Origin of the sequence: Nocardia sp. NPDC047038 (genome assembly GCF_040644075.1) — a bacterium.
GTDB lineage: Bacteria > Actinomycetota > Actinomycetes > Mycobacteriales > Mycobacteriaceae > Nocardia > Nocardia sichangensis.
In genome coordinates, this window is record NZ_JBEYVQ010000009.1 from 1 (window position 1) to 57,671 (window position 57,671).

The 57,671-nt window shown below is 70.6% G+C and carries 40 protein-coding genes and 1 pseudogene (1 of these 41 running past the window's edge); 17 read left to right on the plus strand and 24 right to left on the minus strand.

Features of this window, described 5'->3' with window-relative positions; all coding sequences use genetic code 11:
• From ABZ824_RS26310 to ABZ824_RS26330, 5 genes and pseudogenes are all read left to right on the plus strand, one after another.
• Positions 1-667 (plus strand): annotated as a pseudogene (locus ABZ824_RS26310) (lytic transglycosylase); the annotation flags it as partial.
• A gap of 522 nt (positions 668-1,189) precedes the next feature.
• Positions 1,190-2,410 carry a hypothetical protein gene (locus ABZ824_RS26315; RefSeq protein WP_356965967.1) on the plus strand — a complete coding sequence of 407 codons (1,221 nt, stop codon included), beginning with the start codon at positions 1,190-1,192 and terminating at the stop codon, positions 2,408-2,410.
• 70 nt (positions 2,411-2,480) lie between these two features.
• Positions 2,481-3,704 carry a serine hydrolase gene (locus tag ABZ824_RS26320; RefSeq protein WP_356965969.1) on the plus strand — a complete coding sequence of 408 codons (1,224 nt, stop codon included), beginning with the start codon at positions 2,481-2,483 and terminating at the stop codon, positions 3,702-3,704.
• A 167-nt stretch (positions 3,705-3,871) separates the two neighbouring features.
• A complete protein-coding gene (gene trpB / locus ABZ824_RS26325) occupies positions 3,872-5,113 on the plus strand; it encodes a tryptophan synthase subunit beta (protein WP_356965971.1) in 1,242 nt (413 codons plus the stop codon).
• A 76-nt stretch (positions 5,114-5,189) separates the two neighbouring features.
• A complete protein-coding gene (locus tag ABZ824_RS26330; protein ID WP_356965973.1) occupies positions 5,190-6,332 on the plus strand; it encodes a metallophosphoesterase in 1,143 nt (380 codons plus the stop codon).
• 16 nt (positions 6,333-6,348) lie between these two features.
• Here the strand turns inward: ABZ824_RS26330 and ABZ824_RS26335 are convergent, their stop codons facing one another.
• Both ABZ824_RS26335 and ABZ824_RS26340 read right to left on the minus strand, forming a co-directional pair.
• Positions 6,349-8,004, minus strand: a complete 1,656-nt coding sequence (locus tag ABZ824_RS26335; protein WP_356965974.1) for an alkaline phosphatase D family protein — start codon at positions 8,002-8,004, stop codon at positions 6,349-6,351.
• Positions 8,005-8,061: 57 nt separating this feature from the next.
• A complete protein-coding gene (locus ABZ824_RS26340; RefSeq protein WP_356965976.1) occupies positions 8,062-10,674 on the minus strand; it encodes a LuxR C-terminal-related transcriptional regulator in 2,613 nt (870 codons plus the stop codon).
• Positions 10,675-10,895: 221 nt separating this feature from the next.
• Here ABZ824_RS26340 and ABZ824_RS26345 point away from each other — a divergent pair, with 221 nt between their 5' ends.
• Together ABZ824_RS26345 and ABZ824_RS26350 are read left to right on the plus strand one after the other, a co-directional pair.
• Positions 10,896-11,309: a hypothetical protein gene (locus tag ABZ824_RS26345; RefSeq protein WP_355080529.1), complete on the plus strand. Its 414-nt coding sequence runs from the start codon at positions 10,896-10,898 to the stop codon at positions 11,307-11,309.
• Positions 11,310-11,526: 217 nt separating this feature from the next.
• A complete protein-coding gene (locus tag ABZ824_RS26350) occupies positions 11,527-12,306 on the plus strand; it encodes an alpha/beta hydrolase (protein ID WP_355080531.1) in 780 nt (259 codons plus the stop codon).
• Between the two features lie 51 nt (positions 12,307-12,357).
• On the opposite strand, the gene ABZ824_RS26355 is transcribed toward ABZ824_RS26350, so the two are convergent.
• Positions 12,358-14,148 carry an FAD-dependent oxidoreductase gene (locus tag ABZ824_RS26355; protein WP_356965979.1) on the minus strand — a complete coding sequence of 597 codons (1,791 nt, stop codon included), beginning with the start codon at positions 14,146-14,148 and terminating at the stop codon, positions 12,358-12,360.
• Positions 14,141-15,553, minus strand: a complete 1,413-nt coding sequence (locus tag ABZ824_RS26360) for an FAD-dependent monooxygenase (protein ID WP_356965980.1) — start codon at positions 15,551-15,553, stop codon at positions 14,141-14,143. The genes ABZ824_RS26355 and ABZ824_RS26360 overlap by 8 nt, the downstream gene beginning before the upstream one ends.
• A gap of 169 nt (positions 15,554-15,722) precedes the next feature.
• Between ABZ824_RS26360 and ABZ824_RS26365 the strand changes: the two genes are divergently transcribed.
• Both ABZ824_RS26365 and ABZ824_RS26370 read left to right on the plus strand, forming a co-directional pair.
• A complete protein-coding gene (locus ABZ824_RS26365; RefSeq protein ID WP_356965982.1) occupies positions 15,723-16,367 on the plus strand; it encodes a TetR/AcrR family transcriptional regulator in 645 nt (214 codons plus the stop codon).
• Positions 16,368-16,413: 46 nt separating this feature from the next.
• Positions 16,414-17,412: a Gfo/Idh/MocA family oxidoreductase gene (locus ABZ824_RS26370; RefSeq protein ID WP_356965984.1), complete on the plus strand. Its 999-nt coding sequence runs from the start codon at positions 16,414-16,416 to the stop codon at positions 17,410-17,412.
• Here the strand turns inward: ABZ824_RS26370 and ABZ824_RS26375 are convergent.
• The 5 genes from ABZ824_RS26375 to ABZ824_RS26395 all read right to left on the minus strand — a co-directional run bounded on the left by ABZ824_RS26375 (position 17,395) and on the right by ABZ824_RS26395 (position 33,424).
• Complete coding sequence (locus ABZ824_RS26375; RefSeq protein WP_356965986.1) at positions 17,395-18,639, minus strand: glycosyltransferase; 1,245 nt, start codon at positions 18,637-18,639, stop codon at positions 17,395-17,397. The two genes, ABZ824_RS26370 and ABZ824_RS26375, sit on opposite strands and share 18 nt — an antisense overlap.
• Entirely contained in the window at positions 18,636-19,727 is a 1,092-nt protein-coding gene (locus ABZ824_RS26380) for an esterase (RefSeq protein WP_356965988.1), read from the minus strand. The genes ABZ824_RS26375 and ABZ824_RS26380 overlap by 4 nt, the downstream gene beginning before the upstream one ends.
• A complete protein-coding gene (locus ABZ824_RS26385) occupies positions 19,727-21,976 on the minus strand; it encodes a thioester reductase domain-containing protein (protein ID WP_356965990.1) in 2,250 nt (749 codons plus the stop codon). Before ABZ824_RS26385 ends, ABZ824_RS26380 begins: the two co-directional genes overlap by 1 nt.
• Before the next feature lie 23 nt (positions 21,977-21,999).
• On the minus strand, positions 22,000-31,983 hold the full coding sequence (locus ABZ824_RS26390; RefSeq protein WP_356965992.1) for an HAD-IIIC family phosphatase: 9,984 nt from the start codon (positions 31,981-31,983) through the stop codon (positions 22,000-22,002).
• An 88-nt stretch (positions 31,984-32,071) separates the two neighbouring features.
• Positions 32,072-33,424, minus strand: a complete 1,353-nt coding sequence (locus ABZ824_RS26395) for a glycosyltransferase (RefSeq protein ID WP_356965994.1) — start codon at positions 33,422-33,424, stop codon at positions 32,072-32,074.
• A 347-nt stretch (positions 33,425-33,771) separates the two neighbouring features.
• On the opposite strand from ABZ824_RS26395, the gene ABZ824_RS26400 reads away from it, so the two are divergent.
• The gene (locus ABZ824_RS26400; RefSeq protein ID WP_356965996.1) at positions 33,772-34,512 is read left to right on the plus strand and encodes a class I SAM-dependent methyltransferase; all 741 of its coding nucleotides are present in this window, start codon (positions 33,772-33,774) and stop codon (positions 34,510-34,512) included.
• 94 nt (positions 34,513-34,606) lie between these two features.
• Here the strand turns inward: ABZ824_RS26400 and ABZ824_RS26405 are convergent, their stop codons facing one another.
• The 12 genes from ABZ824_RS26405 to ABZ824_RS26460 all read right to left on the minus strand — a co-directional run bounded on the left by ABZ824_RS26405 (position 34,607) and on the right by ABZ824_RS26460 (position 49,187).
• Positions 34,607-36,178, minus strand: a complete 1,572-nt coding sequence (locus ABZ824_RS26405; RefSeq protein ID WP_356965998.1) for a copper resistance protein CopC — start codon at positions 36,176-36,178, stop codon at positions 34,607-34,609.
• Complete coding sequence (locus ABZ824_RS26410; protein WP_356966000.1) at positions 36,175-36,876, minus strand: YcnI family protein; 702 nt, start codon at positions 36,874-36,876, stop codon at positions 36,175-36,177. Before ABZ824_RS26410 ends, ABZ824_RS26405 begins: the two co-directional genes overlap by 4 nt.
• Positions 36,873-38,297 carry a pyridoxal-phosphate dependent enzyme gene (locus ABZ824_RS26415; protein ID WP_356966002.1) on the minus strand — a complete coding sequence of 475 codons (1,425 nt, stop codon included), beginning with the start codon at positions 38,295-38,297 and terminating at the stop codon, positions 36,873-36,875. The genes ABZ824_RS26410 and ABZ824_RS26415 overlap by 4 nt, the downstream gene beginning before the upstream one ends.
• Complete coding sequence (locus ABZ824_RS26420; RefSeq protein ID WP_355080558.1) at positions 38,294-39,145, minus strand: ABC transporter ATP-binding protein; 852 nt, start codon at positions 39,143-39,145, stop codon at positions 38,294-38,296. Before ABZ824_RS26420 ends, ABZ824_RS26415 begins: the two co-directional genes overlap by 4 nt.
• On the minus strand, positions 39,139-40,092 hold the full coding sequence (locus ABZ824_RS26425) for an ABC transporter permease subunit (protein WP_356966004.1): 954 nt from the start codon (positions 40,090-40,092) through the stop codon (positions 39,139-39,141). Before ABZ824_RS26425 ends, ABZ824_RS26420 begins: the two co-directional genes overlap by 7 nt.
• Positions 40,093-40,174: 82 nt before the next feature.
• On the minus strand, positions 40,175-41,314 hold the full coding sequence (locus ABZ824_RS26430) for an ABC transporter substrate-binding protein (protein ID WP_356966006.1): 1,140 nt from the start codon (positions 41,312-41,314) through the stop codon (positions 40,175-40,177).
• Positions 41,315-41,536: 222 nt separating this feature from the next.
• Positions 41,537-42,742 (minus strand): PLP-dependent aminotransferase family protein, encoded by a 1,206-nt coding sequence (locus ABZ824_RS26435; protein WP_356966008.1) that lies wholly within the window; start codon positions 42,740-42,742, stop codon positions 41,537-41,539.
• Positions 42,739-44,421 (minus strand): ABC transporter ATP-binding protein, encoded by a 1,683-nt coding sequence (locus ABZ824_RS26440; protein WP_356966010.1) that lies wholly within the window; start codon positions 44,419-44,421, stop codon positions 42,739-42,741. The genes ABZ824_RS26435 and ABZ824_RS26440 overlap by 4 nt, the downstream gene beginning before the upstream one ends.
• Positions 44,418-45,326: an ABC transporter permease gene (locus tag ABZ824_RS26445; RefSeq protein WP_356966012.1), complete on the minus strand. Its 909-nt coding sequence runs from the start codon at positions 45,324-45,326 to the stop codon at positions 44,418-44,420. The genes ABZ824_RS26440 and ABZ824_RS26445 overlap by 4 nt, the downstream gene beginning before the upstream one ends.
• Entirely contained in the window at positions 45,323-46,279 is a 957-nt protein-coding gene (locus tag ABZ824_RS26450; protein ID WP_356966014.1) for an ABC transporter permease, read from the minus strand. The genes ABZ824_RS26445 and ABZ824_RS26450 overlap by 4 nt, the downstream gene beginning before the upstream one ends.
• Positions 46,279-47,628 (minus strand): NtaA/DmoA family FMN-dependent monooxygenase, encoded by a 1,350-nt coding sequence (locus ABZ824_RS26455; RefSeq protein WP_356966016.1) that lies wholly within the window; start codon positions 47,626-47,628, stop codon positions 46,279-46,281. The genes ABZ824_RS26450 and ABZ824_RS26455 overlap by 1 nt, the downstream gene beginning before the upstream one ends.
• Positions 47,625-49,187, minus strand: coding sequence for an ABC transporter substrate-binding protein (locus tag ABZ824_RS26460; RefSeq protein ID WP_356966018.1), 1,563 nt, complete (start codon positions 49,185-49,187; stop codon positions 47,625-47,627). Before ABZ824_RS26460 ends, ABZ824_RS26455 begins: the two co-directional genes overlap by 4 nt.
• Before the next feature lie 769 nt (positions 49,188-49,956).
• Between ABZ824_RS26460 and ABZ824_RS26465 the strand changes: the two genes are divergently transcribed.
• The 4 genes from ABZ824_RS26465 to ABZ824_RS26480 all read left to right on the plus strand — a co-directional run bounded on the left by ABZ824_RS26465 (position 49,957) and on the right by ABZ824_RS26480 (position 52,294).
• The gene (locus ABZ824_RS26465) at positions 49,957-50,292 is read left to right on the plus strand and encodes an Lsr2 family protein (RefSeq protein ID WP_281880583.1); all 336 of its coding nucleotides are present in this window, start codon (positions 49,957-49,959) and stop codon (positions 50,290-50,292) included.
• A gap of 113 nt (positions 50,293-50,405) precedes the next feature.
• The gene (locus ABZ824_RS26470; RefSeq protein ID WP_356966020.1) at positions 50,406-51,422 is read left to right on the plus strand and encodes an iron-containing redox enzyme family protein; all 1,017 of its coding nucleotides are present in this window, start codon (positions 50,406-50,408) and stop codon (positions 51,420-51,422) included.
• A gap of 31 nt (positions 51,423-51,453) precedes the next feature.
• Positions 51,454-52,107: a HemK2/MTQ2 family protein methyltransferase gene (locus ABZ824_RS26475; RefSeq protein ID WP_356966022.1), complete on the plus strand. Its 654-nt coding sequence runs from the start codon at positions 51,454-51,456 to the stop codon at positions 52,105-52,107.
• Entirely contained in the window at positions 52,085-52,294 is a 210-nt protein-coding gene (locus ABZ824_RS26480; protein ID WP_355080570.1) for a CDGSH iron-sulfur domain-containing protein, read from the plus strand. Before ABZ824_RS26475 ends, ABZ824_RS26480 begins: the two co-directional genes overlap by 23 nt.
• Positions 52,295-52,301: 7 nt before the next feature.
• Here the strand turns inward: ABZ824_RS26480 and ABZ824_RS26485 are convergent, their stop codons facing one another.
• On the minus strand, positions 52,302-52,790 hold the full coding sequence (locus ABZ824_RS26485) for a CinA family protein (protein WP_355080571.1): 489 nt from the start codon (positions 52,788-52,790) through the stop codon (positions 52,302-52,304).
• 135 nt (positions 52,791-52,925) lie between these two features.
• On the opposite strand from ABZ824_RS26485, the gene ABZ824_RS26490 reads away from it, so the two are divergent.
• Entirely contained in the window at positions 52,926-53,426 is a 501-nt protein-coding gene (locus tag ABZ824_RS26490) for a hemerythrin domain-containing protein (protein ID WP_356966024.1), read from the plus strand.
• Between the two features lie 53 nt (positions 53,427-53,479).
• On the opposite strand, the gene ABZ824_RS26495 is transcribed toward ABZ824_RS26490, so the two are convergent.
• Together ABZ824_RS26495 and ABZ824_RS26500 are read right to left on the minus strand one after the other, a co-directional pair.
• The gene (locus tag ABZ824_RS26495) at positions 53,480-54,091 is read right to left on the minus strand and encodes an NAD(P)H-dependent oxidoreductase (RefSeq protein ID WP_355078052.1); all 612 of its coding nucleotides are present in this window, start codon (positions 54,089-54,091) and stop codon (positions 53,480-53,482) included.
• Positions 54,092-54,103: 12 nt separating this feature from the next.
• Complete coding sequence (locus tag ABZ824_RS26500) at positions 54,104-55,579, minus strand: ornithine decarboxylase (RefSeq protein WP_356966026.1); 1,476 nt, start codon at positions 55,577-55,579, stop codon at positions 54,104-54,106.
• Positions 55,580-55,748: 169 nt separating this feature from the next.
• On the opposite strand from ABZ824_RS26500, the gene ABZ824_RS26505 reads away from it, so the two are divergent.
• Both ABZ824_RS26505 and ABZ824_RS26510 read left to right on the plus strand, forming a co-directional pair.
• Positions 55,749-56,939, plus strand: coding sequence for an alcohol dehydrogenase catalytic domain-containing protein (locus tag ABZ824_RS26505; protein ID WP_356966028.1), 1,191 nt, complete (start codon positions 55,749-55,751; stop codon positions 56,937-56,939).
• A 92-nt stretch (positions 56,940-57,031) separates the two neighbouring features.
• Positions 57,032-57,671, plus strand: partial view of a cation-translocating P-type ATPase gene (locus tag ABZ824_RS26510; RefSeq protein ID WP_356966030.1) — the start only. Its footprint extends 3,965 nt past the window's final position; 640 of the gene's 4,605 nt are visible here — the first part of the coding sequence; it begins with the start codon at positions 57,032-57,034; its stop codon lies beyond the right edge, outside the window.

Consider the following 57,671-nt stretch of genomic DNA (forward strand, 5'->3'; position numbering starts at 1 on the left):
GTATCGGTCGGGTGGTTCGCCGACGCAGGTGCGGGTGTCGCCGGATCTGGTGGCGCCGGGGTCGTTGCCGCCGGTGGGGCCGGGCACGGACATGACCGCGGTCACCACGATGGTGCAGCCGCCGGAAGTGACGCCGCAGACGTCGGCGCCGCCGCAGCGGCAGTACGCGCCGACGCAGGTGATGATCACGCTTCCCGGTTTGCCGCCGATCCCGTGCGGGATCTTCTGCCCGCCTCCGCCGCCGGTGAATCCCTGTGTCGCGCAACCGGTTCCTGCTCCGATGCCGCAACCGGGACAGCCCGGCACGGGGCGCATCCCTTTGGCGCCGGGGCAACGGTACGGCGCGGCCCCCGGGCAGCTCCCCGACCCGGACGTGAACAGTGCCGAGGCCGAAGGCATTCCGCAAGCTGCCGGTGCCGAAGCTGTCGACTGCACGCAACCCGGACCAGACACCGCCACGGGCCCCGCGCCCGACGCTCCGCGGCGGGACGGCGCACCACGCAACCCCGAACCTGCCATCACCACACCGCCCGCGCCGGAACCAGAACCCGAACCCGAACCGGTGCCCGACGCGGGGTCGACACCCACGCCGCAGCCCGGGATCACCCTGCCCTTCGGCATCGTCATCCCACTGCCCGGGCCGCCCCCGCCGCCTCCGGTTGGCTGACCCCTTGCCCGACACACCGACCTGCTCGCATCCGCTGCCGCTATGCCGCCTGCGTGGTGTCACGGCGGTAGTCCTGAGGATGAACGGCGGCATCGGCCGCAGGCCCATTGCGCCCGGCTTGCTCGCCGGCGGGATGCGCAAAATCCGATCCGAGTGTGGGCGCAGTCGCCGAGCGCCTGAAGGAGTTCTTCGAACATTGCGTCCGGCTGGGCCGGATCATGGTTCGCCCGACGGCGGGAGCCTACTTCGGTAAGAGATCGCACGCACTCGAAGGCGGCCGCAAGCGCGAGAGTGCACGACGCTGCCGCAAAGGCGTATCCGGACTGCGTCAACCAACGTATTGTGGTCGGTAGCTATCGCGTGGCATCTACCAGCGGCGCCCAAGAGACCAGCGGTCTTCGCGGACGCCATTTCGTGCGGTGGGCGCTCGGCGAACGGGTGGTCCGGTGCACCGACCGGAGCCGATCGCCGGCGGCCGCGGTGACGAACCTTTACCGAGACCGGTCGAGCAGAGGTGATCTCATGAGGGCCACAGTCGGAATATCAGCGGAGCAGGCGGTGGTGCGCGGTGTGATGGTCTCGTCGACGGCGCGACGAGGCACTCGCCCGGCCGTGCTGCGCGAGATCGAACAGCCGGTCGAGCACTCCACCGCCGCCTCGGTGGCCGCCACGCTGGACGCGTTGACGTCCGCCGCGGGATCGCGCACCGAAATCGATGACGTCGCGGTCGCGTACCGCACCGTTGCCGAACGGCGGGCAATCGTCTCGCAACTTTCGTCGGCCGCGTGGCGATCGTCGTCGCTGGTGTCGACCAAGACAGCGCTGCTCGCGCTGCTCGAGGAGATGCCGGGCCTCGGCGAGTACGACACGTTGCTGGTATCGGAGGTCGTCGGATACCACACGTCGTATCTCGTGGCCGGGCCGAATCGGGGCGAGATCCTGGTTTCCGGCACATGGTCGTCCGGTGTCGTCGACGCCGAGAGCGCGGATTCGGCGGTCGACCGGATCAGGCCCGCCCTGGAGGCGGCCGCGCTGCGGCCCGACGCCGTGGTGCTGTGCGGCGCGTCGGCGGGAGATCCGGACGTGGTCTCCGCGCTGCGGACCGGGCTCGACGCCCCGGTCATCGTGGTGCCCGACCACGCCAACGCCGCCGCTTACGGTGCGGCCTTGGTCGCCGCAGCTCCGTTCCGGCGCGCGGCGGAACCGGCAGTGGCCGATCGCAGGCATGGCGGCCGAGTCATCCTCGCCGGGGCCGCCGTCGCCGCACTGCTGGGCGGAGCCGCGATCGCGGTCGCGCAGGCGCGGGAGGACCGTCCGGCCGACGCCGAGATCGGCGGCCCCGCGGAGGCGTCCCTTACCGCCCCCCAGCCCGTCGACCCGAATCCAGCGCTCGCGACCCCGACGCCGGCGGCGGAGCGGGCGCCCGTGTCCATCGTTCCGGAGGCGGCGGCCACCCCGGAGCCGTATCCTGAGCCGCCGGCGCCGCGTCCCGCGAACGCGCAGGCTCAACTGCCTCTGCCGGTGCCCCCTGGCCCCGAACCGCCGCCGGCCGAGCAGCAGCCGCCGCCGCACCCGCGCACCACGACGGAATACCCCGAACCGACGACCGCCGCCGCCCCCAACGACACCTTCCTGTTCCCGGGCGAGTCGCCACCGCCACCCTGGAACGCCGACCCGGCAGCGGTTCAGGCCTGGTGGGACAACCACGCGAAGCTGAAGGAGAGCTGGCTGAACGGCCGCTGACCCCGATCGGTGTGCCGCCGCCGTGATCGGCGGGGCGGCGGCACCCGCGGCCGGTCGATAAGCTGGCCGGGTGAGCGCACCAACGGCGGGATCGGTGGCGATCGTCGACGACCTGGAGGCCGTGACGACCCGAGGCCCTGAAGACGATCCCGCGGCGACCGGGATCGGCCGCGCCGACGTGGAGGCGCTGTGGGCGTCGGTGCAGGCGTGGTACCGCTTGGGCACGACTCCGGCGATCCAGGTCTGCCTGCGCCGCGAGGGCAGGATCGTCCTGAATCGCGCCATCGGGCACGGCTGGGGCAACGCGCCGGGCGACGGGCCGGACGCGGTCAAGATCCCGGCTACCCCGGACACGCCGTTCTGCGGCTTCTCGACCGCGAAGGGCGTTGCCGGAGCGCTGATGTTCATGCTCGTCGAGCAGGGGGCGTTCACCCTCGACGAGCCGGTGTCCGGCTACATTCCCGAGTTCGCGTCGAACGGCAAGGCCGCCATCACGATCGGTGACGTACTTTCGCACTCCGCCGGGATCCCCTTCGTCACACCGCCGTATCAAGGCGTCGATCTGGTACTCGACGAGGAACTGGCCGTGCGTGGGCTGGCCGACCTGGTCCCGAGTTGGAAGCCGGGACGGTTCCGCGTGTACCACGCGCTGACCATCGGGTTGATCCTGCGGCTGCTGGTGCAGCGCGCCACCGGCAAGCGGATGCGGGACCATCTCGCCGAGCAGGTGCTCGAGCCGTTCGATTTCCGCTGGACCAATTTCGGTGTGCGACCCGAGGACGTCGGCAAAGTCGTGCCGAGCGTGAAAACCGGTCCGGCTCCGTCGCGCACGGCGACCTTTCTGGCGAGCAAGGCCATCGGCGGACGAATGGACCGGGCGTCGCGCTCGGCGACCGACGCCTTCCTCACCGCCGAGCTGCCGTCGGGCAATCTGATCACCACCGCGTCGGAGTTGTCGCGGTTCTACGAGATCCTCACACGCGGCGCACCGGACGGACGGCGCATCATCAGGCCGGAGACCTTGGCCGAGGCGGTGCGCCCGGCTCGCTGGATACCTGGTGTCGCCGGACGTGTCAGCAGGGCGGGATTCGAACTCGGCGGGCGCAGGTCGAAATTCGGCCGCGACACCGGGTCGCACTTCGGGCGCAGCGGATTGACCACCCAGTACGGGTGGGCTGATCCGGCTCGTGGGCTGTCCGGGGCGATCCTCACCAGCGGCAAGGCCACCACCGACACCGAGCGGCCGTGGCAGCTGGTCGCTCAGATCTCCGCCACCGTGCCTGCCGACCGGTAGCCAAGCACCGGGCGCCCACCCGCGCCGATCGCCTCCACCAGTGAGAAGCCTTAGCCATCCGAACGATTTAGTCTGTTAACTCGCTTGTTGCCAACCCGTCGGGTTGTGCTAGCGCTAGCGGAACAGACTGACCCGTCGGCTCTTTGGCGGTGAAAGCGTTGGTGTTGATGAGGATTGACCTTGACGTGGCGGTGAGCGCATCCCGGCACGAGAAGTTCCCCGACGAACGCGGGCGGTTCGGCGTGTTCGGCGGCAGATTCGTCCCCGAGGGCCTGATGGCCGCGCTGCTGGATCTGGAGGACGCCTATCGCCTCGCGCGAGAAGACCCCGGGTTCCTGGCCGAGTATCGAGAATTGTTGCGGGACCGGGTCGGTCGGCCCACGCTGCTGCATCAGGTACGGCGCTTCGGAGAGTTGCTGGGTGTGCCGGGCGCCCGCGTGTATCTCAAGCGCGAGGACATGGCCCACACGGGCGCCCACAAGATCAACAACGCCATCGGGCAGGCGTTGCTGGCCCGGCGGATGGGCAAGAAGCGGATCGTCGCCGAGACCGGCGCGGGGCAGCACGGCGTCGCGGTGGCGACGGTGTCGGCGATGCTCGGATTGACCTGTGTGGTCTACATGGGAACCGAGGACATGCGCCGCCAGGCGTCGAACGTGATGCGGATGCGGCTGCTCGGCGCCGAGGTGCGGCCGGTCGACATCGGTTCGCGCAGACTGAAGGAGGCGATCAGCGAGTCGGTCCGCGACTGGGTGTCCACCGTGGACACCACCCACTACCTGTTCGGCACCGCGGCTGGGCCCGCGCCGTACCCGCGGATCGTGCGGGATTTCCAAACGGTGATCGGCACGGAGACCAGGAACCAGATCGCGCGCGTCGAGGGCAGGCTGCCCGATTACGTCCTGGCCTGTGTCGGCGGCGGCAGCAATGCGATCGGGGTCTTCCATCCGTTCGCCGACGACCCACAGGTGCGGCTGATCGGCGTCGAAGCGGCCGGGCGGGGGGTGGACACCGGCGAGCACGCGGCGACCCTCTGCATGGGCAGTCCGGGTGAGATCGACGGCTCCTACAGCTATCTGCTGCAGGACGAGGACGGCCAGATCGCGCGGACGCACAGCATCGCGGCGGGACTGGACTATCCGGGTGTCGGTCCCGAGCTGAGCCATTTGAAGGACAGCGGCCGGGTGACCTATCGGGCCGCCACCGACGCGGTGGCGCTGCGCGGCATGCAGGCACTCAGCCATACTGAAGGAATCCTCGCGGCATTGGAATCCGCCCACGCCGTGGGCTACCTGATGGAGATGGCCGACCGCGGTGAGATTCCCGCGGGCTCGCTGATCGTGCTGTGCCTGTCCGGCCGCGGGGACAAGGATCTCACCGTGGCCGCCGAGCGGCTCGGTGTCGCATGACCGCTGCTATGGTCGAAAGCGCCCATGGCGCCGGAGAGGGACCGCGCGCTACACCCGCGCACGAGGACGAGCCCTCTTGAAGTTTGTGCCCCGCCTGATCTTGTTCCTGGCGATTCCCGCTGTCTTGTTCCTGCTGCCCTGGTGGACGCTGGTTGCGGCGACCACCGACGAATCCGGCCCGCTGTTCTGGCTGGGTTCGGCACTGTTCCTGCTCGGGTTCGCGTGCCTGCCCGCGGCGATGTATCTCGGCCACGGGCCCGTGCAGTCGGACGCGGCCTCGATCGTCGGCGACACCTTGCTGGGCGTCATGTGGGTGCTGTTCAGCTGGTCGGTGCTGGGCAATCTGGCGCGCGCGGGATTGACCGTCGCGGGCGTGGACGACCCAGCTCGCTCGCGGATCGTCGCGGCGGGCGTGCTCGCGGCCGCGACGGTGCTGGTGGTGTGGGGTGTGATCGAGGCGCGCCGGGTGCCGCGGGTACGCACGGTGGATGTCGCGATTCCAGGTCTCGGCTCCGCGCTGGACGGACTGCGCGTGGTCGTCGTGACCGACACCCATTACGCCGCGCTGAACCGGCTGCGCTGGTCGGAACGCGTGGTCGAGGTGGTCAACGCGCAACGGCCCGACATCGCCTGCCACGCGGGCGACCTCGCGGACGGATCGGTGGCGAAGCGGCACGCGCAGGTCGATCCGCTCGGCAAGGTCGAGGCCGAACTCGGCCGGTTCTACATCACCGGCAATCACGAGTATTTCGGTGACGCGCAGGGCTGGATCGAGCACATGGCCGCACTCGGCTGGCAGCCGTTGCACAATCAGCACGAGGTCGTGCGCCGCGGCGACGACCGCCTGGTGATCGCGGGCATCGACGACCCGACCGGCATCGGCTTGACCGGTCACGGCCCCGACCTGCCCGCCGCGCTCGCAGGGGCGGACCCGGACGTTCCGGTCGTCTTGCTCGCCCACCAGCCCAGGCAGGTCGCGGAGGCCGCGGCCGCGGGAGTGGCGTTGCAGATCTCCGGCCACACCCACGGCGGCCAGATCTGGCCGTTCCACTATCTGGTTCGCCTCGAGCAGCCCGTCGTGGCCGGGCTCAGCCGCCACGGCGAGCGCACTCAGCTCTACACCAGCCGGGGCACGGGATTCTGGGGTCCGCAGCTGCGGGTGTTCGCCCCGAGCGAGATCACCGTGCTGATCCTGCGTGCGGAGTCGGCGACCGGGTGAACCCCGGGGCGCCGGGTCAGCGCGGGCCGGGCTCGGCGTCGGCGCGGCTGACGGCATCGGGTGCCGACGGCGGCGCAGGGGAATCGCCGGAACTCCACGCCTCGGTGACACCCGGAATGCCGTCCTGGACGATGTAACTGGCGCGGGTACGGATCGGCGCGCCGGGATAGCGGACATAGGGCACAACACGAAAGTCGTTGCGCCACAACCGGTGATCGAGTTCCACCCGGACGTACCCACGCTGGGCGTTGAAGAACTTGACGTCCGGATTCGCCGCGAGCAGACCGCGGCCCTTGTCGCTCAGGTCTACTCCGTCGCCGTTGCTGGTGATCGAGGTACCGGTGAATTCCGCCGCCACAACCGGTGATCCGGGATCGGAGTAGTCGCGCCGCAGGTCGGCGGCCTGGTTCTCGTGCCGGTCGCCGGTGATCACCACCAGGTTTCCGGCGCCGCGCGCCGCGGCGGCGCCCAGCACCGCGTTGCGGTCGGCGACGTATCCGTCCCACGCGTCGGTGGAGACGGCGACCCGCGGACCGGGGTCGGAGTCGTTCTGGCTCATGCCCACCTGGTTACCGAGGACCTGCCAGCGAGCCGGGGAGTGGGTCAGACCGTCGATCAGCCAATCGCGTTGTGCCGCACCGAGGATCGTGCGGTCGGGGGAGAAGCGCTCGGCGCAGCCGCTGACCACGGCGCCGCCGCAGGCCTGCGGGGTGCGGTACTGGCGGGTATCGAGCATGGTGATCTCCGCGAGATCGCCGAACCGGAAACGGCGATGCAGCCGGATGCCCGCCGCGGACGGTAACTGCGCCAGGCGCAGCGGCTGGTGCTCGTACATGGCCTGGAAGGCGGCGGCGCGGCGCCCGCGGAACAGGGCGGGCAGCCGCCAGATGTCGAGGCCGATGCCGGGCGCGTCACCGGCCCAGTTGTTGTCGACCTCGTGGTCGTCCATGGTGACCAGCCACGGGAACGCGGCGTGCGCGGCGCGCAGCGGTTGCTCGGATTTGTAGAGCGCGTAGCGCAGCCGATAGCCGGGCAGGTCGACGGCTTCGTCGCGAAAGTGGGGACCCATCGTGACGCCCGCCCGCCCACGCAGCCAGGCCCGCTCGTAGATGTAGTCGCCCAGATGCACGACCAGATCCAGGTCTTCCCGGCTCATGTGCTCGTAGGCGGTGTAGTAGCCGGAACTCCAGGACTGGCAGGAGGCGAAAGCGAAGCGCAGCCGCGCCAGGGCCTGGCCGGGCGCAGGGGCGGTGCGGGTCCGTCCTACCGGCGACACGGCCGACCCCGCCCGGAACCGGTAGAAATACCAGCGATCCGGGGTCAGCCCGTGCACCTCCGGATGCACGCTGTGGCCGAGTGCGCGAGTGGCCACCGCCGATCCACGTGCCACCACGCGGCGGAAGTACTCGTCGTCGGCGACCTCGTAGTCGACCGTGACCGGCTGCAGCGGCATGCCGCCGATGCCGTCGGGCGCCAGCGGGTCAGGGGCCAGCCGCGTCCACAGCACCACACCGTCGGGGGCGGGATCGCCGGACGCGACGCCGAGCGAGAACGGATCGCCGAGCCGGCGCGGGGCCGGAAATCGGGCACTACCCGCCGCTGCGGTGCCCGCCAGGACCGCGGCAGACCCCGCGGCGCCGAATCGGAACAGTTCCCGACGTGAGAGGGCCATACATCAGCGTAAAGCCGCGTACGGCGACGGGAAGGCGTCGCGCGAGCGGATGCGGCGTCAGAGCAGGCCGCCGCGGCGAGCGTGATGCAGCGCGTCGACGCGGGAATTGGTGCCCAGCTTGCCGTAGATGCCGCGCAGGTGGGTCTTCACGGTGTTGACCGAGACGCCGAGGTCCTCGGCGATCTGCTGGGCGGTGCGACCGGAGGGCAACTGCTTGAGCACGGTCATCTCGGTGTGGGTCAAGGCGGGGTAGGCAGGCCGGCGCCGCGCCGCGGGATGACGGCGGATCGACTCCGCGAAGCTCTCCGCCCGGCCGAGACGGCCCGCGTAGCTGTCCAGCAAGGGCATCGCGGCGGGCACGTCGAGGAACGGCCGCAGCAGCCGGTGCGGCGTCGCGGAACCCAGCGCGTTCTCCAGTGCGGCGAGGGCTTTGGCCGGAGCGCGGGACTCGTGCTGTGCCGCGGAGTAGAGCAGCCACCCGGTGACCGCGCTGACCGGACGCAGCTCGCCCGCGCGGTCCAGCAGTGGTTCGAGCACCGCGCAGGTCGCCTTGCGACGATCGGCCGCGGCGTGCAGTGCCGCATCGGCCAACCGCACCTCGGGCAGTTCGCCGACGATACCGCGGGCGCGTTCGACCAGCAGTTGCGCCGTCCTGGCATCGTGCACGCGCAGCAGCGCCCACACCACCGGCAGGATCAGGCTGCCGGTCGCCGCGGGCACCGCCTTGTGCTCGAGCAGGACGAGCAGGCTGCGGCGCAGCGCGTCGACCGCGGCCGACTGCTCCTCGGCTCGCTCGAGGTCGAGCAGGCGGCCCACGACGTGCGCGCGCCATCCCGCGACCGGACCGTGGGATCCGTCGTGGTCGACCCGCTCGGTGAGCACCGACGCGATCTGCGCCGCGCCCGCCGTCTCGCCTTGCAGGTAGGCGCCGTAGGCGGCCACGGCGGTCGCCTGGACGGCGTCGGTGGTCTCCAGCAGCCCGTGTTCCTCCGCGATCGCCAGCGCGCGCGCCGCGCGGTCCCGCATCGCGGTGGCGGCGTCGACGGCGTCGGCGGCGAACGCCAGCCGGGTCAGCGCACGCAGCACCAGGCGAGGGCGCCCCGCGTGCTCGGCCAGCGCGAGCCCGGAGTGCAGCAACTGTTCTCCGCGCGTGACCGCGCCGCCCGCGACGAAGGCGGTGGCGATCTGGATCTCGGTGTACGCGTCGAGATCGGGATCGCCGGTCGGCGCGACGTCCTCCGGAGACTCGGGCAGCACCGCCCCGGTGGTCGCCGCGACGTCGATGGTCGCGGCGAGGGTGAGCGCGTCCAGCCGCTTCGCGTCGGCGAAGGAGGCCTTGGCCGCGCGCCGCGCCGCCGCGGTGTCCAGGCACGCCACCGCGGCGGCCGCGCTGCCCGCGACGAGAGCGTCGACGACGCGCACCAGCCAGAGAAAGGGGTCGTCGAGCAACGCCGGCGCCGAACGGGCCAGATGATCGAACAGCGTCCGGCCCGTGCCGTCGAGAACCATGCGCAGCGCGCACGCCGACAAGAATTCGCACAGTTGCTCGTGGTCGGCGCCCGCGAGCTGATGCGGCAGCGCGGTCTCGGGCAGCCCCGCGGTCCGCAACCAGCGGGCCGACCGGCGATGCAGTTCCGCGCACACGTGCGGCCCGAGGCGGCGAGCTTCGGCGAGGAAATAGGCGCGCACCAGCGGATGACAGGAGAACCAGACGTCGCCGTCGCGCACGACCGAGTCGATCGGGAAGCCGATCAGGTCGAGTTCGTGCAGCGAGTGCCCCGCACCGCCGCCCACGAGTTCGTCGGCGAGCTGCTCGGTGAACGCGACGGGAATGCTGGTGCAGGTGAGGAACCGGCGCAGCGTGGGCGGCAGTACCTCGACGAGTTCCCCGAGCAGGAAATCGGTGACCGCGCGCGCCGGGCGGGCGAGAACGGCGAGCGCCGCGGCGCGGTCGTCGGATCCGGCGGCCAGATGGATGGCGGCGATGCGCACGAGCGCGGCCCAGCCCCGGGTCAGGGCGCCGAGCGCATCGAGTTCGGCGCCGGTGAGTTCGCACCCGTGGTGGCGGCACAGCGCGTCGATCTCGTCCGCGGTGAAGGCGAGTTCGCCCGCGCCCCAGCGGGTCAGCCGCGCGTGCAGTTCCAGGACGTGCCAGCGGATCGGCGGAGCCGAGCGGGCGCACAGCATCGTCGTGACGGTGGGCGGCGCATGGTGCAGGAAATATTCGATACCCGCGAGCAGGAGCGGATCGGTGAGCAGATGAGCGTCGTCGAGCACGAGGATCGTGGGCGTCGTGCGCGCGGCCAGTGTCTCGACGAGCGCCGCGGCGTACGCGGCAGGGGGGCAGGCGTCGGTCGTGGTCGCGATCTCGAACCGCTCGTGCAGCACCGTCCACAGCGACGTCGCGTCGTCGAGCTGCTCGGTGACGGTCAGCCAGGCGACATCGGATCCGCCCGCGGCGTGCCGGGCCGCCCAGTCGGCCGCCAGCACCGACTTCCCGGTCCCGGCGGGTGCGCGCAGCAGTAGTACGTGCCCGGTGCCGGACATGCTGTCGGCGGCGGCGTACAGATCGGGCCGGGGAATCGGGGTGAACGGCAACGCCGGTATTTCGGCAGCGGACCGCGCCGCGGCGGGGATGCGGCGTAGAGCGGGGACGTGCGATGTGGTCACCGTGCCTCCCGGGCCGTGTGCTGGCAGATCACTACCGCGCCTCGGTAGCGGAACATACCCGGTGCGAAGTCCGCTCGATCAGATCGTGTGTCGTCGTTATGGAACTTTCATTTCGCGCGAACGCGAAATATCGGAGTCATCCGAAACGGGTGAAGTGCTGGACGGGGCGACTGGTGGAGATTCGGAAGGCGTCCATTACTTCCCGAGAAAGGGGGCGACCGATGACGCACATGACCGAACCGGAGGCACACCCCGTTCGCCGTGGCATCGCGGCGGGCACGTCCATCGCGGCCGCGATCCTGCTGCTCACCGTCGGTGTGCTGTCGATCTTCGAGGGGATCTCCGCCGTCGCCGAGGACGAACTCATCGTCGTCGGCGCCGACTACGTCTACAAGTTCGACACTACGACGTGGGGCTGGATCCACATCGTGCTCGGCATCCTCCTGGTCATCGCGGCGCTGGGCTTGATGACCGGTGCGACTTGGGCGCGGGTGGTGGCGATCTGCCTGGCCGCGCTGTCGATCATCGCGAACTTCCTGTGGCTGCCGTACTACCCGGCGTGGTCGATCCTGGTGATCGCGCTGAACATCGTCGTGATCTGGGCGGTCGCCACCTGGCGTCCGGAAGCCGTCTGACCGGGCGAACATTGTGGCATGTCACTACTCCGGCGTGCGGGAATCGTGGTCCGCCGGTGTGGGTGGGACGGGGGTGGCGGCGATACCCGCTCGGCGAGCAGCGTTGCGGAGAGCAAACTCCGGCGATCGCCCGGTGAAGTCGGGGTTTCCGCTGCCCCCATAGGTGAGGTTGTGGTATCCACCTTCGAGACCGCACTACGAATTCGAAGGGACGCCAATGCCCAGCAAGCCCCCGCTCGTTCTCCTGCACGGTGTCACGATGTCCGAACGGGTGTGGGACGACGTCACACCCTTGCTCGCCGCGCGGCACGAGGTGATCACGCCGACCGCGGTCGGGCATCGGGGCGGACCGCAGGCCCTGCGGCGTCCGGCGCGGGTCGAGCACTTGGTGGACGACATCGAACGGCGGCTGGACGGGCTCGGACTGCGCCGGGTACACGTCGCGGGTAATTCGCTGGGCGGCTGGATGGCCATCGAATTGGCCCGGCGCGGGCGAGCCGAGACCGTCTGCGCGCTCTCGCCCGCGGGCTTCTGGGAAGCCGGGGACCGAAGCCGTTCGGCCGCGACCCGCCGCATCGCCCGCGAGGTGAGCACCGGGCGGCTGCTCGGTTTCCTCGCCCCGGTGGGCCTGCGCAGCGCGGTGGTGCGGCGAACGGCGTTGCGCAACATCGCCGTCCACGGTGATCGCGCCTGCGCGGCGCAGGCCATGACGTTCCTCCGAGACCTGCTCGGCTGCACCGTCACCGCCGATCTGCTCGGCACCGACGAACAGATCGCCGCGCTGGACCCGTTGCCGTGCCCGATCACGGTGGCCTGGTCGGAGCACGATCGTGTGCTGCCCGCGCAGGTCCACTTACCGATCGCGCGGGCGCGGCTGCCCGAGGCCGCGTTCTCCGTTCTGCCGGACACCGGTCACGTTCCGATGATCGACGACCCCGAGCTGGTCGCACAGACGATCCTGACCACCACGAGCATGACCGCCGCCGAGGCATCCTAGGGCTGCCCTGATTCGCGCGGCCGCGGCTCAGGCTCCATGGGAGCGGGCCGCTCACACGTCGAGCAGGTGCGGCAGTCCGGCGCGGTAGCGGTCGGCGTCGATGCGTTTCCACGGGTCGAAGACCGGCAGGGACACCAAGGGAAAGACCGGGACGCGGGGCGCGGGATCGTCGGCGGCATCGAGGATCGCGTTCGTGGCGGCGCGGCCGGATTCGTTGGCGCCCTCCATGGTGGCGAGGTCGATGTTGTTGCGCACGTGGTCGCCGCCGAAGAAGAGGTTCGGCACAGCGCAGCGGGCCTCCGGGCGGTGGTCGTAGGAGCCGACGGTGTTGACCAGCAGTGGGGTTTCGTTGTGGATGCCGCTCGCGGTCCAGCTGACTCCGGGGTCCAGATGCCAGGAGCGGATGTCCTCGGGACGCAGCCAGCCCGTGCCGGTGTTGAGCCATTCGCTCAGCTGTGCCCACACCTCTTCGGCGATCTCGGCGGCGGTGCACTGTTTGGCCGTTCGGTGGAAGCGGATGCCGGGGGAGTCCCAGTCGGAGATGTCCACCGAAAGGCATTCCCGCACGGTGCCGTCGCCGTACCGGGCGGCGAAGTCGCCTACCCACATCGGCGCTTGACGCAAGGCGGTGAGCGCCCACGGCGAGCCGAGCGCGGCGATGTGGCCTTCCGGCAATTCGGTCGGGCGGGAGAGGTAGTACTGGATGCCGACCATCCAATCGGTCCGGAGTTCGCGCATGCCCGCCAGATGCGGGTCGGCGTCGATGATCTCGTCGCTCAGTAGCGCGACCGCCTTGTCCACCGGCATCGCGCACAGATACCAGTCCGCGGTGACCGCGCTGGAGCGGCCGCTGGGATCGGTGACGATTGCCGAGGCGATCCGGCCGTCTCGCAGCTCCAACCGCCTCGCCCGCTGCCCCAGCACGAATCGCACGCCCCGCGACCGCAGGTGCGTCACCCACGGATCGATCCAGGCTTCGTTGGTGGGGCGGTTGAGAATACGGTCGATACCGGCGGAGTATTGCGGGATCGCCCCGGTTCCCGCCAGGACCAGGGCCTCCCCGATGGTGCCGATCGTGCGGGCCGAACTCGACTGGGGTTTGGCCGCGACGGTGATGCGGGTGAGGGCGCTGACGAGATATTCGCGGTAGGCCGCCGACTTGCCCTCGGCGCGCAGGATCTGTTCCCACGTCACGTATTCCCATTGCCCGAACCGCCGTTCGGTGCACGAGGTGAACCAGACGGCCATCTGTTTGGCGAAGAACGCCAGTTCGGCCGGGGGCAGTTCGGGAATGAAGCCGAAGGCGCCGATCAGCGTGTTCTGTATGCGCTGTGGTGTGAGCTGGTCGATGCCCCCGAAATCGACCGGCGCGAACAGTGGCGGCCTGCCGCGGAATCCCGCGACCGTACCCTCGACGCGAACCAGGTTGCCCGCCACGCCATCGGCATTGCCGGGGAACGGAATTCGGCGCATGGTGTCCGGAAGATTCTGATAGCAGCCGGGGAAGAACCGGAAGCCGTGCTCGCCGGGCAGGTCCGCGCGGCCGTCGGCGCCGGTGCCCGGCACGCCCATACTGCGTGCCTTGCCGCCGAGGAATGCCGGTTCGTACACGGTGACCTCGTAGCCGCGTTCGATCAGTTCGTGTGCCGCCGAGAGCCCGGCGACCCCGCCGCCCAGGACCGCGACCGACTTTCCGCCGGTGCGTAGTCCTGGCGTTCGGTGTACTCCCGGTGGTGCGGCGTGGGCGGGGGCGGCGGCGATGGATACTCCGGCCGCGAGCGCGCCGCGCAGCAGGTCGCGGCGGGTGAGGTCCAGGGTCGGCCGAGGGCGCGGGTCATGCATGTCGATCTCCTGAAGATGCCGCGAGACTGTCTTGCGGCGGCCGGGACGGGATGGCGTCGGCGGGCCCGGTGCTGGTGAAGGCCCGGGCTTCCCTTCGTTCGGAGACCGTGTCGCGGCATTCGCCGACCAGGTCGGCGAGGACGGGCCACGGTGCCCGCCACGAGTCGCGCAGCGCTCCCGCCGCGAACGCTGCGGCGCGTGCGGGAGTGAAGACGTCCTTCGGTTCGACGGTGCGGGAGAAGACTTCGGTGACCCGGTCGGCCAGCACGGGGTCGCCGGCGGCCTTGCGGTAGAGCTCGAACTCCAGCGGGCGCATCGCCGTGCCCCTGGCCAGGCGGTTGGTCCATTGGTAGACGCCTAGGCACTCGCGATCGCGTAGCTGTTCCCACGCGGTCAGGACGGTGTCGAGACGCGCGGTGTCGTCGAGGGCGGGTGCGGCGAGTTCGCCGAGCAACCGGCCGTAGCGCAAGGCGTCGCGTATGCCCTGCGCGGTCACCGGGTCCTTGAAATGGCCCGCGTCACCCGGCAGCGCCCAGCCCGGCCCCGTCGAGCGCCGGAAGTAGGACGCCAGGCCGGTGGCCGCACGCACCCGCCCGACTCTGCGGCAGTCGCGCAGCCGCAGCCCAAGACCCGGTAGTCGGTCGATGGCCTCCTGATACCGGAGCTCGGCCCGACCGGCGCCCGGCTCGGGAGGCTGCGCGGGCGGTTGGACCAGGCTGAGCAGCAGACCGTCGTCGCAGGGGAACGCGGTGCCGAGGTCGGGACCGCAACGCCATTGCGCGGCGACGTGCCGCTGGTCGGTCGCGCCGTCGTGCCAGTACGCGAAGTAGCAGTCCCGCCCGCTCGGTGCGGACAACCGGGGCGGGGCGGCGCCGACGAGCCGGGCCACCGTACTGCGGCGGCCGTCCGCCCCGACGATCAAGCGGGCGCGCACCTCGTGCACGCCACCGGCTTCGGTGTAGCGGACGCCGACGCAGCGACCGCCGGACCACACCAGGTCGGTGACCCGGACGCCCTCTCGGATCCGCGCTCCGGCCGCGACGGCGGTCGCCACCAGCGCGGCGTCCAATCCGGTCCGCCGCACGCACATCGCGTGGCCGATGCCGTCCACCGGTGTGAACGACGACCGGACCTGAAGGCCGTCACCATCGGCGAAGGCCGTGGTCAGCGGGGGCGCGCCGAGCCGAAGGACGCGCTCGAGAGCGCCCACGCGGCGCAGTTCGGCCAGGCCCGCGGGCCACAGCAGGTGTGTCGAAAGGGTGTCGGACGGAAAGCGCGCCGAGTCCAGCGCGACGACGTCCCGCCCTGCCGTGGCGAACGCGATGGCGGCCGCGGAGCCCGAGCAGCGCGCGCCGACCACCACCACGTCGGTGTACTCGATTGCCGGAGAGGAGGATCCGCGCATCCCCGAACACCTCGGTCGCATAGTCTCGGACACTGTGTCCGATCGATCGTGAGCCGTGGGTGCCCGAATGTCAATATCGGTGCCGTGTCGGCAGAATGGACGCCATGGTGGGACGCACCCGACCGGCACAGCCGAGTAAGGCGGCCGCCGCGCCGCAGAGAGGAGCCGGATGCCCTCGCTGACCCGAGTCCCCAGAAGCGCGCGGAAACCGGTCGACGACCGGCGCGCGGAATTCGAACGACGTGTCCTCGCCGCGGTGGAGGAGTTGCTCGCCGATGGCACGCCCTACACCGAGATCGCCGTCCACCGGATCGCCGCCGCGTCGCAGTCGGCCCGCTCGACGTTCTACCGGTACTTCCCGGACAAGAGTCAGCTGCTGATCAGGATGGCAGAATTGGCCACGGCCGATCTGTTCGAGGCCGCCGAGCGCTGGTGGCTCGCCGAGCACAGCGGGCGGCAGGCCGGTGTGGTGGCTGCCGTGCGAACCATGATCGCGGGCTTCCGCGAGCACCGCTCCCTGCTGCTGGCGCTGAGCGAGGTGGCCGCCTATGACCGTGACGTCGGCGCGTATTGGCGCGGGCGGGTCGCCGAGTTCGTGCGAGTGGTGCGATCGCGATTGGAGACCGACCTGGCCGAGGGCCGGATCAGCCCGGCGATCGACCCGCAGGCCACCGCCATCGTGCTCACCTCGATGGTCGAGCGGGCGATCGCGGCGAGCTTCTCGTCCGGATCGGGAGTCACCGACGACGCACTGGCGGAGGCGCTGGGCCGCGCCATCTGGTTGACCGTATACGGCGACGCACCGTCCTCCTGACGGATCACTCGGCGGCACAAGCGGTCCCATTGCTACAGTCGCGCCCATGACGCAACCCGGACCGCCCCTGCGGATCGGCATCCTTGGCGCCGCACGCATCGCGCCCGCGGCTCTCGTGCGGCCCGCTGCGGCGAGCCCGGACGTGGTGGTCGCCGCCGTGGCCGCCCGCGAGCCCGGACGCGGACGTGCGTTCGCCAGGAAGCACGGCATCGCGCGGGTCTTCGACAGCTACGCCGCACTGATCGCCGCACCCGACATCGACGCGGTCTACAACCCGCTGCCCAACGGTCTGCACGGCCGGTGGACCAAGGAGGCGCTCGCGGCGGGCAAGCATGTGCTGTGCGAGAAGCCGTTCACCGCCAACGCCGCCGAGGCGCGGGAGATCGCGGCGCTGGCCGCGACGTCGGACCGGGTGGTCATGGAGGCGTTCCACTACCGCTACCACCCGATGACCAGGCGGGCCGAGGAGATCATCGCCTCCGGCGAACTCGGCGAGCTGGTGCGGGTGGACACCGCGATGTGCTTTCCGCTGCCGCGGTTCTCGGATATCCGCTACGACTACACCCTCGCAGGCGGGGCGCTGATGGACGCGGGCTGCTACGCGGTCCACATGGCGCGGGTCTTCGGCGGCGAGAATCCGGATGTCGTCGCGGCGACGGCGAAATTGCGTGGCCAGGACATCGACCGCGCGATGAGCGCCGAGCTGCGCTTTCCTTCCGGTCACACCGGACGGCTGCGTTGCTCGATGTGGTCGTCGGACGTGCTGCGCATCGGTGCGCGAGTGGTGGGCGAACGCGGTGAACTGCGGTTGCTCAATCCGGTGGCGCCGCAGCTGCCGCGCAGGCTGTCGGTGCGTTCGGAGCGCGGCAGTCGCGCGGAGCAGGTCTCGCGCCGCAGCACCTACGCCTATCAGCTCGACGCCTTCGTCGCGGCGGTGCGGCACGGCGAGCCGGTACTCACCGCGCCGGACGACGCGGTGGCGACGATGACGGTCATCGACGCGATCTACGCGGCCGCGGGTTTGCCGCTACGGCAACCGGCCTGACGCGGCGATCGCCTCGGTGTAGACCGCGACCAGGCGTTCGGTGAACCGGGACTGCAGCGTCCGATCCGCGTGCCGCGCCAGCACCTCGCGCATGGCGTCGAGCCGGTCCCGCTGCTGCGCCAGCAGGCGCAACGCCTCGGCGAGCGCGTCCGTCGAGGCGTCGCGCGCACGGAATTCGCCGCCTTCGGGGACGGTTTCGGTGACGTCGGGGTCGCAGTGCAGCACCGGAATCCCGGCCGCGACCGCTTCGAGCAGCACCATGCCCTGCGTGTCGCACCCCGCGGACGGGAACAGCAGCACGTCGTTGGCGCGCATAGCCGTAAGGCACTCCGCCTGGCTCACTTCGCCGTGCAGCCGGACTCGCTCACGCAGGCCGGGCCGGTCGACGGCCGAGCGCAGGCGCGTTTCCAGCGCTCCCGCACCGTAGATGTCGAGGGTGCAGCCCTCGGCCAGGCGCACCGCCTCGACGGCGTCCAGCGGTCGCTTCTCCGCGGAGAAGCGACCGCACCACAGCACGCGCAGCCGCTGACCCCGGTCGCGGGGACGCTCCGGGAGGGCGCGCACTAGATCGTCGTCGACTCCGTTGGACACCACGTGCAGCGGCCGATCCACCCCGTGAGCGGCCAACCGCTGCGCGAAATGCCGTGTCGGCACCACGACGTGGTCAGCGGCCTGTGCCTGCGCGACGAGCGGCCGCCAGGCGTGCCGCGCCGTTCGGCTTTCCGGCAGGCGCGGCAGCTCCTTGCGCAAGCCGACGAACCCGCCGTGCAGCACGCGCATGGTGAGGGCGGCGAGGTAGGGAAACGGCGAATTGCGTTCGATGAAGGAATCGTCGCGGCTGTGCATGGACTGGACGACGGGAAGTCCGTGCCTGCGCGCGGCGCGCAATCCGGCGATGCCCGCGCCGTAGGTGGTCTGCGCGTGTACCACGTCGAAACCGCGCTCGGCGAAGACCGTGTCGATGAGGCGCGCGTTCCTGCGGGTCGGCAGCGCTACCGGATACCCGTTCACGCTCATTCCGCCCGTGGTCGTGAGAACGACGATCCCGGAGTCCGGCGGTGTGGGCTCCGGCGGGGGAATGGTGAACACGGTGACGCGATGCCCGAGCCGTTCCAGCGCCGCGCGTTGTGCGCGCATCGACGTCTGGATGCCGCCGAGGGTGGCGGGGTGGAAATCCGCGAACATCGCGATGCGCAGCGAACGTCCGTCGCCCGGTGGCTCGCTCACGCCGTATCCCGCGTCCGGGGTGTGGAGCAGCCGTCGAGGAATTCGAGGATGTGCCCGTACACGTCGAGTGCGGAGCCGCGTCCGAGGAAGGTGTCGAGATGGCCGTAGGAAGGGATCTCGAGGTAGCGGACGTCCAGCCCGGGGTGCCGGGCGGTGAGCACGTCGTGGCACAGCTTGTTGGAGTCGAGCCAGACTTCGTTGCGGCTGCCCGACAACAGCAGGACCGGGCAATCGATCCGGTCGGCGTGGTCCAGCGCGTTCTCCGGTAGCACGCGGTAGCGGTCGTCGTTGTCGTTCCAGCGCTGCACCGCATGCGCCAGCTCCATCCGCCGCAACTGCGGCAGCACATGCACCGGGACCGGCCCGAACAGTTGCGCCAAGCGGTCGTGGGTGCGCGGATCGAGATGGTCGTGGACGAACAGCTCGGCACCCATGCCCCAGCCGCCGTGGACCATCCGGCAGGTGGGGTCTGTGCATTCCCCTTTCCGGGTGAGCAGCGCGTACAAAAGCGTTTTCCGCGACCACAGCCCGACTTTGCGGAAATCGGACTCGAGGTGATGGACGCGGGAGCCGAGCAGTTCGCCGCCGACGAGCACGCGCATCCGCACCGCGGCGCTCACTTTCGGAGTGAGGAAAACCCCTTGGGCGACGACTCCGGCGAGGCCGGGCATCAGTCCCGCGGCCATGCTCATCGACAGCGCCAGGGCGCCGACGCAATGCGCGACCACGAACAACCGCCGGTCGCCGATCCGTCCGCGGATCTCCTCGACGGCTCCCGGCAGGTCGTAGAGCGCCACGTCGTCGAAGCTGAAACGCGGGCCTGCGGCGTTGTAGGGCAGCCGACAGCTGCCGCGCCAGTCCAGCAGCCACGGCTGGTATCCGGCGTCGACGAGAGCGTCGACGATCGTGCGGATCTCCGGCAGCAGGAACATCTCCGAGGACACGCCGTGGCCGTGGACCAACAGAACCGAGGGCCGCTCGGGATCGTCGACGACCACGCGCCGCAGGCCGAGCAGGGTCCCGTCGGCGGTGCGGAACGGGATCTCCTCCACGACCGGTGCGGCTCCGGGCCGGGTGGGGGTGAGCATCAGCGCGACTCCTTCGCGTTGCGGCGCAGATCCAGCAGTTCGGTGCCCACGCGCAGCGCCGGTTCCAGTAGGCCCTTGCCGAGCTGGGATCCGAACCAGCTCAGCCACAACAGTTTCGCGGTCCGCCGCTGGCGTTCGGACAGGCGTGGATCCACCTGGATGCCGTCGATTTGATCGTGCAGGTAGGTGTGCAGGGGGACCGCGACCTCGCCCGCGAGGCTCGCCGGTTGGTCCTCCCGGCCGAGTTCGACGGTCAACGTGCGTGCCTGCCGGATGATCGTGCGGCGCGCTTCGGCGTATTTGTAGCCCGACAGCCACCACGTCCCGCCATCGGCGTCGCGCAGCGACAGCCGGTAGTGCATCAGCGGGTGTTTCAGTCCGTGCCGCATCGGGATGCCGTCGTGCGGACGCACCGACGCCACACCGGATACCGTGAGCGGGCCGTCGTGCAGACGCGCGCACCGCAGCTCGCCCCCGACATCGACCGTGCGCCCGGCCACCAGCTGGTGGGTGCTCGCGATGGACAGCCGCAGGTCGAGCGTGCAGGAAGTGTCCGCCGCCGCGTCGACGGGCCCGATCGTGCCCACCAGGGTCTCCGCGAACCACAGATACGGTGGGTCCTCCGGCCGTGGCAGCCGTGCCAGGCCGGTGCCCGCGAGCATCTCCAGCGTTTTGTGTTGCGACCGGGCGCCGTAACGGACCGGTTGGGGCAGGTTGTGCGCGCGCAGGAAGGCGCGGGTGCGTTCGTCGGTCGCGGCTGGAACGGACGCCATCGTCTCCAGCGGATGACGCGCGGTAGGGCTGCCCAGCACCTGCGCCAGCGATTCCAGCTCCGGGACCGGCTCGGTGCGGATCCGCTCGACCACCTCGTCACACCAGGCGGCCCAGTGCCGCACCCGCATGTCCATGCCGATCGCCGCCGATTCACCCAGCATCTGCTCCAGCGTGGTCGGCGTGCCGGTGAGATGGTAGTTGTGGCCCCACGCCGTCGGCGCGCACACGATCGCCGCCGCGACCTTGCTCACCCAATCGACCGGGGCCACATGGAGATTGCGCAGCGCGGGGACGGTGCCGAACCGCGACAGCGCCGCGATGATGCCGCTGTTGAGGTCGCGCGGATTGTGCGCGCCGGTCTCGCGGTGCCCGCCGATTCCACCGGGGCGCAGCACCGTGACGACCAGTCCGTGTTCGCGGGCGCGCCGCAGGACGGCCTCGGCCGCCCATTTCGTCCGGTCGTAGCCGATCACGAGTTTGCCGATGTTCGCCACCGGATCGTCCTCGCCCATCGAGGCGATGCCGAGCTCGTTGAACACCGCGATGGAGGAGACGTGGTGCAACGGTTTCGGTCGTCCGGTTGCCGCCAGCCGGGCCAGGGTCAGCGGGCCGAGCACGTTGCCGCGGCGCAGCGACCGGTAGCCACGCAGGAAGTCGACCGCCGCGCCGACGTTGACGATCGCGTCGATCTCGTCCGCCAGCTCGGCCCACGCTTTCTCGGAGAGGCCGAGATTCGGTTCGCGCAGGTCGCCCGGCAGCACTGTCACCCGCCTGCGCACCTCCGGCGACCACGGCAGCAGGAAACGCGTCAACGCGGCGGCCAGCCGGTCCATGGCGTCGGCGTCGTCGCGCGCGCGAACGAGGCAGACGACGTGGGCGTCACTGCCGCGCAACAGGTCCAGCAGCAGGTGGCTGCCGAGGAAGCCGGTGGCGCCGGTGAGCAGAACGCGGCGCGGCGCGGCCCGCTCCGGCGGGTCGGTGAAGGGCAGCCGGTCGGCTCCGGCGACGTCGGCCATGAGCTGCGCGAGTTCGTCGTCCACGGTATCCGCCACCGGCGACGGCGTTTCGCGTTCGGTGGCTTCCGCTCGCGCGCCCAGCCAGCGCTGCGCCAGCCTGCGCGGCCGCGCGTCGGCGAACACGTCGTCCAACTCGAGGTGGACGTCGAGTTCCCTGGCGAGCGCCGCCACGAACTGCACCGCGGCGACGGATGTTCCGCCGCCGTCGAAGAAGTCGGTGTCCGGCCCGAGAGGTTCGACGGTGAAGCGGTCGGCCACCTGGATGACCGCCGCCGTGAGCGACTCGGTGTCCCACGCGCCGGGACGCGCGATCGCCGCCGTCGCGGTGGCCACGTCGCCGCCCGCGCGGGCCAGCAACGCGGACACGTCGAGACCGCCGCTGCGTTCGATCGCCTCGGCGAGGTCGCGCCGATCGGTTCGCTCGGCGGGCGGCGGGTACCCGCCGTTCGGACTGCGCACAGGAAACTCCTTGTCGGCCATGGTCATCGCACCCAGGATCGGAACGTGCGCAGGCGATCCAGCGGCACGTCGACCTCGATTCGTTCGCTGTCGATGTCGCCGCCGCCGAGCGCGGCGGCCAACCGGCGGGCGGGCACGTTGCGCGCGGTGCGGTGCACGGTCATACGCACCGTCGCGCGATCCAGCGCTGCCGCGCGGTCGGCCAGCCAGCCGAGCAGGCGTTCCTCGACGCCGCGGCCGAGGGCTCGGCAGCTGAGATGCCATCCGCGCACACACAGCGCGGTCGCGTCGGTGTGCACCGCCAGCACGGCGATCGTCCCGTAGTCGCCGAACCGGTCGCGCGCCGCGGCGGTCCACACCTCGCCGTCCTCCCGCCAGCGGTCGACATCCTGGTCGGTGCTCGAGCCCAGCGCGAATTGGCTGGTGCGCCGGACCAGTTGGACCGCACGCGTCAAGCCGTGGTCCGACAGCGGCTCGACGGTCACCTCCAGATCCAGTTGGTCCAGGAACTGCGCGAAATCGACGTGCTCCCTGGCCGAATCGCGTTCGCGCTCGTGCCGGTAGAACTCCGCACGGTCGGCGTCCTCCGCGGTCACCGCCACCGGTGTCACCGGCCACAACCGGGTCAGGAACGCGGTCAGCTCCTCGATCGGGGGACAGGTCAGCGCGAGCACTTCCGGCAGGCGGGAACGCATCTTCGCGATCTCCACCGGGTTGTCGTCCAGATAGACCACGTCCTCCAGCGCGAGGCCCAACGTTCGCGCCGCCGCCTCGAGCCGGTCGGTCTTGCTGTCCCACCCGGTGCGGACGAGGGTGAAATCGGTGGCGCGCAGCGGACTGTCCGGGCGGTCCAGCACCGCCTGGACGGAGTCCTCGTCGTTGTTGCTGATCAGCACCAGCAGCGTGCCCGCGGCGCGCCATTGCCGCAACCGCCGCGCCAGCGTGCGCCGCGGCGGATCGAAAGTGACCGCCGCGGGGCCGATCTCACCCACCACGCCACTCCACAGTGTGTCGTCGCCGTCCACGGCGATGACCTTCGGCGCGGGCAACAGGGCCGTGCGGGAGACGGCGGCGAGCGTCAGCGCCACCGCCGCCTGGAACTCCTCGGTGAACGGCAGGTGTGCCAGCGCGTCGGTCTGCGCGTCGAAGCGATGCGCCACCCGGTGGTCGCGAGTCCAGTCGGTTTCGGTGAGAACCGCGACGCCGGGAATCTCCCGTAGCCGCTCGGCGGTCAGCCGGTCCCACCGCGTCAGTCGCCCATCGGGTTCGGGCGACGGGAGGACGCCGACGATGATCGGAACGCGCGCGCGTTCGGCCGCCTCCCGGACGGCGGCGGGATACCGTGCGGCAAGTTCATCGAGATCGTCGTCGGTGAGCGGTCCGAATCGCTCCAGGTCCGCCGCGCGCAACAGCACGATGCCCAGGGCGGTCGACGGTTGGGCGAAGACCCCGGACGGGTCGCGCAGCCCGGCCGGCACGTGGTGGTACGGCGCCTCGAACACGGTCGGACCGTCGATGCCGTGAGCGTGTGCCGCCGCGCGATACAGATCCGGCAACTTGCCCAGCGCGAACGTGGCCGCGAACGCGACGCCGCGCGGCGCCTCCGGACGCGCGGGGCGCACCGGCAGCCCGGGACGCTCCACCACCTCCTCGAGCAGCGCGAGGTAGTCGCGCCCGAGCCGGGTGCAGCTCGCGTCATCGATGATGTCGGCGTTGTAGGTGAACCAGATGCGGTCCGCTCCGGCGAGCACCGCCACCATGAGGTCGAGATCGGAGTATCCGGTGCCCACCGGAATCAGGTCGGCGCGGTGCACCGGCGCATCGGCCCGCAGATAGTTGAAGTACACCTCGACCAGCGGCGCGTTGTCCCGATACAGGCCCTCCGCGGCGAGCGTGGCGAGCACGTCGGAGAAACCCGCACCCGGCACCAGCAGGCGCCGCAGCCGGTCGCCGGTCCTGCGCAGTAGGTCGTCGATCGACTCGCCGGGCTCGACGGTCGCCGGATACGGCACGGGCACACCGAAGTAGCCGACCGCGGTCGGCGCGTCGGCGTGGATGCGGGTGTCCACCGGCACGGCGAGCGCGAAACGATCGGTGTCCTGCCGCCGGGCGAGCAGCACTGTCAGCGTGCCGAGGAACAACGCCGCGGGCGTGATACCCAGCTCCCGAGCGCGTCGCGCCGCCCGCTCGCGCAGCCCCGCGGGCAGCTCCAGCAGCACCTCGCCCGCACGATGGGTGCGCTGGGCAGGCCTGGGCCGGGCGAGGGTGAGTTCGAGGCGGCGGCATCCGGCGAATTCCGCGCGCCACTCGGCGTCGGGCTCGGCCTGCGGCGCCTGGGCGGCGAGCAGATCGTGCATGTCCTTGTTGGACAGCGTGTCCGGGAATTGGGCGCCGGACAACTCGGCGCCGATCTCTCCGGCGACCAGCACCATCGACTGGACATCGCACATACCGTGGTGGGCTCCGAAGACGAGCTCCTGCTCGCCGGAACCGGAACTCAGCAGTTCGAACCGCCACAGCGGCCCCTCCGCCAAGTCGAACGGCTCGCGCATCAGCTCGCGGAACCGGACCCGCGTGACAGCGTGATCGAGCCGATCGACGGCCGACGAGCGCAACAGCGGCCCGCCCGGTCGGGACCGCACCTGCAACCGGGTGCCGTGCTCGTCGCTGGGCACGATCACCGTGCGCAACGCCGCGTGCCGCGCGGCCAGGCGGTCGAGAATCGCGTCCAGTTCGGCGTGTTCCACCGTCCTGGGCAAGCGCATGGCCAGCCCGCCGGTCTGCGCGACGCTCGGAATGCCTTGCTGGGCCGTGCGCAGCAGCCGCATCAGATCGCGGGTGACGGGCAGCGTGACGACCTCGGGCACGTCCTGGTCGTCCGGGCGCGCGGCGGGCTCGCCCGCCTGCGTGCGCGCCGCCTCGCCGACGAGATATTCCGCCAGCGCGGCGGGACTGCGACCGGCGAAGATCTCGCTCAGCGGCACCAGGATGCCGGTGTCGTCGCGCAACCGGTTGCGCAGTTCCACCGCCATCAGCGAGTCCATGCCCAGCCCCTGGAACGACCGGTCCGCCGTAATGGCCTCCGCACCGGAGTGCCCGAGCACGTCGGCGGCCCGGCGCGCCACCACGTCGATCGCGATCGCGGTCGCCTCGGCGGGCGGCAATCCACGCAGCCGCTCGGCGAACCGGGACCGCACCGACGGGTCGGCGGCGTCGCGGTGCACGACCGTTCGGCGCGAGGGCGGACGGATCGCCCCGCGCAGCAGCAGCGGAACATACGGTGCGCGCCGCATCGCGTCGGCATCGATCCGCAGCGGCGCCAGCACCGGCTCGTTCCGTCGCAACGCCGCGTCGAAGGCGGCCAAGCCGTCACGCGCGACGAGCGGGCGCACGCCGGAGCGTTCCATGCGCCGGATGTCGGCCGCCGCCATCACCTCGTGCATGTCCAGGCTCCACGGACCCCACGCCAGCGACTGCGCGGGCAGGCCTCGGGCGACGCGATGGGTGGCGAGGGCATCGAGGTAGGCGTTGGCGGCGGCGTAGTTCGCCTGCCCGGGATTGCCGAGAAGGCCCGCGACCGAGGAGAACAGCACGAAGCACGACAGGTCCATGCCCGAGGTCAGCTCGTGCAGGTGATACGCCGCGTCGACCTTCGGCCGCAGCACCGCTTCGAGACGTTCGGGCGTCAGCGAGCCCAGCGTGCCGTCGTCGAGCACCATCGCGGCGTGCACGACGCCGCTGAGTGCGCGTCCGCGCAGCATTTCGGCCAGCGCGGCACGGTCGGCCACATCGCAGCGGGCGAAGACCACGTCAGCGCCGAGGCCGGTGAGCTCGGCGCGCAGGTCCTCCGCGCCGGGGCCGTCGGCGCCACGGCGGCTGGCGAGCAACAGCTTCGTGACCCCGTGCGCCCGCACCAGATGCCGCGCCAGCAGCGAGCCGAGCCGCCCCGGCGCTCCGGTGACGAGTACGAAACCGTCGCCGAAATCGGGGGCGGCACCACCGGACACCGGAGGACGCACCAGACGCGGCGCGAACAGGACGCCGTCACGCACCAGCGCCTGTGCCGCGCCGGAGGCGAGCACCGTCGCGACGTCGACCTCGGCGTCATCACTGTCGACCAGCACGATGCGGTCGGGGTTCTCCGACTGCGCTGTGCGGGCCAGGCCCCAGACCGCCGCTCCCGCGGTGTTTTCGATGTCCTCGCCGGGCAGCGCCATCGCCCCGCGGGTGCGTACCACGATGGTCGCCGCCGCGAGTCGCGGATCGTCCAGTGCCGCCTGCAGGCCTGCGAGCGCGTGCCGCACCGCCGTGTGCACCGTATCGATCGAATCGCCTCGAGCGGCTTCGATGATCACCGCGTCCGGCGCGGGCTCGTGCGGACCGAGCCGCGACCAGGCGACGGCGGTGACCGGCCGCGGCGTCATCGGCGTCGGAAGCGCCGCCCACTCCGGCCGGAACAAGGTGCGGTGCGCGGCGGACAACGCGCTGTCGAGCAGCTGCGCCTCGGGTGCGGGCCGAAGGAGCAGCGACCGTATCGACACGAGCGGTTGTCCGGTGTGATCCTCGGCCATGACCCGCACCCCGCCGGAGTCGTCGCGCGAGATCCGGACCCGCAACGCCGTCGCGCCGGAGGCATGCAAGCGCACGCCGGTCCAGGCGAACGGCAGCAGCGCCGAACCACTCTCGTCCGCGCCCAGCAGCAGCGCCGCGTGCAGCGCGGAGTCGAGCAACGCGGGATGGATCTCGAAGCGTGCGGCATCGCCGTGGGCGTGCTCCGGGAGCGCCACGTCGGCGAAGACGTCCCCGCCGCGCCGCCACGCCGCGCGCACCGACCGGAACAGCGGCCCGTAGCGGTGCCCGCGATCGGACAGTCGCGCGTACATGTCCTCGACGTCGACGGCCGTCGCCCCGGCCGGAGGCCACCGGTCGGCATCGAGGCCGCCGGAATCGGTCTCGTCCGTCGCCGCCAGAATCCCGCGGGCGTGCAATGTCCACGAGGTGTCGAGATCGCGTTCGAGTCGCGAGTGGATCGAGACGGGTCGGCAACCGTCGGCGTCGGCGTCGGCGACCACCACCTGGATCTGCACCGCGGCCTCCTCGGTGAGCACCACCGGGGCGTGCAGCACGAGTTCGCGCACGTTTCCGGTGTCCACCTCGTCACCGGCGCGGATCGCCAGTTCGACCAGAGCGGTGCCGGGCAGGACGACCGCGGCGGGCGCGGCATGTTCGGCCAGCCACGGATGGGTCCGCAGGGAGATCCGGCCGGTCAGCGTCACGCCACCGGAATCCGGTTGCGGCACAACAGCGCCCACGAAAGGATGGCTCGCGGACCGCAATCCCAGCGCCGCGGCGTCCTCGGACACCGATTCGGTCCAGAACCGCCGCCGGTCGAAAGCATAGGTCGGCAGGTCGACGCGGCCGTGCGCGGGCGTGAGGCGGGTCCAGTCGAGGTCGTGGCCGGCCACCCACAGCGCGGCCTGGGCGCGGGCCAGGCTGCGCGGACCGTCCTGGTCACGCACCAGCGAGCCGACCGCGACGACCTCCTGACCGGTGTCCTCCGCGACGGCTCGCACCGCCGTGGTCAGCAGTGGATGCACGCCGAGTTCGACGAAATACCGGTATCCGTCGCCGATCATCCGCTCGATCGTGCTCGCGAACCGGACCGGTTCCCGCGCATTGCGGTACCAGTAGTCGCTGTCGGCGGGGTCGGTCATCCGCCCGCCCAGCACCGTGGAGTACCAGGGAACGACCGGCGCGGCGGCGGCCGCCCCGGCGAGTTCGTCGAGCAGTTGCCGCCGGATGGGCTCCAGCAGAGCGGAATGCCCGGCCAGCGCGGGTCCCGCGGCCAGCATCCGCACGTCGACCTGTTCGTCCTCCAGCTCGCGCACGAGCGCCTCGACCGCCTCGCGCGCTCCCGCCACGACCGTGGAGCGGGGGATGTTGATCGCCGCGATCGATACCGCTGTGTCCGACGCCAGCCGTTCTTCGAGTCGCTGTGCGGGCAGGCCGATCATCGCCATCGCGCCCTGCTCGGTGATGCCGGCCATCAGGCGGCTGCGTGTCACGACGACGTGGGCGGCTTCGTCGAGGCTCAGCGCACCGGAGACGTAGGCCGCGGCGATCTCGCCCTGGCTGTGGCCGATCACGGCATCCGGTATGACGCCCGCGTCCCGCCAGGTGGCCGCCAGCGCCGCCATCGTGGCGAACAGCAGCGGTTGCACGAGGGTGAAGTCGCCCAGTTGCGCCGCGGTGAGACCGAACAGCGCGGTCGCCAGCGACCATCCGGTGCGGTGCCGGAACGCTTCGTCGCAGCGCGCGAACTCGGCGCGGAACACTTCGGAGCGAGCCAGCATGTCACGTGCCATCCCGGCCCACTGCACGCCCTGCCCGGGGAAGACGAATGCCGTCTTGCCCGCGGTGAGCGCCGCGTCCGCGCCCACGACCACATCCGGTACCGCTCGGTGCTCGACCAGATCGGCGAGGGCGGAGAGCATTTCGCCCCGCTCGCCCGCCACGACGACGGCCCGCCATTCGAACGGCGTGCGTTGCAGAGCCAGCGAGCGGGACACGGGTGCGGGATCGAGTGTGGGATCTTCGGTGAGGTGATCGAGCAGGCGTCGGGCTTGACCGTGCAGCGAGACCCGGTTGCGTGCCGAGATCGGCAGCAGCGCGATCCCGCGATCGCCCGGCTCGTCGTCGAACGGGCCGGACTCGTCGTCGACGGCGGGCGCTTCTTCGAGAATCAGGTGGGCGTTGGTGCCGCTGAGCCCGAACGCGCTCACTCCGGCGCGGCGGGGCCGGTCGCCTCTCGGCCACGGCGCCGAATCGGTCCGCACGGCCAAACCGCTACCGTCCCAATCGATCTGCGGCGTCGGCGGTCCGTCATGGGCCATCCCCGGTATCCGCTCGTGTTGCAGCCCGAGTACCAGTTTGACGACGCCGCCGATGCCGGCCGCCGCTTGGGTATGACCCACACTGGATTTCAGCGAACCCACGCCGAGCGGGCGTTCGGGCTCCCGGTCGGGACCGAAGACGCGCGCCAAGGCGCGTGCTTCGATCGGATCGCCGAGGGCGGTGCCGGTGCCGTGCGCCTCCACGTAGTCCAGATCCGCGGGCCTCAGCCCGGCGGCGCGCAACGCCGCCTTGATGACCTGCTCCTGCGCGAATCCGTTGGGCGCGCTGATACCTTGGCTGCGCCCGTCCTGGTTGACCGCGGAGCCGCGGACCACGGCCAGCACCCGGTCGCCGTCGCGCCGGGCGTCGTCGAGCCGCTTCAGCAGCACCAGACCGGCGCCCTCGGCCCACACCGTGCCGTCCGCGCCCGCCGAGAACGGCGCGCACTGTCCCGACGGCGACAGCACACCGAGTTTGCACAGCTCCACGTGCGCGGTCGGTCCCATCAGCAGCGTCGCGCCGCCGGCCAGGGCCAGATCGCATTCGCCCGCGCGCAGCGCCTGCGCGGCCAGATGCATGGCGACGATCGATGAGGAACAGGCCGTGTCGAGGGTGACGGCGGGTCCGTGGAAACCCAGCGTGTACGCGACCCGCCCGGAGGCCACACTCGGGGAGAGCCCGGTGCCGACCTGCCCGTTCAACTGGCTCGGAGCGGGGTCGGCGAGATAACCGGTGCTGTACACCCCGAAGTACACCCCGGTCGTGCTGCCCTGCAGCTGTCTGGGGTCACGGCCGGACCGTTCGATCGCCTCCCAGCTCAGCTCCAGCATGAGCCGCTGCTGCGGGTCCATCACCGCCGCCTCGCGCGGGCCGATGCCGAAGAACGCGGCGTCGAACTGGTCGACCTGGGTGAGGTAGCCGCCGCGGAAGGTGTAGGCCTTGCCTTCCGCCGCCGGATCCGGGTCGTAGAGCCCGTCGACGCTCCAGCGTCCGGGCGGCACCTCCGACAGACCGTCGCGTCCGTCGTCCAGCAGGCGCCACAGCGCTTCCGGATCGTCGGCGCCGCCGGGAAACCGGCACGCCATCGCGATGATCGCGATGGCGTCGTCGCTGCGCTCCTGCTGCGGAACGGGCGCGTCCTCGGTTGCGGTATGGTGCAGCGCCGCCACGACTTGCGCGATGGTCGGGTGCTCGAAGAACAGGTTCGTGTCCAGACTCCGCCCGACCCGGTCGGAGAGCTCCACGACGAGCTCCACCAGATCCGCTGAGCCGAGACCGAATTCGACCAGCGGCCGATGCACGTCGATGCGCGCCGGATCGAGGTAGGCCAGCCGGGCGATGATCTCCACCAGCCAGCTCCGCATCTCCTCGGCGCCGAGCGCCTCGCCTCGCGGTGCGCCCGGCGGTGCACCGACCTCGTCGAGTTCGCCGCGGACAGGCGACACCGGCGCGAACTCGTCGTCGAGATACGCCGCGCGGCAGGCTTGTCGCTGAACTTTGCCGCTGCTGGTCTTGAGCAGGGCGCCGGGCCGGATCAGGACCACCGATCGCAGCGTCAGCGCGTGTTCCGCGCCGATCGCCGCGCGGATCGCTGCTTCGGCGTCGGCGAGCTCGGCGGGATCCTCGGTGCGCACTTCGGCGACCACCACGGGCAGCTCTCCGTCGATGCCCCCGTCCACCGAGAACGCCGCGACGCACCCCGGGCGGACGGCCTCGTGCGCGGACTCGACCGTCGACTCCAAGTCCTGCGGATAGTGGTTCTTGCCGTCGATGATCAGCACATCTTTGCGCCGGCCCGTGACGAACAGCTCACCGCCGGAGAAGAATCCGAGATCGCCGGTGCGCAGGAAAGCGCGATCGTCATCGTCCAACCCGGCATGGAAGGTCTCGGCGGTAGCCGTCTCGTTGCCCAGATACCCCGCGGCGACACTGGTTCCGGTCACCCAGATCTCGCCCTCGACGCCGTCGGCGCACGCGGTGTGCCGGTCGGGATCCACGATGACGATCGACAGCCCTTCGGCCGGGCGCCCCACACCGACCAGCTCGGATCGGCCCGGCGGCAGGATCACCGTCGGCGGCGCGCCGAGCCGCGCGGCGCTGACGATGAGCGTGGCCTCGGCCAAGCCGTAGACCGGCTGGAACGACTCCGCCCGGAATCCCGTACTCGCGAAGGTGTCGGCGAACCGGCGCACCGTGGCCGGACGCACCGTCTCCGCACCGTTGAACGCCACTCTCCAGCAGCTCAAGTCGAGGCGGTCGATCTGTTCGGAAGTCATGCGGCGCAGGCACAGCTCGTAGCCGAAATTGGGGCCGCCGCTGGTGTGCGCGCCGAACGCGGAGACCGCTTGCGGCCAGCGCTCGGGGCGCTGCAGAAAATCCTTGGGCGACAACAGCACCGCGTTCGCGCCGACGAACATCGTCTGCAACACCGGGGCGATGAGCCCCATATCGTGATACATCGGCAGCCAGCTGACGAACAGCGCGTCGGTGAGCGAAGCCAGCAGATCCGGCGTATGGCCCAGTGCCGTGGCGATGGCGCGTTCGTTGTGCAGCAGGTTCGCGTGGGTGACCACCACGCCGCGCGGCGCGCTCGTCGAACCCGAGGTGTACTGCAGGAAGGCGACCGAGTCCGGCCCGACGGCGGGCCTGCGCCACGAGGCCGCCGCGTCGTCGGGGATCTCGTCGGTCGCCAGCCAGGCCGGCTCGCCCAGTTCGGGCAGGTGCTCGATCGGCGCGGTGGCGTCGGCGCGGACCTGGGCGGTGGTGAGCACCGCGTCCACGCCGGCATCGGCGACCAGGTGCCGCAACCGCCGCAGGGAGCGGGAGTCCAACTGCGGCAGCGGGGCGGGCACTGCGACGACGTTCGCGGCCAGACAGCCGAAAAAGCTTGTGATGAAATCCAATCCGGACGGGTACAGCAGCAGAGCCCGGCGGATGCCGCGATCCTGCAACGCGGCGGCGATCGCCCGCGCCCGGGCAGACACCCCGGCATAGGTGATGTCGTCGATGGGGCCGTCGGCGTCGCCGGTGCGCAAGAAGCGGTACGCGGTCGCGGCGGGCACGGTCTCGCCGCGGGTGAGCAGGATATCGAGGAACGAACGGTAATCGGTCATGCGGTACAACCTTCGGAACTCGACGGTCACGGTTGTCGTGCGCTCGCCGGTCGCCGCCGCGATCGGTCCGCGGCGGCCGACCGGCAGCTCATGGTCGGGGTGTCGCGGCGGCGAGTTTCTCGACGGCGTCGACCGCCGCGGGCACGCCGTTCTCCTTCGCGGCCGTGTGGCCGACCTCTGCCGCTCGCTGCCGCACCTGGGGCGTCAAGACCTGCGCCAACGCGCGATGCAGACGATCGGTGGTGATCGTGCGATACGGGAAGGTCGCTCCGATGCCGAGCGCGGCGATGCGCCAGCCGTAGAAGAATTGATCGCTGTGCACCGGGATCACCACGGCCGGGATCCCCGCTCGCACCACGTCATGGGTGTTGCCGCTGCCGCCGTGGTGCACCACCGCGGCGCACCGCGGCAGGACGCGGTCGTAGTCGAACGAATCGATGATCAGCAGGCTGCGGTCGGCGCTGAACCCTTTCGGGAAACCCTCGCCTTTCACCGTGACGAGTGCCCGCGCGCCCAAGCGCGCGCAGACCGTCGCGATCATCTCGCGGCATTCCACCGGATCCAGCACGGGCATTCCGGTCATGCAGAAATAGATGGGCGGTGACCCTTCGTCCAGCCACGCGTCGAGCTCCGGACCGATGACCGCTTCGCCCCAGGCGTCACGCAGCGGCTGCGGCAGAACGGAAGCGCCCACGATCGTCGCGCGGTCCGGCCAATCGTGCGGCTTGGGCAACAGCACCGGGCTCACCATGTGGACCAGCGGTATCCGCTCCGCACGCAGGCGCCGGAAAGGATTGCGCGGTCTGCCGGGCAGGCCCATGTGACGGCGCAATTGCCGGTCGACCTTGCGATACAGGAACGTATAGGACCATTCGAACAGGCTGTAGCTCGCCCGTGACAGCGGGCGCGACGAGGTCATGTTCTTCGCCATGAACGACGACGGGAACTCATCGGTGCGTTCGAGCGGATAGGGCAGGCAGCCCAGTACCGGCGTCCCGGTCTTCTCGCGGAACTCCATCGCCCACGGCAGCGTCGACGCGCAGGCGACGACGACGTCCGCGGACGTGCAGGCGCGCAGGAGTACCTCGTGCATCGCGACACCGCGCTCACCTTCGATGATCCGCACCGTGTCGAGCATGATGCGCACGAACGGCAGCGTCTTGCCGGAGGCCAGCGCCCGCTTGGCCGCGGTCGTCTCGAGCAGTTCCGCGGCGTCGAAGGGGATCACATGGGGTTCGAAGCCCGCGTTGCGCACGATCTGCGCTTGATTGCGGGTGGCGGTGATGTCCACCTCGTGACCGCGGGCGCGAAATTCCTGCGCCAACGCGAGATATGGTTGATGATCGCCCCGGGTACCTGCGGGCAACAAGGCCACACGCATACTATCGACTTCCGCTCGTGCACTGGCTCGTCCGGCCGAATCCCACGAATCGGCCGACATCTGGTTCGTTGTCGGGGTCCGCCTCCCGCGGACGTCCCGCTCGCTCGACAGAGTTCGGAACGGTACTCGGCCCCCCGCCGTTCTCAACGGGCCGATTGCCTGTCTGCAGAATCGAGAGTTGGTCCTTTCGTTCGAACGATGAGCCGACGGACCGCGCCGAACCCGGCGTGGTCGGTTCCGCGAAACCGGCGCAGGCCAGTATCCCGGCTCGACCGGGCGTCGTCCAGACTAGGCGCGGACCGGGGTGCGTTCTTCTCAGTGCTGGGAGTTAGCGGCCCGGGAACCCGCGGCCGAGTCGACCGGAAAACAATGGGCGTCAAGCGGATCCGGCGCGCTACGGTGCCCGGATGCGCCATACCGACGATTACTTCGGCGAGCAGGTCGCGGCCAGCTATGACGAGTCCTCGGCCGCGATGTTCGAGCCGGGCGTCGTCGACCCGGCGGTGACCTTTTTGGCAGAGTCGGCCGAAGATGGCCCGGCCTTGGAATTCGGCATCGGAACGGGGCGGATCGCCTTGCCGCTCGCCGCGCGCGGAGTTCCCGTACACGGCATAGATACGTCACCCGCGATGCTCGCCCGGTTGCGTGCCAAGGCCGGCGGCGACGAGATCGCCGTGACCGTCGGAGATTTCGCGTCCACGAAGCTGACGTCACGATTCTCGCTGGTCTACCTGGTGTTCAACACGATCATGAACGTGACCACCCAGGCGGGTCAGGTCGCCTGCTTCCGCAACGCGGCGGCCCACCTCCGACCCGGCGGCCGCTTTGTCGTCGAAGTCATGATGCCCGAACTGCGCGGGCTGGCGCCCGGCCGCAACACGGTGCTGTCTCGGACCGGATCGTCGAAATGGGCCTACGACGAGTACGACATCGCCACGCAGACGATGAGTTCGAACTACATCGAGGTCGTCGAGGGACGCGGCGGTTACCGATCGATTCCGTTCCGCTACGTGTGGCCCGCGGAATTGGACCTGATGGCCGAGATCGCCGGCCTGCGGCTGGATGCGCGGTGGGACGGGTGGACACGCGAACCGTTCACCAGCGAGAGCCGCGGACACGTCTCCGTCTGGCAGAAGCCCGGCGGCTGAGCCCGGCGCTGCGGGTTGCGTCGTCGTCCGAGGCGACGTGTCCTCGCCGTTCGTGAGTCGAACGCGCGGAACGCGCTGGGGCGTACCGATCCCGTCACCACACGCGATAAGGCACGGTGGCGGTATAGCCGGTGGTGCGGTCCAGGAGGACGGTCAACCGCAACTGCCAATAGCCGGGGAGGGCAACGCGCACCGGTTGGGAAACGAAATAGTGCGGGCCCAGTTCGACGGGCTCGATCCGTCGGAAGGGAACGTCGATGGGGCCCGAGGCATCGCCGGTACGGGTCAGTCGGCCTGTGACGGCGGAGGCATCGATCGGGGTTCCGCTCGCGTCGCGCAGGTGGACGGTCAGCTCTTGTTCGCCCGCACCGGCGCCGTCGACGGTGACCTCGGCTCGTGCCCGGCCGAGGTCGGCGGTCACCGTGATCCGCGGGTCGTAGGCGTCCCTGGCCGGTGTCGTGCCCGCGAGGACGCCGGTCACCACCAGAACGGCCGCCAGAAGGACGAATTCGAGGCGCAGCGCCGAGTGCGGAACGCGGCCGCGAACGATTCGTCGCGCGGCGAGCACCACACCGGCCGCGGCGAGCACCAGCGCCGATTTGAGCAGCAGGAGCCGACCCCACGACGTCGTCCACAGTGCCGCGAGCGGGTCGACCGAGCGGAGGCTCTGATAGACGCCGGTCAGCGCGAGCGCGGTGACGGCGGCGATCGCGACGCGGCCGAAGCGCGGGAGCAGGGCGGATCGGTCCGGCCGCCGCCGGACCGCGACGGCCAGCACGACGGCACCTACCCACAACGCCATCGCGAGCACATGGACCGCGGTGGAGAACAACGCGGCGGGTCGGTCTCCCCCCGCCAGGGCGTGGCCCGACGCCGCCGTCGCCACGACGATCACCGCTCCCGCGACGGCGATCACTTTCGGTCGCGACCGACCGGCCGCGAGCGCGGCACCCGCGACAGCGCGCACCACGGCCGCCACACCCGGCGAGGATGTGAGAGCCTGCGCCCACACCTGTGGATCGGCCCAGCCGTCGGGGCCGGTGAGGCGAGCCGGTGTCATGGCGAGCGCGAGCAGCGAGACGGCGACGACGGTGACCGCCCCGATCCCGGTCAGTTGCGCGACCAGCGCCGTCCTGGTCCCCGCACGCCACACCAGCAACGTCACCCCGGGGACGCCGACCGCGAGCACCACACCGAGATATCCGACGGCGGTGAGCATCCTGGCTACGCCGTCGGCGGTGACCGCGATCGGATCACGAGGTGGATCGCCGAGGGTCAGGTCGGGCGGCACCCGGATACCGAACACACTGGAACCGCTGACCGTGTGACCGTCCGCGGACAGCACCACCCAGCTCAGCAGATACGTCCCAGTGGGCAGCTCGGGCCGCACTCCGACCACGACGGCACGGCCGCCGTCGGCGGCCGACACCGCCTCGGTGTCGACCCGGCGGCCGTCCTTGTCGGAGACGGTGACACCGGCGCCCGCCGCCGTCACCGGTTCGTCGAAACGCACCGTCACCCGCGTCGGAGCGTCCGGGACGGTCGCACCGTACGCGGGGTCGGTGGCGACGAGCACGGCATGCGCCGACGCGACCGCCGACGGAGCCAGTAATACGGCCGCGACCGCGGACAGCCCGGCCAGCAGTGCGCGTGCCCGGACGGTCACCGGCTGCGCGCGCCGCGCACGAACGGCGCCGCCGCCAGAGCCAGCGCGCCGAGCGCCACCACCAGCGCGATCCAATCGACCCATCCACCGGAATCCGAATTCTGCCCCGCTACAGGCGATTGCGCGGACGCCGCCGCGGTGGCGCCGGGCGCCTGGTGCCCGCTGTGGCCGGATTCGGCGCTCAGACGCACCACCGGAGCCGGTTTGTCGGGCGGTGTCCCGTCGGTGCTGCGTTCGATCCAGGAGACCACGGTGCCGTCGCTGTAGGTCTGGATCGCGGGCAGCGCGAGTTCCCGGACATCCGGCAGCGGACCGAGCAGCAGCCGGAATTCCCCGAATTCCCCCGGCCGCACGGCGGACCCGGGTTGCGCGGTGAACGTCACCGACGACACAGCCGAGGTCACCGTCGCGCCGTGCCCGTTGTCGATCGGCGCGGGTAGCGTGGTGCGGCGCGTCGACACATCCCATCCGGGTGTCGTAGCGGTGCGGACGACGGCGAGCGGATGGTCCAGAGGCAGGCCGACTTCCAGCTGCACGGTGCCCGCCGTCTCGGATTCCGTGGGAACCCGCAGCGTGACCACGCTGTACCCGCCGGGGGCCGCGTCCGGTGCGCCGGCCGTGATGTGCGCGGCCGCGATTCCCGGTCCGGCGCACAGCCCGGCCAGCGCCATCGCGGCCGTGGCGGCGAGACGTCTCACTGCGAACCTCCCTGTCGTTCTCCGATTTCCCGCGCCGCGGCCGTGATGCGCGCGGCGTCGACGAGCGTGATGGCCCGCCCTTCGTGCGCCACCACGACCGGCCCGGAATGGCCGGAGATCCGGGCGGCGGCGCGGGTCAGCGGTTCCGTGGTGCCCGCCACCGGCAGCGGCGGTGCCAGATGAGCGATGACGGGGTCGTCGTCCGGCGCACCGGCCAGCGTCGTCGCGACCGCCGCGCCGAGGATTTCCGGTACCACGACCGGTCCGGCCTCGTCGCGCAGCAACAGCACCGGAAGTGCGGGTGCCGCGCCGAGCAGCGTTCGAGCGTGGGCGACGGTCGCATCCGACGGGATGGTGCGCGGACTTCCGGCGACCTCGCCCACCACATCGGCCACCGTCGGTCCGGTCACTCGGTCGCGCAGCGCGAAGCCGAAACGGCCGAGCCACTGGTCGTCGAAATATTTGGTGAGATAGGAGCGACCGGAGTCCGGGGCGATGACGACCACCACGTCGTCCGACCGCAGCGTCCGCGCCACCCGCAGGGCGGCGGCGATCGCGGTTCCCGACGATCCGCCCAGCAACAGCCCCTCCTCGCGGGCGAGGCGATGCAGCACCTCCAGCGCCTCCGGGTCACCGATCCGCTCGATGTGATCCACGACGGCGGGGTGATACGAGGTGGGCCACTGGTCGTCCTCGGTGTCGGGATGCCGGTAGTGTCCGACGGATTCGACGTACCAGGCACGACCGTCGCCGCCGCCGTAGACGGAGGTCTCCGGGTCGGCGCCGATCACGCGGACGGCGCCCCCGGACACCTCTTTGAGGTACTCGCCCGCGCCGGTGACGGTGCCGCCGGTACCAACGCCCGCGACGTAGTGGGTGATTCGCCCGCCGGTCTGGGCCCAGATCTCCGGACCCGTCGTCCGGTGATGCGCCGCCGGATTCGCGGGATTGTCGTACTGCCCGGCGAACCACGCGCCCGGGATCTCGGCGGCCAGCCGGGTCGCGACCGTGCGCACGTGCTCCGGATGATCGGCCGGCCGCCCGCCCGGGGTCACCCGCACCTGTGCGCCGTAGGCGCGCAGCAGCGCGAGCTTCTCCTGGCTGGTCTTGTCCGGCACCACCACGATCGTGCGGTAGCCGCGTGTCGCGGCGATGGCGGTCAACGCGATGCCGGTGTTGCCGGAGGTCGCCTCCACGACCGTGCCGCCGGGCCGCAGCTCACCGGAGGCCTCGGCGGCGTCGATCATCGACCGCGCGGCCCGATCCTTCACGCTGCCCAGCGGATTGAGGTACTCGAGTTTGACGTATACCGTCGCGGTGATCCCCTCGGTGACCCGGTTCAGCCGGACCAGCGGGGTATTGCCGATCGCGTCGGTGACGGAGTCGAAGACCCCGCTCGTGCGCGGGTGGGTTGCGGTCATGCGACGGCCCTGCCTGTCTCGCCGAGCAGCCGCAGGATCTCGCCCCGCAGCCGCAGATATTCCGGATCATCATGCGTGCGGGGCCGGGCCAGTGCGATCGGCACGTCCCGCACCACCTTCCCGGGCCGGGCGGAGAAGACCACGACCCGGTCCGCCAGCCGCAACGCCTCGTCGACGTCGTGGGTGACCAGCACGGCGGTGAACCCGTCCTCCTGCCACAGCCGGACGATCTCGGTCTGCAGCGTGGCGCGGGTGAGCGCGTCGAGCTTGCCGAGCGGCTCGTCGAGCAGAAACAGCCGCGGCCGGTTCACCAGCGCCCGCGCCAACGCCACCCGCTGCGCCATCCCGCCGGACAGCTGCGCCGGATAGGTGTCCCGGAAACCGTCGAGACCGACCAGTGCGAGGGCTTCGGCCACCCGGGTCCGGTCCTCGGCCAGGGTGCCGCGAGCCTGCGGTCCGAGCGCGACATTCTGCTCCACGGTCCGCCACGGGAACAATGTCGGATCCTGGAACATCAACGCCCGGTGCGGATCCGGGCCCTCGATCGGCGCACCGTCGGCGCGCAGCACGCCCCGCGACGGCCGCTCGAGTCCCGCGAGCAATCGCAACAAAGTCGACTTGCCGCACCCCGACGGCCCGAGCAACGCGACGAACTGCCCCGCTTCGATCCGCAGGGACACGTCGGTGAGCACCCGCAGCCGGCCCAATTGCTGGGCGCGGGTCGGTTCGGGTGCGGGCCGCCCGAGCAGGCGCTCGACGACGTTGCGCGGGCGTGCGCCCGCCACCGCGAATTGATGTGAGACCGCATCGATCTCGACCGCGCTGCCGCGTGCCGCGCCGCTCACCATCGCACCAGATCCTTCTCCCAGGCCAGCACGCGGTTGCGGACACGGAACAGCAGCAGCATGAGCGTGCGGCACACCACCACCATGATCACGATCGCCGCGTACATCCGCGGATAGGCCGCCCACCCCTTGGTCCACTGGATGTACCAGCCCAGACCGTTCTTCACGCCGAGCAACTCCGCGACGGCCAGCGCGGCCAGCGAAGCGCCCAGACCCATGAACAGTCCGGTGAAGATGCTCGGCAGAGCGCCGGGCACCGCGACCCGCCAGACGAGGAAATGCTTGGACGCCCCGAGGGTCTGCGCGACATCGAAGTAGCCGCGCGCGACCCCCGCGATGCCCGCGCGGGTGAGCACCGCCACCGGGAACCACACACCGAACGCGACCATGAAGATGCTGCCGCTGTAAGTGGTGGGGAACAGCACCAGCACCACCGGCAGCAGCGTGCCCGCCGGGACCGGGCCGACGGTCTGCAGCACCGGATTACCCCAGTAGGCAGCGAGTTTCGACCAGCCGAGAGCGATGCCGGTGCTCAGGCCCGCGACCGCGCCGATGACGAACCCGACCGCCAGCAGCAGCATCGAATGCCACGTGCTTGACGCGAGCAGTCCCGCGTCGCTGTAGAACACCAGCAGCATCTGCTGCGGCGACGCGAAATGCGGGGGTTGCAGCCACCCGGTCTTGGCGGTGGCGAATTCCCAGAACAGCACCCAGACGCCGAGCACCGCGATCCACGGTGTCCAGTACCGCAGCCGCAGGGTGGCCGCGCGGTCGCGGTAGGCGTAGGCCGCCCACACCGTGAGCGCCGCCGTCCAGGCGGTGAACAGCACTCCGGCCGCCAGCGGCGCCGCGACGTCCAGTTCGTCCGGGACCGCGAGCGTGACCACCGCGGTCAGAGCCCACACCGCCCAGGCGAGCGCGAAGCCGAGCGTCGGCGGATAACGTGTCACCGCGGTTCCCGGCGGCCGCGTCGCAGGAGAGGCCGAAGCGGCCCGGGCGGCGGCGGTGTCGGCCGTTGTCGTCATCGCGGTGTCACCAGTTCAGCCCGAGATCCGCGTAGACCTTGCCGGCCAGCGCGTTCGGATCGGTCTTGCGGTCCAGGTAGCCGGTCTTGGCGAATTTGGCGATGCCGGAAGTGATCTCGCTCTCCAGTCGCGCCGCCGACGGGTTGTACCCGTAGGTCTTCAGGATCGCTTCGATGGTCGGCTGATCCGCCGCCACGTACTTGTTGTCGACTTCGATGGCCGCGGTCTGCTGGATGTTCGCGCCCGCCCATCGGCTGCCCTCGGCCCACGCGGTCACCAGCGCCCGCGCCGCGTCCGGGTCCTCGCGCAGCAGCCGCCCGTTGATGGCGGTCGCGCAGCAGTAGAGCTGCCGGTTGGTGCCCTGGGAGTTGTTGGTCAGTTCGCGAGCCTTGCCCTTCAGTGTGGGCAGCAGCCCGTTGGGGTCGCTGGCCGCGATCGCGGCGATGTCACCGCGCACCAGCGCGTCGGTCAGCTGGTCGGCGGCGAAGACCCGCCAGTCGATGTCCTCGCTCGGGTTGATGCCCGCGTCGAGCAGGTCCAACGAGAAGAACGACATCGCCGAATCGCCGATCGCGCCGACGCCGATCGGCTTGCCCCGCAGCTCGGCGACGGACTTGATCGGGCTGTCGGGTGGCACCACGATGCGCAGGCAGCCCTCGTGCAGCCCGGCGGCGAGTTTGGCGTCGATGCCCTGTTCGATCGGTTTGAGCCAGGAGAAGAAGATGCCCGGCGCCGCGTCGAGTTTGCCCGCGCCCACCGCGTCCTTGATCTCGTCGCCGCCGGTTTTGACGATCTGCACGTCCAATCCGTGCTTCTCGAAGATCTTCTCGTGATGCGCCACGTACAGCGGCGCCTCGCAGACGCCGCCGCCGTAGCCGATCTTCAGGGCGCGGTTCACCCCTCCGGCGCCGGGAGTGCGGCGTGTGGTGAGCCACGCGGCCAGGCCGCCGCCCGCGACCACCGCCGCGGCGATGCCCGCGCCCGCGAACAGCTTCCGCCGCGACAGCGCGGGAGTGTCCGGTTCCGCCGGTGCTGCCAGATCCTCTTCCTCCGGATCCACCGGTGCGGTGGAGTCCGTCGGCGCGGTGAGCGCGTCGTCCGGCTCGCCGCCCTGCCCCGGGGCGGGGCGATCGTCGTTGTCTGCCATGTGCTCCATGCCTTTCCCTGCTGGCCCCCGGTTCGACGCGCCCGAGATTTCCGGCAGGCCGGGCACCACCGATCAGCCGAAGCGCCGGAGGCTCTCAGACTCCCAGGGCCGCCTGTGCCGAAACAGGTTTCGAGTCAGCGCGATCGAATTCGGCCGCCACGCCGCTGTGCGCACCGGCGTGCCGGGACCGCGCGATGTCCCGGCGATTCGGTGTTCGGCCGGTCATTCCCCGGCGAAGGCCGCCGCGATCCGCTGCACGGCGGTACGGAGGTCCTCGGCGGAGTTGTTGCTGAATCCCAGGCGCAGGCGGTCGGTGTAGCGCACCGCCCCGTCGGGGTCGAAGTAGCGGCCGAGGGAGAAGTCCGTGCCGAGCGCGCGAGCGCGGGCCTGCACGGCCGCCAGATCGAGTTCCGGGTCGGTGGCCTTGGCCCAGAGGAAGATTCCGCCGTGCGGGTCGGTGAACTCCACCGACTCGGGCAGTGCGCGGCGCAGTTCGTCCGTCAGCGCCGCCGACCGCTCCCGATAGATCTCGCCCGCCCGCGCGAGAATCTCGTCGAACGCGCCGGGAGTGCGCACCAGCCGCGCCACCGCGGTCTGGGTGAGCAGCGACGAGTGCTGATCGGTGTTGGCGCGCAACCGGGTGAGCACCGCGACCAGCCACCGCGGCGCGACGATCCAACCCAGTCGCAGGCCGGGACCGAGGGTCTTGGAGAACGTGTTGACCCGGACCACGGCCTCGCTGCCGAGACTCAGATCCGCCACCGCCTCGCCCGCGAACCGCAGGTCCCGGTACGGGTTGTCGGACACGACGACGAACCCATAGCGTTCACCCAGTTCCACCGCGCGGGCGCGGTCCGCGGCGGGCAGGGTGGACCCGGTGGGGTTCTGGAAGTCGGGGATCAGGTACAGCAGCTTCACCCGCTGCCCGTCACGCAGACGCCGCTCGAGGCCGTCGAGGTCCAAGCCGTTCGCCGAGACCGGCGCTGAAACCACCTGCGCCCCGTGATGGCCGAGCACCCGCAGCGCGAGCGGGAAGGTCGGGCTCTCCACCGCCACCGTGTCGGCGGGGTCGAGCAGCGCGCCGAACAGCAGGCTGAGGCCGTGCAACGCGCCGTTGGTGATCAGGACCCGGTCGGCGGTGGTCCCTTCGCGCGCGGCGACCCATTCGCGCAACGGCTCGATGCCCGGCGCCACCGAGTACTGCAGCGCCGTCGTCGAGGTGGACGGGTCCGACAGCGTCTCCTCGAACGCGCGCCGCAGCTGCCGCACGGGCAGCGCCTCGTTCGCCGGTACACCGCCGAGCAGGCGGATCGCGTCGGCGCGCACGCCGGTGGCGGCGGGACCGAAGCCGCCGAGGGACGATTCGCGCGCACCGAGCCGCGACAGCACGGCGGCGGCGTCGAATCCGGAGGCGATGGCAGGGGTCACGGGTGTTCTCCTTCGGAGGCTTCGATGGATTTGCCGGGCACGGCGGCCAGCAGCGCCCGGGTGTAGGGATGCGCCGGCGCGGTGTAGATCTGTTCGGTGGCGCCGGTTTCCACGACGCGGCCCCGCTCCAGCACCACGACGTGGTCGCACAGGAAACGGACGACCGCGAGGTCGTGCGAGATCAACACCAGCGTCAGCCTGCGCTCGCGGCGCAGCCGCTCCAGCAGGCGCAGGATGCGGGCCTGCACCGACAGGTCCAGCGCGGAGACCGGTTCGTCGGCCACGATGAGCCGCGGGTCGTTGGCCAGCGCCCGCGCGATGACGACGCGCTGCAACTGCCCACCGGAGAGCTCCCGCGGCAGCCGCCCGGCGTAGGACGCGGGTAACTCGACCTCGGCCAGCAGCTCGCGCACCCGTGCGGGCACGGTGGCGCCGCGCAGGTCGACCCCGTTGAGCTGGAGGGGTTCGGCGATCGACTGCTCGACGCTCAGGCGCGGATCGAGCGCGCCGTATGGATCCTGGAAGACGTACTGCACCGCACGCCGCCAGCGCCGGGCCGCCGCCCGGTCCAGCTGTGCGAGCGCGACGCCCTCGTACTCCACGACTCCGGTGTCGGGGCGGTCGAGTCCGACGATCTGGCGGGCCAGTGTGGTCTTACCCGACCCGGACTCACCGACGACGCCGATCGCGGAGCCGAGCGGAATGTCCAGCGACACACCCCGCAACGCGACGTGGTGCGCCTTGCGCAAGCGGCCGGGCACGGCGACGGGGAACACCCGGTGGACGTCGCGCACCCGCACCACCGGTTCCGTTGCCGCGACCGGGCGGTCCGTGCCGGAGCGGCGCAGCAGCGCGGGTGTGGCGGCCAGCAGCCGCCGGGTGTAGTCGTGGCGCGGTTCGCGCAGCACCCGCGCGGTCGGGCCGGACTCGACGATCCGCCCCGCGGACATGACGTGCACCTGGTCGGTGCGGTCGCCGATCACGCCGATGTCGTGGCTGACCAGGAGCACACCGAGTCCGAGTTCGTGCTTGAGCCGATCGATCAGGTCGAGCACCTGCGCCTGCACGCTGACGTCGAGCGCGGTGGTCGGCTCGTCCGCGATGAGCAACGCCGGGTCGCGGGCCAGCGCCAGCGCGATGATGACCCGCTGATTCAGCCCGCCGGACAGCTCGTGCGGGAACGCGCCGAGCGTCTTGCCGACGTCGCCGATGCCGACCCGCTCCAGGAGTCCCGCGGCGCGCGCGTACCGTTCGCGCCGCGACCGCACGTTCCGCGGCAGCGCTTCGAGCACCTGGGTGGCGATGGTGAGCCGTGGGTTGAGCGAGGCCGTCGGGTTCTGGAAGACAACCCCGATCCGTTCGGCCAGGGCACGTCCGCGCCGCCGGGGGTGCACGGCGACCGGGTCGATGCCCGCCAGCGACACGGCGCCGCCATCGACGCGGGCGGCGCGGGGCAGCAGACCCGCGATCGCCAACGCGGTCATGGTCTTTCCCGACCCCGACTCGCCGACCAGCCCGACGGTCTCACCGGGCCGGATGGTGAGCGAGACGCCGTCCACCACCACGGCGCGGTCGCGGCCATGTCCCGCCGAGACGCGCAGGCCCTCGATCACCGCGACCGGATCCCGGTCCGGTCGCGCCTGGTCTCGGTCGGGGGATTCCACCAGCGTCGTCGTCATGAGTGCGCGTCCTTTCCGGAAACCGCGGGTGCGCCTGCGCCGAGTGCCCGCCACCCGGCGAACAGGCGCCGGCGGTCGCCGCGCGGTCCCGCGGCGAAACGTTCGGCCAGCGCGTCCCCGCTGAGCTGGAAGCCGACGATGGCCAGGATGAGTGCGGCGCCGGGGAACAGCGCGACCCACGCGGCGTTGTCGAGCCGGGCTTGGCCACCGGCCACCATCGCGCCCCAGTCCGGCGCGGGCGGCTGCACACCGAGCCCCAGGAAGCCCAGGCTCGACTCCAGCAGCAGGATCGCCGAGGCGTTGAGGGTGAACGCGACGGTGAACAGCGGCAGCACGCTCGGCAGCAGGTGCCGCACGGCGATGTCGCGGCGCGTCGCCCCCGACAGCCGCGCCGCCTCGATGAACGGCCGGTGCACCACCGACTGGGCGTGCCCGCGGATCACCCGGAAGGTGAGCACCCACGAGCCCGACACCAGCACGGCGACCAGCGGGGGCAGGGAATTGCCGACGAACGACAGGATCACCAGCGCCAGCACGATGGTCGGGATGGCCAGCTGCACGTCGGCCAGGCGTCCGGCGATGGTGTCGACCCACCCGCCGAACAACGCCCCGAGCAGCCCGAGCACGAGGCCGAACACCGCCGCGATCACGGCGGCGAGCACGGTGACGGCCAACCCGATGCGCCCGCCGTAGAGCACCCGGCTGAACACGTCGCGCCCCAATTCGTCGGTGCCGAACCAGTGTTCGCCGCTGGGTGGCCGCAGCACCGCGCCGAGATCCTGATCGAGCGGACCGTGCGGGGCCAGCAGCGGGGCCAGCAACGACACCACGAGCAGCAGCGTCAGCAGCGCCGCACCGGCGAGACCCGCCACCGGCGTCCCACGCCGGGCTGCCCCGGCGCTCACAGCGCGATCCTGGGATCGAACAGCGCCGACACGACGTCGACGATCAGATTGATCACCACGAAGCCGACCGCGATCACCAGCACGCAGGCGATCACCAGCGGATAGTCCCGGTTCTGGACCGCGTTCACCGACAGCTGGCCCACACCGGGCCAGGAGAAGATCGACTCGGTCACCACCGCACCGCCCAGCAGCACCCCGGCCTGGATGCCGAGCACGTTCAGCGTGGAGCCGAGCGAGTTCCCGATCACGTGCCTGGTCGTCAGCCGCAGCGCGCCGAGCCCCTTGGCGCGCGCGGTGCGCACGTGGTCGGAGTCCAGCACCTCCACCAGGGCGGTGCGGAACACCCGGGAAATGGTCGGCACGAAGAAGATGCCCAGCGTGAGCGCGGGCAGCACCAGATGCGCGAGCGAGCCCGCGCCGCGGGAGGGCAGCACGTGCAGGGTCACCGAGAACAGCAACACCAGCAGCACCGCGAGGAAGAATCCGGGTATCGCGTCGAGCACGGTGGCCAGCGAGATCGGCAGCTTGCGCAGCAGCGGGACCCGGCTGGTGGCCGCGACATAGCCGATCAGCCCTCCGGCCACCACGCCGACCAGCAGCGCGGCGGCTCCCAGAGTCGCGCTGGGCAGCAGGCGGGCCAGCGCCAGGCCGAGCGGGTCGGCGTTGTAGCGCAGGGAGTCCGGGAAGTCGCCGCGCAGCACCGCGCCGACGAACCGGACGTACTGCTCGTACAGCGGCCGGTCGAACCCGTACAAGCGGCTCACCCGCTCCAGTTCACCGGCGGGCGCGTCGGGAGCGATCAGCATCACCGCCGGATTGCCGGTGGCGTAGAGCGCGAAGAACACGACCGTGATCGCGCCCCACACCGCCACCAGACCGGTCACCAGGCGCCGGGCCAGATAGCGCGGGTCCACCGGCAACCGCACGATCCGGCCGGAGACGGCGGTGGCCATCACGACGCTCCGTGGGTGTAGCGGCGGCCGAGCAGGTTGCCGCGCAGCGTGGTGTCGGCGTACTCGGTGCGAAAGACGCCGCGGCGTTGCAGTTCCGGCACCACCGCGCGGGCGACATCGTCGAAGGCGCCGGGAAAGTGCGTGGGGGACAACACGTATCCGTCCACGGCCTCGGCCTCGAACAGGTGGACGAGCTGGTCGGCCACCTCCGCGCCGGTGCCGACGATCTGCGGGGTGAACTCGCTCGCGCCGAAGATGCGGGCCACCTCGCCCAGACTCAGCTCCGCGCCCAGGGTCGCGCCGTTGCCTGCGGCGAGCGCGGCGAGGTTGTCGAGTAACCGCACTCCCGCCGCGGCGTCGGTGGCCCGCTGCGCGACCGCGTCGCTGAAGCGCAGGTCGGGAGGCAGGCCGGTGAGATCGATGCGCACGAATTGGCTCAGGAACGCCACCGCGGCGTCGGTGTCCACCAGCGTGGCGAGGAAACGCTGCCGGGCCCGCGCGATCTCGGTCGTCTCACCCACGATCGGCTGCACGGCCGCGATCAGCTTGACGCTGTCGGGGTCGCGGCCCGCTTCCGCGGCGAGCCTGCGCAGATCCTGCCGTTTGGCGCGCAGGTCGGCCTCGTTGTTCTCGATCGCGAAGATCAGCTCGGCCCACTTCGCGCCGAACCGTCTGCCGCGCGCGGAATCCCCGGCCTGGATGAGCACCGGCTTGCCCTGTGGGGACGGCGGCAGCGTGAGCGGTCCGCGCACCTGGACGTACTTGCCTCGGTAGTCCGGCGTGCGGATCTTGGCGGGATCGGCGAACACCCCCGAGTGCTGGTCGGCGACCAGCGCGTCGGCTGCCCAGGACTCCCACAGCGACACCGTCGCCTCGACCACCTCGTCGCCGCGATCGTAGAGCTCTTCGCGCTCGAGTTCCTCGACGAACGGGAAGTTGGCCTGGGTGGCTTCGCCCTTGCTCATGATGATGTTCCACGCGACGCGCCCGCCGCTGAACTGATCGAGGCTGCCGAGCGTGCGCGCGAGATGGTAAGGCGCGTTGTAGCTGGCCGACAGCGTCACCCCGATGCCGAGATGCCGGGTTGCGCCTGCGATCACCGCGGCCAGCTGCGTCGGCTCGTGCTTGAGGCCGTTGCTCAGGCCGTAGCGGGCGAAATTCGGGTTGTAGGCGAGGGTTTCGGGGATGAACGCCATGTCGAACTTGGCGCGTTCCAGCGTCCGGCCGATGTCCTCGAACAAGCCGCGGTCGTTGAAGTCGCGCTCGGAGTAGGGATGCCGCCACGCGCCGATGTAATGGTTGCCCGGGAACAGGATGTATCCGGCGAGAAAGATCTGACGGTCGCTCATTTCCGGCCGACTTCCTGTGCGTAGAGGTAGCGGGTGGTGCGTGGCGCCCAGGTCAGGCCGTCGGCGATCAGCGAGGTGAAGGTGCCGGGCCACAGGAACACGGTGTGCGCCTCGTCGTGGTAGCGCTGGGTGGCCTGCGCGACCAGGCCGCGGGCGGTCTCGGGGTCGGTGGCCGATTGCAGGCGGTTGATCAGGTCGTCGAAGACCGGGTCGGTGATGTTGCTCTGCTTGTAGCGTGACTTGCTGGTGAACGGGTCGAACACCGTCCAGGAATCGCGGTACTGGCCGCCCCAGCCGATGTAGACCAGATCGGCGGCCTGCTCGCTGGCCTGGTTCTGCCGCGACAGCCACGCGGGGAACGGGGTCTCGGTGATGGTGATCCTGATACCGACCGCCGCCGCCTGTTGAGCCACCGCCTGCCCGATCGCGGCGCCCGCCGCGTAGGTGCCCGAGGGGATGTCCAGTTGCAGCACCACGTCGTCGCTGTGCCCGGCCTCGGCCAGCAACTGCCTGGCTCGCCCCGGGTTGTACTCGAACTCGGTCACCGCCGGATTCGGCTGGTAGAACGGCGGTGCGATCACCTGTCCCCGCGACGGTTGCACGGCGCCCTTCAGCAGCCCGTTGATGATCGCCTTCTTGTCGATCGCGTAATTGAGCGCTTGCCGCACCCGGACGTCGGCCAGCGGACCGCCTTTGTTCTCGTTGATCGAGATGACCTGCACCCAGGAACTGTCCGACAGCGTCGCGCGGTATTTCGTGTTGCTCGCGAACTGATCCAGGCTCAGTGGGTCGAGATTCAGCGCGATGTCCACTTCGCCCGCTTGCACTGCCGAAACCCGTGCCGCTTCGGAGGGCAGCACCTTGTACTCGACGTTCTCGAACACGGGTTTGTCACCCCAATAGCCGGGGTTGGCGGTGAGCTTCGCGCCGTTCTCCAGGTCGATCGACTTCAGCAGGTACGGCCCTGTGCCGATCGCCTCGGTGTTGAGATTGCCGCTCTGCCAGAACTTCTGCGTCGTGAGATAGAAGTTCCACAGCCGCGATGGCAGATCGATCGCGGGTGATTTCAAGTGGAACACCACCACATTCGCCCCTTCGGCGGTGACCGCGGCGGTGTAGATCTTCAGCTGCGCGCCGAGCTGGCTCTTGGTCGCCGGGTCGAGCAGCTCGGCGAAATTCCAGGCGACTTCCTGCGCGGTGAGCGGTGTGCCGTCGGAGAAACGCACGCCGTCGCGCAGCGTGAACCGCCACTCCAGCGGGGTGGGATTGCTCCAGCTCGCGGCGAGGCGGGGCTGCACGCGGCCGCCGGAATCCAAGGAGGTGAGCGCCTCGTACACCGTGCCCTTCACCGACCCGTCGCTGTCGGGTGACCCGCCGTTGTGCGGGTTGAGCCCGGTGAACTGCCGCGACAACGCCAAGCGCAGGGTGTGGTCGGCGCCGGGTGCGCCACCGGACTGCCCGTCGCCGCCGAGGGCCGAACTGCACGCTCCGGCGAACAGGGTCGCACCGATCGCCAGTAGCGCGATCAGACGACGCCTGCCGGAAGAGGAAACACTCATGGAAGGGGTACTCCGATATTTCGTCGAACGAGAGGACCGACCGCCGGCACCGACAGCGATGCCGCGCGGCGGAAAAGAAAGGCACGGGGCGCGGGGAATGGCGCCGATTCCGGGCAGGCGAGGGCTACGCCGAATCGAGTGATCCGGCGTGGTGTGTGCGAACCCGGACGCCGGGACGGGGAATTGCGGGTGCCGCGCCGAGGGCGCGGCGGATCACCTCAGCGACAACAGCCGATCGCGATTCGGGTCCGCTTCCGATGCGTCGAGCGGCCGCACATCGAACATCGATTGCTCATGCACCGCTCCTTTCTGCTCCGCGCATACGGACCGCACCCGCGATCCCCTGTGAAGTGTGCACAACGGCCGAGGCGGGAACAACAAAGCTGGACTTGCGGAATCGTTCAGATTTAGTGAAAGCTGCGACCGGCAGGGGGACTCCGCCGACGTCGTTGCCGCCCGCGCGGTGATCGTGTCGAGTCGCCGCGGAGTGGGGAAGTGCCCGCGCGCCCGCCTCCTTCGCCAGATGAGACGGCAGGCGGTAGGTCCGCGCCGCCGTCGGGGCGCGGTCGAGGCGGCGTTTGCCGATCGGCCGCGTGCGCGTGCACTATGTGATGGCGCAGCGGCCGCCCGCGGCGAATCGTTCGCTGCGTCGCGTTCCGCGCGCCGGCAGGGGACCCCGGTGTTCCGCGGGCGGATCCGATCTGTTATCTACTGGCTACGATTGCTTTTTCGACTGCACGCGCTCGGTAACCGCGAAGGGATTATCTCTATGGCACGCAAGGTCGTCGTGACACTGGTCGATGACTACGACGGCAAGTCTCAGGCCGAGGAAACCGTGTCTTTCGCCGTGGACGGCGTGGCCTACGAGATGGACTTGTCGACGGAGAATGCCGGTCAGTTACGCGGATTCTTCGAACAATGGGTTCCGTATGCCCGCAAGGTCGGCCGTGCGCGGCGCGGCCGCGGCGGTGTCCTGCGGTCGGCGAACGACCGGGAACAAGCCACGGTGATCCGGGAGTGGGCGCGCAAGAACGGCATCGACGTCTCGGCGCGTGGACGTATCTCCGCCGAGGTGGTCGAGGCGTACAAGAAGGCGAACGGGTAGCTGCGGGACAGTTCGTCTCGGTTCGTGGCCGTCCTCGCGTCTGCGGGGACGGCCACGGCATTCTTACCGCGCCGCGCCGCGATAACAGCGCTCGACGGGGGTAAACGATCGGTATGACGGTCACGATAGGCGCTCCGAAGCAGGACCTGCCCCGCCCGCGCGGCGAGCTGTCGGAGGCGGTGGTGAAACTGCTGGGCAGCCGACCAGGTGGTTCGGTGCCGGTGCCGGGCTCGGTGGACCCGTACGGCGAAGACCTGCATCTGGCGCTGCACACCTGCTACGAACTGCACTATCACGGTTTCGCGGCCGTCGACGCGGGATGGGAATGGGACCCGGGTCTGTTGGGGCTGCGCGCCGCGCTGGAACAGCGATTCCTGCGCGCGCTGCGCGAGGACGTGCCCGGTGGCGACGATCTCGACGCGGAGCTGGAACGGTTGCTGGTGACGCCCGCCGACCCGGAGGGGCTGAGTCGTTTCCTGCGCGACGAGAGCGAATGGTGGCAGATGCGCGAATACTTCGTGCACCGTTCGATCTATCACCACAAAGAGGCCGACCCCTACGCCTGGGTCATTCCCCGGCTGCGCGGCCAAGCGAAGGCGTCGCTGGTGGCGGTGGAGTTCGACGAGTTCGGAGGAGGGCGCGGCGAGCGCGTGCACGCGCAGCTGTATGCCGATCTGCTGGCAGGCGCCGGGCTCAACCCGGACTATCTGCACTATCTGGATGTGGTGCCCGCGCCGATGCTCGCGTTGATGAACATGATGTCGCTGTTCGGGCTGCACCGGTCGTGGCGGGGCGCGCTGGTGGGGCATTTCGCCACGGTGGAGATCACCTCGCCGCCGGGCGCGCGGCGCCTGGTGGAGGCGCTGGAACGTTTGGCCGCCGACCCCGCGTGTCTGCTGTTCTACCGCGAGCACGTCGAAGCCGACGCGGTGCACGAGCAGGTCATGCGCACCGGCGTGATCGGCGATCTGCTCCGGCGGGAGCCCGAGCTGACCGAGTCGGTGGTATTCGGTATCCAGGTGACGAACCTGCTCGAGGACCGGTTCGCCGATCATGTGCTCGACGCCTGGCGCGCGGGCCGCAGCTCGTTGCGGGAAACCGGCAGCGGGACGGTCAGCGGGGGTGATTGAGTACCGCTGGGCGGGCTATCCGGCGAATGTGATGTTGATTCGACCCCCCGGTGTCTATCCGCCGCAGCTGGACACCTGGCTGCTCGTCCGCGCTCTGTCCGAGGCGGGTGTTCCGAGCGGCGGGCACGCGGTGGACGTGTGTACCGGCACCGGCGCCTTGGCCGTCGCCGCCGCGTACGCGGGAGCCTCGAAGGTGACGGCGGTGGACGTGTCCAGGGCCGCGGTGGTGTCCGCGTGGCTGAACTGCCGGATGCGCGGTATCGAGGCCGAGGTGCTGTGCGGTGATTTCACCGCGGTCCTCGGGGGGCGCAGTTTCGACCTGGTGCTGGCCAACCCGCCGTATGTCCCGGCCCCCGTGGGGGCCCACACGCGCGGCATCGCTCGCGCGTGGAACGCGGGTTCCGGAGGCAGGGCGGTCCTCGACCAGTTGTGCGTGGCGCTGCCCGCCCTGCTGAAACCGCGTGGTGTCGCGTTGATCGTGCATTCGGCGCTGTCGGATCCGGATACGACGCTGGCCCAGCTGCGCGAGCGAGAATTGAAGGCCGCTGTCGTGGCCAGGGCGACCGTGCCGTTCGGGCCGGTGCTGCGCCGCCGCGCGGACTGGCTGGAATCGGCCGGGCTGATCGGACCCGGCCAGCGTATGGAAGATCTGGTGGTGATCCGTGCCGACCGAATCCGGCAATGAGCAATGGCGGCGAGTGACGCTCACCGCCGACGGCCCCGCGTTGATCGAGGGCCCGGTCGAGTTCGTCACCGCGGACGGCCGGACGGTGCGCTCCGACCGGTTCCTGGTGGCCTTGTGCCTGTGTAAGCGCTCGAAGAACTACCCGTTCTGCGACACCAGCCACCGTAAGCATCGCCGTTCGTCGTGACCGCGGGTCACTTCGGCGAACGGTCCGAGCGCAGGTCGCGCACGGTGTCGAGCAGCGCCTCGGCCGCGCAGGCGGTGGTCTGCTCGAGCACGTCCTCCGGTTCCCCGTCGAACTGATGGTGCCATGCGCGCACGTCGTGCTCGGTGGCGATCGCGAACCACACCGAGCCCGGCGGCTGTCCGTCCTGCGGGTCGGGACCGCCCGCGCCCGTGACGGCAACGGCGACAACGGCATTCAGCAGGCTTCGGACACCGGTGGCCATCGCTTCGGCCGCGGGACGTGACACGACCGGCACGTCGGGCACCCCGAGAACCGTTCGCTTGACCTCCGAGCTGTAGGCGACGAGGCCGCCGCGAAACCACGTGGAAGAGTCGGGCGCGGCGCCGAACGTGGCGCACAGCCTGCCCGCGGTGAGCGATTCGGCGACCGCGACGGTGGTTTCCGAGCGCTGCGCCAATTCGGCCAGCTCGTGTGCGTAGTCATCGGCGTGGGGCATCTTCGTCCTTCCTGTGCTGTCCGCGGCTCACCATACGACCCGCCGAGGGTCCGGCCGCGCGGCGGACGTCGCGGTTTCGGGGACGCGGCGCCGGGAATGTCGGCAGAGAACCGGCCCCGACGCAAGGAGAAAGCGATGACCACCGACGCGATCGTGCTGCTTCGTGACGACCACAAGGCGATCCGAAAACTCTTCCGGGAGTTCGAGAAAGCAGGCGACGACGCCATCCGGACCAAGGCGAACGTGGTGAACAAGATCATTCAGGCGCTCACCGTGCACACCTATCTCGAGAACGAGTGCATGTACCCCGAGGTGCGCAAGCTCGTCCCCGAGCTCGAGGACGACATCCTGGAGTCCTACGAGGAGCACCACGTCGCCGACGTGCTGGTCAGCGAGCTGGCGACGATGAAGCCCGACGACGAGCACTTCACCGCCAAGACCACCGTGCTGATCGAGAACGTCGACCACCATATCGATGAGGAGGAGAACGAGTGGTTCCCGAAGGTGCGGGAACGCCTGGGACGTAAGCAGCTCCAGGAGATCGGGGCGCGGCTGCAAGAGCTCAGGAAGAAGGCGCCGACCTCGCCCGCGCAGCCGTCGGCTTTGAAGAAGGCCGTCGACGCCGTGCTGGCCTGATCCGGTCGGTCGCGCCGACACCCGTGGAGGTGTCGGCGCGACGGGCGTGAGAATCATTCAGCGGGAGGGTACTGCTGGGCGCCGAGCACCCGGGCCAGGTGCGCGGCGTTCCTGGCCAGCGCCGCGGTCGCCGAAGCCACCGCCTTCGGCACCGAGTCGAGGTCCTGATAGTCGGTGCCGCCCATGGCCTGATCGTTCCAGTACGTGCACCCCTGTGCCGGGATGGTGAATCCGATGTCGTTGAGCCCTTGATACAGGTCGGCGACGATCTTGTGCGCGCCGTCCTCGTTGCCGACGACCGCGACCGTCGCCACTTTGCCGACCATGGCGGGACGTCCCGCGTCGTCGGTTTCGGACAGTTCGGCGTCCAATCGCTCCAGCATCCGCTGCGCCACCGACGACATGTGCCCGACCCAGGTGGGGGTGGCCACCAGCAGGATGTCGGCCGCCGCGATCCGTTCGCGGATGGACGGCCACTGGTCGCCGGGGCCTTCGTCGGCGGTCACTCCGGGTAGCACGTCGTAGTCCACCAGCCGCAGCACCGTGCCCTGCACGTCGTGTTCGGCCAGCTCGTCGAGGACCTGCCGGGCGATGACATCACTGCTGGATTCGGCGGGGGACTTCTTCAGCGTGCACACCAGGGCGAGCGCGGTCGGTCCGGCCATGAAAGAAACCTCCTACGTTTCGGTTCGATCGCGGGCGACGACGCGGATCGTGCGCAGCCGGGAGTCGGCCGCGTCGGGGACGTTCATGCCCGCGTCGAGCCCAGTGCGCAGGTAGTCGACGACGGCGGCGTCGATGCGCTCGCCGGGTACGACCACCGGAATGCCCGGCGGATAGGGCGTGATCTGTTCGCCGGCGATCCGGCCGACGGCGTCGCGCGCGTCCACGGTCTCCACCGGGCCGAAGAACGCGTCGCGCGGCAGCATCACCGAGTCCAGTTGCAGGTCCTCGGGCGAGGGCAACTGGATGCGTGGCGGCCGCGGATCGCTCAGTTGGTCGCGCCACGCGGCGATGCCGTCGACCAGGACATCGATGGTGTCCTTGTCGTCGGCGAGCGACACCGTGGCGAGCAACCGGCGGTGATCGGTCAATCCCATGTCGATGCGGCGGTGCTCGCGCAGCCAGTCAGCGGCCTGATAACCGCTGGCCCCGGTACCGGACACGTCCATGAGGACCTGCAACCGGTCGAGGTCGTGGGAGGCTTCGACACCGAGCAGTTCGTCTTCCAGCACCTTGATGCCGGGGATCTCGGCGAGCCGGCGCCTGGCCTGTTCGGCTACGCGCAGCGCGGAACCGAGCAGTTCCTGCCCCCGCTCGACCATCTGCCTGCGCCAGCCGTCGAGCGCGGCGTAGACCAGCACGTTCGGGCTGGTGGTCATCAGCAGGTCCGCGCATTCGCTGAGCCTGATCGTGTCGACCAGATCGCCTTGGACGTGGAAGACCGAGCCCTGCTCGAAACCGGCGCCCATCTTGTGCACGCTGACCACACACAGGTCCGCCCCGGCGTCCATCGCCCAGGTCGGCAGGTCGTCGTGGAACGGCAGATGCGCCCCCCACGCCTCGTCGACGATGAGCGGCTTGCCGCGCTGGTGACAGACCTCGGCGATGCCGGCGATGTCCGCGCAGGTGCCGTAGGGACTCGGGCTCACGATCAACGCGCCCGCGGCGTCGGGGTGTTCCTCCCATGCCTCGGCAACCTGCCGCGGCGAGGGCGGGTGGGCGAAATGCTGCTCGGCGTCCCACCGCGGGGTGATCCAGTGCGGCTGGACACCGGAGAAGATCAGCCCGGCGACCACGGATTTGTGGCTGTCGCGCGCCACCAGCAGGCCGCCGTCGTGGCCGCCCGCCACCGTCATCATGGCCGCCTTCACCGATAGCGAACTGCCGCAGGTGGAGAAGAACGCCGATTCCGCGCGCACCGCGTCGGCCATGAGCGCTTCGGCGCGCGACAGATAGCCACCGCGCGAGAGCCGGTCGTCGAGCCCGGCGACGGCCAGGACATCGGAGCCGAAGGCGTCGCGGCCGATCACGTCCAGGACGCGTTCGTCGGTTCCGCGTCCTTGCCGATGCCCAGGAGGCGTGAAGCCGTACCGGCCCAGCCGGTGATAGTCGGCGAGGGCTTCCAGCAGGGGAGCTCGTGAATGGTCCACGGCTACCGCCTACCCCGAATCCGCGGCAGCACACATCCGGCGTACCCACCGCGCACCGAGCCCGTGGCCTGCGGTGTTGCCCCACGGCAAACCCCGGCGCGGTCGTTTCGGGCACAGGTGTCCGGGTAGGACGGGGACAAGTACCGACCCCGACCGAGGAGCCGCGCGGATGAAGGCAGTGACCTGGCAAGGGCGACACAAAATCGCCGTGGAGACGGTGCCCGATCCTCGGATCGAGGCCCCGACGGACGCGATCATCGAGGTCAGCTCCACCGGCATCTGTGGATCCGACCTACACCTGTACGAGGTGCTCGGCGCCTACATGAGCAACGGCGACGTCCTCGGCCACGAACCCATGGGACGTGTGGTGGAGACCGGTTCGGCCGTCACCGGGCTGGAACGCGGTGACCGCGTGGTCATCCCGTTCCAGATCAGCTGCGGCGCCTGTTACATGTGCCGGACCGGGCTGCCCACCCAGTGCGAGACGACGCAGGTCCGCCGATACGGCTGCGGCGCCGCCCTGTTCGGCTATTCGAAGCTCTACGGGCAGGTGCCCGGCGGCCAAGCCGAGTATCTGCGGGTGCCGCACGCGGACGCCACCCACATCACCGTGCCCGACGGACCGGCCGACGACCGCTTCCTGTACCTGTCGGACGTACTGCCCACCGCGTGGCAGGCCGTGGAATACGCCGGGGTGCCCGACGGCGGATCGGTGACCGTGCTGGGTCTGGGCCCGATCGGGGACATGGCCTGCCGGGTGGCCGCGCATCGCGGCTATCGCGTCATCGGTGTCGACCGGGTACCCGAGCGGCTGGCGCGGGTGGCCGAGCGCGGCATGGAAGTGATCGACCTCGACGCCGTCGACGAGCCGATCGGCGACATCATCCGCGGCTGGACCGACGGCCGGGGCACCGACTCGGTGATCGACGCGGTGGGGATGGAAGCCCACGGGTCGCCGATCGCGTCGATGGCCCAGCGCTCGGCGGCGTTCCTGCCCGATTTCGTGGCCCAGAAGGTGATGGACACCGCGGGCGTCGACCGGCTCGCGGCACTGCACTCCGCCATCGACATCGTCCGTCGCGGCGGCACGATCTCGGTGATCGGCGTCTACGGCGGCATGCTCGACCCACTGCCGATGCGGGTGTTGTTCGACAAGCAGATCCAGCTGCGGATGGGCCAGGCGAACGTCAAACGGTGGGTCGACGACATCATGCCGCTGCTGCGCGACGGCGACCCGCTGGGCGTGGACACCTTCGCCACCCACCGCCTCCCACTGACCGATGCGGCACAGGCCTACGCCACCTTCCAACAGAAGACCGACGGCGCGGTGAAGATCGTGCTCGACCCGACCGCGAACTGACCGGCGGAGCGGGTCCGCACCGGACCCGGCCGCGGTGCCCGCACCGCGGCCGCGGACGGTTTGCTCTGAGCATGCCTGGGTAGCTGCCGTGTATGAGCTTCTTACTACGCGGAGTCGTCTCACCGTGGTGGCTCGAGGCGCCGACCTCCGTTGCGGCGGAGATGGCCCGCGCGAGCGTGGAGAAGGCCGTCGATGTGGGAATGAAGGCGGCGCAGGCGCCGGTGCAGGCGGTGGCAGCGGGTGCACGGGCAGGCGTGTCGCTGCTGAATCTGGGCAGTAACGAGGAGTTGCGCGACGAGTTGGCCGCGCTGATCGACCCGCACGCGCTGCGCTCCCGGCGCCGGGTTGCGCTCAACGAGGACCGGGCCACCGTGGAGGTGCGCGGCCTGGACTCCGGCAGGAGCGGAGACATCACCGAGGCGCTGCACCGGACGCTGGACCGCCGCCGCGATGTGCGTTGGTGGCGGGTGAACGCGGTGACCGGCCGCGTCGTGGCCGCTCTCGAGCACGGTGCGGCCGACCTGCCCGCCCTGGTGTCGGCCATCGAATCCGTCGAGACCGATAACGCGGTCGGCGATCTGGACTGGAGTCGCGGCTGCGAGCACCCGGGGGACCGGGAACCGCTGCTGGCGGCCGGGATCCAGGTCGCGGGCGACGTGTGCGCGATCGGGTTGTCCGCCATGAGCGCCGTGCTGCCGTTGCGCGGACCCGCCCGTGTGTTGCGCGCCGCCG

Excerpts from the sequence above, each read along its gene's own strand:
- ABZ824_RS26455 (WP_356966016.1), bottom strand. The coding sequence starts at position 47,628 with ATGAGCGACCGTCAGATCTTTCTCGCCGGATACATCCTGTTCCCGGGC.
- ABZ824_RS26440 (WP_356966010.1), bottom strand. The coding sequence starts at position 44,421 with ATGACGACGACGCTGGTGGAATCCCCCGACCGAGACCAGGCGCGACCG.
- ABZ824_RS26505 (WP_356966028.1), top strand. The coding sequence starts at position 55,749 with ATGAAGGCAGTGACCTGGCAAGGGCGACACAAAATCGCCGTGGAGACG.
- ABZ824_RS26460 (WP_356966018.1), bottom strand. The coding sequence starts at position 49,187 with ATGAGTGTTTCCTCTTCCGGCAGGCGTCGTCTGATCGCGCTACTGGCG.
- ABZ824_RS26450 (WP_356966014.1), bottom strand. The coding sequence starts at position 46,279 with ATGGCCACCGCCGTCTCCGGCCGGATCGTGCGGTTGCCGGTGGACCCG.
- ABZ824_RS26420 (WP_355080558.1), bottom strand. The coding sequence starts at position 39,145 with ATGGTGAGCGGCGCGGCACGCGGCAGCGCGGTCGAGATCGATGCGGTC.
- ABZ824_RS26380 (WP_356965988.1), bottom strand. The coding sequence starts at position 19,727 with ATGCTCACCCCCACCCGGCCCGGAGCCGCACCGGTCGTGGAGGAGATC.
- ABZ824_RS26395 (WP_356965994.1), bottom strand. The coding sequence starts at position 33,424 with ATGTCGGCCGATTCGTGGGATTCGGCCGGACGAGCCAGTGCACGAGCG.
- ABZ824_RS26495 (WP_355078052.1), bottom strand. The coding sequence starts at position 54,091 with ATGGCCGGACCGACCGCGCTCGCCCTGGTGTGCACGCTGAAGAAGTCC.
- ABZ824_RS26490 (WP_356966024.1), top strand. The coding sequence starts at position 52,926 with ATGACCACCGACGCGATCGTGCTGCTTCGTGACGACCACAAGGCGATC.
- ABZ824_RS26400 (WP_356965996.1), top strand. The coding sequence starts at position 33,772 with ATGCGCCATACCGACGATTACTTCGGCGAGCAGGTCGCGGCCAGCTAT.
- ABZ824_RS26390 (WP_356965992.1), bottom strand. The coding sequence starts at position 31,983 with ATGACCGATTACCGTTCGTTCCTCGATATCCTGCTCACCCGCGGCGAG.
- ABZ824_RS26430 (WP_356966006.1), bottom strand. The coding sequence starts at position 41,314 with ATGGCAGACAACGACGATCGCCCCGCCCCGGGGCAGGGCGGCGAGCCG.
- ABZ824_RS26315 (WP_356965967.1), top strand. The coding sequence starts at position 1,190 with ATGAGGGCCACAGTCGGAATATCAGCGGAGCAGGCGGTGGTGCGCGGT.
- ABZ824_RS26485 (WP_355080571.1), bottom strand. The coding sequence starts at position 52,790 with ATGCCCCACGCCGATGACTACGCACACGAGCTGGCCGAATTGGCGCAG.
- trpB (WP_356965971.1), top strand. The coding sequence starts at position 3,872 with ATGAGGATTGACCTTGACGTGGCGGTGAGCGCATCCCGGCACGAGAAG.
- ABZ824_RS26465 (WP_281880583.1), top strand. The coding sequence starts at position 49,957 with ATGGCACGCAAGGTCGTCGTGACACTGGTCGATGACTACGACGGCAAG.
- ABZ824_RS26475 (WP_356966022.1), top strand. The coding sequence starts at position 51,454 with ATGTTGATTCGACCCCCCGGTGTCTATCCGCCGCAGCTGGACACCTGG.
- ABZ824_RS26335 (WP_356965974.1), bottom strand. The coding sequence starts at position 8,004 with ATGGCCCTCTCACGTCGGGAACTGTTCCGATTCGGCGCCGCGGGGTCT.
- ABZ824_RS26415 (WP_356966002.1), bottom strand. The coding sequence starts at position 38,297 with ATGACCGCAACCCACCCGCGCACGAGCGGGGTCTTCGACTCCGTCACC.
- ABZ824_RS26470 (WP_356966020.1), top strand. The coding sequence starts at position 50,406 with ATGACGGTCACGATAGGCGCTCCGAAGCAGGACCTGCCCCGCCCGCGC.
- ABZ824_RS26370 (WP_356965984.1), top strand. The coding sequence starts at position 16,414 with ATGACGCAACCCGGACCGCCCCTGCGGATCGGCATCCTTGGCGCCGCA.
- ABZ824_RS26350 (WP_355080531.1), top strand. The coding sequence starts at position 11,527 with ATGCCCAGCAAGCCCCCGCTCGTTCTCCTGCACGGTGTCACGATGTCC.
- ABZ824_RS26360 (WP_356965980.1), bottom strand. The coding sequence starts at position 15,553 with ATGCGCGGATCCTCCTCTCCGGCAATCGAGTACACCGACGTGGTGGTG.
- ABZ824_RS26355 (WP_356965979.1), bottom strand. The coding sequence starts at position 14,148 with ATGCATGACCCGCGCCCTCGGCCGACCCTGGACCTCACCCGCCGCGAC.
- ABZ824_RS26345 (WP_355080529.1), top strand. The coding sequence starts at position 10,896 with ATGACGCACATGACCGAACCGGAGGCACACCCCGTTCGCCGTGGCATC.
- ABZ824_RS26365 (WP_356965982.1), top strand. The coding sequence starts at position 15,723 with ATGCCCTCGCTGACCCGAGTCCCCAGAAGCGCGCGGAAACCGGTCGAC.